Raw genomic sequence first — 57,671 nt, 5'->3', positions numbered from 1 at the left:
ATACGGGCTGGTAGGGTTGTGCGTTGGCGTGGTGGGGGCTGTGCCTTATGTGATGGTGCGGGCGTTTCCGGCGGAGGTCCGCTTTACCGGAATCTCCTTTTCTTACAACGTGTCGTATGCCATTTTTGGTGGTCTGACGCCAATCGCCGTGACGATGTTAATGAGCGTGTCGCCAATGGCTCCGGCCTGGTATGTGCTGGCGTTATCGCTGGTGGGGTTAGGTCTGGGGATTTGGCTGCGACAGGATATTTATCATCGCGATACGAGCGTGCAGGGCGAGTTACAGCGCTTGTAAGGAATATCCCCCCGTTCGGGGGGATAGCGTCAGATTAGTGCGCTTCACCGATCGGCAGGATGGTACGGCCAAACTGTTCGTTCAGCACTTCACCCATCGCCAGGTAAATGGCGCTTGCGCCACACACTAAGCCAATCCAGCCAGCAACGTGAATGATCGCTTCGTTACCTGCAATGTTGCCGACCGCCAGCAGTGCGAACAGCACTGTCAGGCTCAGGAAGACAAACTGCAACGCGCGGTTAGCTTTCAGCGTGCCGAAGAACATGAACAGTGTAAACACGCCCCACAGACCCAGGTATACGCCCAGGAACTGACCATTGGTTGCATCCGCCAGGCCCATTTTCGGCATGATCAGGATTGCAACCAGCGTCAGCCAGAACGAACCGTAGGAGGTAAAGGCGGTTAAACCGAAGGTGTTGCCTTTTTTATATTCCAGCAGACCGGCAAATATTTGCGCGATACCGCCGTAGAAAATGCCCATCGCCAGAATAATAACGTCAAAGGCGAAGAAACCCGCGTTGTGCAGGTTAAGCAGAATGGTGGTCATGCCAAAGCCCATCAGGCCCAGCGGTGCCGGATTAGCCAACTTAGTGTTGCCCATAATTCCTCAAAATCATCATTGATTGAATGGTGAAATAGTTTCCCCAAATAACGATCACTGTCTTCGGGGCGCGGCATGATAATCAGGGGAGAGGGCACTGTCTATGATCTAACGAAGGGAAAATGAATTATTTTCCCTGTGATGGACATCACGCTTACGCGTGGTTGATCATTTTGCTAAGACAGACGATTTGAAGTGCCGCCGGGAGCTGAGGGATTTGGTGGACGATCTGGTGAGAAATACCCATCGCCAGATGGCGCTGCTTCATGGGCGCGGCAGTGGTTATTCCAGATCAAAGGCTTTCACATCAACCGCGTGTCTGCCCCGCATGTTTTCTATGGCTTCTGAATCAAAATGTGCGGAATTAATCGTCGCCAATAACTTTCAGCGTTGCCATGTCAGAGGAGTTTACTGACTGGCCTGAGAAGGTGATTTTAGACACGCAGCGTTTATTGTCGTTGTCGCTATTAATAGAGATCCAGTTGGTCGTTTGTCCCTCTTTAATGGATGACGGGACGTTCAGGCTTTGGCTGGAAGTGCGTACTGCTTTGAAGTAGACGGATGCGCCGTTAAGTTTAATATCACCGCGATCGGCGGTGAGCTGAATGCGCTTCACCACCCGGCAAACGGGAATTCTCAGCGTAAGGTCGTTGGTTGCATTGCGGGGCATCGCAATCATACCCAGAACTTTATGATCGTTAGCGTGCGCGGCGCTGCTCAGCAGCAGGCCCATAAGCAGGCTGGTGGAAAGGGTTAACACGGATTTCATGGAATTTCTCTTTGACGGCTGTAAAAGTGTGTGACATCAGACCATCTTACCGCCGACGGGAAACCGTTTCATGGTCGTAATCTTTTCTTTTTATTACAATTTTCACATGAATGGCCGTGCTGGTTTTGATTTGTTTTGTGAATTGATTTTGATTGGAAACTATTCGTTTTTTTGCCTTTCTGCCTTTTTACCTTAATTTTATCGCCACTGTGCTAAAAAAAATTTTCATGCCCCCCTTGATGACGTGGGTTACGACCCCATCTTGTAGACAACCGCAGTGGTGAGTCTGAAAAAAAACGATTCAGGGTAGTTGAAACCGCACGTTTCGCCCTTATTACAGATTCACAACCACATGATGACCGAATTTTTAGTGGAGACGTTTAGATGGGTAAAATTATTGGTATCGACCTGGGTACTACCAACTCTTGTGTAGCGATTATGGATGGCACTACTGCACGTGTGCTGGAGAACGCCGAGGGCGATCGCACCACGCCTTCTATCATTGCTTATACCCAGGATGGTGAAACTCTGGTTGGTCAGCCGGCTAAACGTCAGGCAGTGACAAACCCGCAAAACACCCTGTTTGCGATTAAACGCCTGATTGGCCGCCGCTTCCAGGACGAAGAAGTACAGCGTGATGAAGCCATCATGCCGTACAAAATCATCGGTGCTGACAACGGTGATGCATGGATTGACGTAAAAGGTCAGAAAATGGCACCGCCGCAGATTTCTGCTGAAGTGCTGAAAAAAATGAAGAAAACGGCTGAAGATTACCTGGGCGAACCGGTAACTGAAGCGGTTATCACCGTACCTGCATACTTCAACGATGCTCAGCGTCAGGCAACCAAAGATGCTGGCCGTATCGCAGGTCTGGAAGTAAAACGTATCATCAACGAACCGACCGCAGCGGCACTGGCTTACGGTCTGGATAAAGAAGTCGGCAACCGTACTATCGCGGTTTATGACCTCGGTGGTGGTACTTTCGATATCTCTATTATCGAAATCGACGAAGTTGACGGCGAAAAAACTTTCGAAGTTCTGGCAACCAACGGTGATACCCACCTGGGTGGTGAAGACTTCGACAGCCGTATGATCAACTACCTGGTTGACGAATTTAAGAAAGATCAGGGTATCGATCTGCGTAATGACCCGCTGGCGATGCAGCGTCTGAAAGAAGCCGCTGAGAAAGCGAAGATCGAACTGTCTTCCGCTCAGCAGACCGACGTGAACCTGCCGTACATTACTGCAGACGCGACTGGTCCGAAACACATGAACATCAAAGTGACCCGTGCGAAACTGGAAAGCCTGGTTGAAGACCTGGTTAACCGTTCTATCGAGCCGCTGAAAGTTGCTCTGCAGGATGCTGGTCTGTCTGTTTCCGACGTTCAGGACGTTATCCTGGTCGGTGGTCAGACTCGTATGCCGATGGTACAGAAGAAAGTTGCTGAGTTCTTCGGTAAAGAGCCGCGTAAAGACGTTAACCCGGACGAAGCAGTGGCAATCGGTGCTGCCGTTCAGGGTGGTGTATTGACCGGTGATGTGAAAGACGTGCTGCTGCTGGACGTTACCCCGCTGTCTCTGGGTATCGAAACCATGGGTGGCGTGATGACTCCACTGATCGCGAAAAACACCACTATCCCGACCAAGCACAGCCAGGTGTTCTCTACCGCTGAAGACAACCAGTCTGCGGTAACCATCCACGTGCTGCAGGGTGAACGTAAACGCGCCGCTGATAACAAAGATCTGGGTCAGTTTAACCTGGATGGTATCAGCCCGGCTCCGCGCGGTATGCCGCAGATCGAAGTTACTTTTGACATCGATGCCGACGGTATCCTGCACGTTTCCGCGAAAGACAAAAACAGCGGTAAAGAGCAGAAGATCACCATCAAGGCTTCTTCTGGTCTGAACGAAGAAGAAATTCAGAAAATGGTTCGCGAAGCAGAAGCGAACGCAGAATCTGACCGTAAGTTTGAAGAGCTGGTTCAGACTCGTAACCAGGGTGACCATCTGCTGCACAGCACTCGTAAGCAGGTTGAAGAAGCAGGCGACAAACTGCCAGCTGACGACAAAACTGCCATCGAGTCTGCACTGACCGCGCTGGAAACTTCTCTGAAAGGCGAAGACAAAGCGGATATCGAAGCGAAAATGCAGGCGCTGGCACAGGTTTCCCAGAAACTGATGGAAATCGCTCAGCAGCAGCACGCACAGCAGCAGGCTGGTGCAGCAGGCGCTGATGCTTCTGCAAACAACGCGAAAGATGACGACGTTGTCGACGCCGAGTTTGAAGAAGTGAAAGACAAAAAATAATCGCCCTTTGAACGGGTAATTACTGGCACGGGCGAAGAGGTTTCCTCTCCGCCCGTGCACGCATGTTAGGGGCAGATAAAAAGAGATGGCTAAGCAAGACTATTACGAGATTTTAGGCGTTTCCAAGTCAGCGGAAGAGCGTGAAATCAAAAAGGCCTACAAGCGCCTGGCCATGAAATTTCACCCGGACCGCAACCAGGGTGATAAAGAGGCCGAAGCCAAGTTTAAAGAGATCAAAGAAGCGTACGAAATCCTGACCGATGCGCAAAAACGTGCGGCTTACGATCAGTACGGTCATGCTGCGTTTGAGCAAGGCGGCATGGGCGGCGGCGGCGGTTTTGGCGGCGGGGCTGACTTCAGCGATATCTTTGGTGACGTGTTTGGCGATATCTTTGGCGGCGGTCGTGGTCGTCAGCGCGCCTCACGTGGTGCTGATTTACGTTACAACATGGATCTCACTCTGGAAGAAGCCGTGCGTGGCGTCACCAAAGAGATCCGTATTCCGACTCTGGAAGAGTGTGACGTCTGCCACGGTAGCGGTGCGAAGGCAGGTACTCAGCCACAGACCTGCCCAACCTGTCACGGTTCTGGTCAGGTACAGATGCGTCAGGGCTTTTTTGCCGTACAGCAGACCTGTCCACACTGTCAGGGCCGCGGTACGCTGATCAAAGATCCGTGCAACAAATGCCACGGTCATGGTCGTGTTGAGAAAAGCAAAACGCTGTCCGTTAAGATCCCGGCAGGGGTTGATACCGGCGACCGCATTCGTTTAGCGGGCGAAGGTGAAGCCGGTGAACATGGTGCGCCAGCAGGTGATTTGTACGTTCAGGTGCAGGTAAAACAGCACCCAATTTTTGAACGTGAAGGCAATAACCTGTACTGCGAAGTACCGATTAACTTTGCGATGGCTGCGCTGGGCGGCGAGATTGAAGTCCCAACGCTGGACGGTCGCGTGAAGCTAAAAATTCCGGGCGAAACGCAAACTGGCAAACTTTTCCGCATGCGTGGAAAGGGCGTCAAGTCTGTACGCGGTGGCGCTCAGGGCGACCTGCTGTGCCGCGTGGTGGTTGAAACCCCAGTGGGCCTGAACGACAAGCAGAAGCAACTGCTCAAAGATCTGCAGGACAGCTTTGGCGGCCCGACCGGCGAACAAAACAGTCCGCGCTCCAAAAGTTTCTTCGACGGTGTGAAGAAGTTCTTTGACGATCTGACTCGCTAATTCGCAGTTTTATCTCGAATAAAAAGCCTGGGACTGAAAAGTCTCAGGCTTTTTTATTTCTGTTTTCCGCTCGGAAAATCTTTATCGACTTACTCTGTATAGATCGTAAAAACCGATTTATCCATCATGAATAATCTAATTTTAACGAGCTTTTTGAGGGTGTAAGATAGTATTTACGAAGTATTCACCCAATAGAGAGAATAAAAGTGAAACATCTGCATCGTTTTTTTAGTAGTGACGCCTCGGGGGGCATCATTCTGATCATCGCAGCCGTGGTCGCTATGCTGATGGCAAATATCGGGGTTACCAGTGGATGGTACCACGCCTTTTTGGAAACGCCCGTTCAACTGCGGGTTGGCGCGCTTGAGATCAACAAAAATATGCTGTTGTGGATCAACGACGCGTTGATGGCGGTGTTCTTCCTGTTGATTGGTCTGGAAGTAAAGCGCGAGTTAATGCAAGGTTCGCTGGCCAGTCTGCGTCAGGCGGCGTTCCCGATCATTGCTGCTATCGGGGGCATGATTGTCCCGGCGCTGCTGTACCTGGCATTCAACTATGCCGATCCCATCACCCGTGAAGGGTGGGCGATCCCGGCGGCAACGGATATCGCTTTTGCGTTAGGTGTGCTGGCGTTGTTGGGCAGTCGTGTACCACTGGCGTTGAAAATCTTCCTGATGGCGCTGGCGATTATTGATGACCTCGGCGCTATTGTAATCATCGCACTGTTCTATACCAGCGACCTCTCGCTGCTGTCGCTGGGCGTTGCTGCGTGCGCAATCCTTGTTTTGGCAGGATTGAATCTGTGCGGAGTGAGACGCACCGGTATTTATATTCTGGTCGGCGTGGTGCTGTGGACTGCCGTACTGAAGTCTGGCGTGCATGCAACGCTGGCGGGCGTGATCGTGGGCTTCTTCATTCCATTGAAGGAAAAACATGGGCGTTCACCGGCTAAGCGACTGGAGCATGTTCTGCATCCATGGGTGGCATACCTGATCCTGCCACTGTTTGCTTTCGCCAACGCGGGCGTTTCACTGCAGGGCGTCACTATTGATGGACTGACCTCGATATTACCGCTGGGGATCATTGCCGGCCTGTTGATCGGCAAACCGTTGGGTATCAGTCTGTTTTGCTGGCTGGCGTTACGCCTCAAGGTGGCGCAATTGCCGGAAGGAACGAATTTCCAGCAGATTATGGCGGTCGGTATTCTTTGCGGCATTGGCTTTACGATGTCGATTTTTATTGCCAGCCTGGCGTTTGGCAACGTCGATCCTGAGCTGATTAACTGGGCAAAACTGGGGATCCTGATCGGCTCCTTGTTGTCGGCAGTGATAGGTTACTGCTGGTTACGTGCCCGGTTGAACGCATCAGCCTGACGGGATAACCCTTTCGTGACAATTTTCAGGGAGAGAGTATGTCTCATATAAATTACAACCATCTGTACTACTTTTGGCATGTCTATAAAGAAGGGTCAGTGGTTGGTGCAGCAGAAGCGCTTTATCTGACACCGCAGACCATTACCGGGCAGATTAAAGCGCTTGAGGAACGCTTACAGGGAAAATTGTTTAAGCGGAAGGGGCGTGGGCTGGAGCCCAGTGAGTTAGGCGAATTGGTTTTTCGTTACGCGGATAAGATGTTCACCTTAAGCCAGGAAATGCTGGATATCGTGAACTACCGCAAAGAGTCTAATTTGCTGTTCGATGTCGGCGTGGCGGATGCGCTATCGAAGCAGTTGGTCAGCAGCGTACTGGATGCCGCTGTGGTTGAAGATGAACAAATCCATCTGCGTTGTTTTGAGTCAACGCACGAGATGCTGTTGGATCAACTCAGCCAGCATAAGCTGGATATGATTATCTCCGACTGTCCGATTGATTCTACGCAGCAGGAAGGGTTGTTCTCAGTGCGGATAGGCGAATGCAGCGTAAGTTTTTGGTGCACCAAACCGCTGCCTGAAAAACCATTCCCGGCCTGCCTTGAGGAGCGTCGGTTGCTGATCCCAGGACGTCGTTCGATGCTCGGACGTAAGCTGCTGAACTGGATCAACTCACAAGGATTGAATGTCGAAATCCTCGGTGAGTTTGATGACGCTGCGCTGATGAAAGCGTTTGGGGCAACGCATAATGCTATTTTTGTTGCACCTACTTTGTATTCGCACAATTTCTATGCCGATGATTCTATTGTTGAAATTGGACGCGTAGAAAATGTGATGGAAGAGTATCACGCCATATTTGCGGAAAGAATGATCCAGCATCCGGCGGTGCAGCGTATTTGCAATGCGGACTACTCGGCATTGTTCAAGCCACAGTAGACATACTTACCGTAATACTTCCGGCTGCGGTACTCACCCGCAGCCGGTTTCATGCTATAGCCTCAATAAGCTACGATACTGCCCACCTTCGCGGATAAATACCGGAATTCTGTTCAATGGCGCGGCATAGTGCAACGTTTGCCCTCCCGAATAACTCTCGCCGGTCGTAAGATCCGTCCATGTTTCCCCTTCCGGTAGCCAGATATCACGTTCGCGCATACCTTCATGCATTACGGGGGCAATCAGCAGGTCAGGACCAAAACAGTACTGGTCGGTGATTGCCCAACTTGTTTCCTGTTCGGGGAAATCAAAAAACAGGGGGCGCATCACTGGTGTATTGTGCTTATGGGTTTCCTCCATCAGCGCTTTAATATAGGGCTTCAGTTTCTCTCGCAACGCCAGGCAATCCGTCAGTACGTCACACACGTCCTCACCGTAGCTCCAGACTTCGTTCGGTGCACCGGTAGGACACTGGGCGATACCATCCCGGTACGGTTGTTCCGGTAAAATCTGCGGATCGCGGTTGCCGTGCAGACGCATCACCGGGCTAAATACGCCCCACTGGAACCAGCGGATCAGCAGTTCATGGAAATGTGGGTCGTGAATATTACCGCCATGAAAACCACCGATATCCGTCGTCCACCACGGTATCCCCGCGATTCCCATATTGAGTCCGGCGGCAAACTGGTTGCGTAGCGATCTAAACGAGGAGTGAATATCACCTGACCAGACCAGTGCGCCATACTTTTGACTGCCGGCCCAGGCGCAGCGTAGCAGGTTGATAACCTTGTCTTCACCATCGGCTTTCATACCATCAAAAAAGGTTTTGGCGTACATTCGCGGGTAGATATTGCCCACTTCCAGTACCGGCCCGGCATGGTAGCGATAGTTGTCATAGTCATAAACGCTGAACTCAGGTTCGGCTTCGTCTAACCAGAATAGCTTCACGCCTTTATCATAATAGTTGCGTTTGGCTTTGCCCCAGACGTAGTCCCGCGCACCCGGATGGGTAGCATCAAAGAAAGTGGTGTTGCCGAGGAAATCCATATTGATCGGCAAGCCACGTTCCGTCTGTACCAGCCAGCCGTTTTCGCGCATCTCCCGATAGCTTTCAGTGCGGTTATCCACCGTCGGCCAGACGGAGACCATCAGCTCAATTCCCAGCGATTTCAGCTCGGCAATCATGGCATCAGGGTCGGGCCAGTCGCGCGCATCGAACATCCAGTCACCCTGATTCGGCCAGTGAAAGAAGTCGATAACGATCACCGAGATAGGCAGATTGCGGCGCTTATATTCGCGGGCAACCTCCAGCAGCTCTGCCTGCGTACGATAGCGGAGTTTGCACTGCCAGAAGCCCATGGCGTAGTCCGGCATCATCGGCGGTGTGCCGGTAGCCAGCGCATAAGCCCGGCTAATTTCTGCCGGGGTATCGCCAGCCGTGATCCAGTAGTCCAGCTGTTCGCTGACCTGTGCTTCCCATTCGGTAACGTTGTGGGCAAAGGTTACGCGCCCGACTGCCGGGTTATTCCATAAAAATCCATAGCCCAGACTGGAGAGCATAAACGGTACTGAGGCCTGGGAGTTACGTTGCGCCAGCTCAAGAACGCATCCTTTGAGATCCAGGTTAGCCTGTTGATACTGCCCCATACCATAAATTTTTTCCCCTTCGCTGGCTTCGAAGCGGGCTTTAAGTGAATATTTCCCACCCTGAATAGGGCGGAATTCGCGTCCCTCAAGGTTGAGTGCGCTGACGTACTGGCCGTGAGAAGATTCATCCTCGCCAATTTCGCCCCGCAAGCGCCAGAACTCCTGCAACAGAGGTTTGTGTGGATGGCGGTAAAAGGTAACTTGTCCTTTTTGATTGACGATAGCGATAATTTTGCCGTTGGTCAGCGTCGCCTGGTGGTGTTCATAAACAATATGGCAGTGGCTTTCTGCGACTGGCTCAGTCAATGCCCAGTCTTCATTTCTCATTACCGGCAGATGACGGCCACTGCGTACGCGCAGGCTGTTCTCGCCCCAGGGTTCAATCCATAAATAGCGATCGTTTTGCTGCCAGACCAGGCGACGCGGGTCATGTTGCATAAATGGCATGGTGGTGCCTCCCATATTTCGAGGGTGAAGGTAAAGATCGTTTTTAGTTGATGGTTTCCAGATCGTGGCGAATCTTCTCTTCCATCGCTTCGTATTTACGAAAGAAAAGTAGTGGGATCGCTGCGAGCGCGAAGAGTAGGGCGGGTGCCCAGATAAAGGCCCAGGTAATTCCCTCCAGACCCGCAGCGCTCTGGGCATGGTTGGGGACATAGCCAAAACTGTTCATGATCCAGGCAGCGAAAGCGGTACCGAGGCCACTACCCATCTTGATGCAGAAGGTGCTGCCGAAGGCGATAAGAATGCCGGTAGCTTTAATACCCGTCTTCCAGGCACCGAAATCGACGGCGAAGCCCAGCATGGCAAACGGCATTGAGCAGGCGATACCGCTGCCGATATTGCCGAGTACCCAGGCGGCGATGAGAAAAGGAATGTTGTCCGCTGCCAGCCACATCATGATGCCGCCAAGCGTGGCGACCAGCAGACCGCCTACCCATATCCACGTTTTAGCCAGGTATTTGCTAAAGAAGGGGATAGCGATGATAAACATGATCTGAATTGTCGCCAGGCTATTAATCAGCGGAACCAGATCTTTGCGGTCGAGATTGTAGGTCAGATAGTAGACAATCGTTGTGGAGCGTTGTTGTAGGGCAATCCAGAAGATCAGGTTTGCCAGCACCATCAGGATCCATGGCCAGTTGCCTTTCATTGCCGCAAAACTCTTTTTCATCGGCAATTTAGGTTCTTGCTGTATTTTATCCGTATCCATTTCACGGATATTTTTAAAGGCGAAAAGCGTTAGCGAACAGGATATTACGGCAAATATAATCGCCGTATAAATAAAACCCGCATGATCATTTCCGTTACCTAAAAAAGCAACTAACGGCAGTGCAGTCGCATTCATTAATAAAACCCCAATCTGCCCACCGGTCATTCGCCAGGAATTTAAAACCAGTCTTTCCTTAGGCGATAAGGTCATCAGAGGTAATATTGCACTGAGTGGTGTATTAAGTCCGGTAAATAGAATGCTAGCAATCATATAAGATATTGCTGCATAGATAGCTTTTCCGGTCATACTGATATCAGGAGACCAAAATGACAGGGCGCTGAATACGGCAAAAGGTAATGGCAACCATAAAAACCAGGGGCGGCATTTACCGTAACGCGAACGCGTTTTATCGATGATGATCCCCCATATGGGGGCGTCTATGCCATCGACAATACGTGCCAGCAGCAGGATGACGCCTGCTACGGCGAGGCTAATACCTGCAACGTCTGTGTAGAAATATAAAATGTAAGTTGAACCGAAACAATACAGCAGATTACCCGCCACATCCAAAGAGCCGTAGCTAATACGCTGTAGTAAAGATAATGATGTTGACCCGCATGACTGGGTATCCTCAATAACAGAACTCATAATAATAACTCCGATACTGGAACGATACGCCCAGAAAAACAGCTTCTACTTTCCAAGCAAGTTTTAAATATTATTTTTATGTCGTTACTGAATTTATCCTCAGATTAAAATGAGTGAGTAAGGTGTACATGAAAAGTAGTTAACCCTACAGCGGCAATCAATTATCAAATCTTACATCAGGATTGCGTTTATTCGTTTTTGAATGAACGATGTTTCTATTTGCTAAGGTGGTCACAGTTTTATTAATAATGAAATAAAAAAAGGAAAACAGTGAAAGAAAATAACTTTCAAGTATTACGCGACGCGACTGAGGAAGGGATAGCTGAAAAAACAGGCTGGTCAGGAAGAGCGTTAACGAGCGAGAACAACATCAGTGGCTAAAGAGAAAAACGTCAGATAGCAGGCATAAAAAAACCCGCTTGCGCGGGTTTTTTCACAAAGCAACAACAAGCAGGCGATTAAGCCAGTTTGTTGATCTGTGCAGTCAGGTTTGCTTTATGACGTGCAGCTTTGTTTTTGTGGATCAGACCTTTAGCAGCCTGACGGTCCACGATTGGTTGCATTTCGTTAAATGCTTTCAGTGCAGTAGCTTTGTCGCCAGCTTCGATAGCTGCGTATACTTTCTTGATGAAAGTACGCATCATAGAGCGACGGCTAGCGTTGTGCTTGCGGGCCTTTTCAGACTGAACGGCGCGCTTCTTAGCTGATTTGATATTAGCCAAGGTCCAACTCCCAAATGTGTTCTATATGGACAATTCAAAGGCCGAGGAATATGCCCTTTTAGCCTTCTTTTGTCAATGGATTTGTGCAAATAAGCGCCGTTTAAATTGCAGCACTCGTTGCGTAGTGATGGCGCAGGATTCTACCAGCTTGCGTGGCGTGAATACAGCTTTTCCACGAGAAAAATTGCATTGGCGTGCCCGTGAAGGTCTGCAATTTGTTTCATAACAATGAAAACAATCCTCTTTCTGTTTCGTAGAAACAATCGCCGGTTAACGTTGACCGCGGTACAGGGTATACTTTCACGATTTTCACTGTTTTGAGCCAGACATGAAGCTGATACGAGGCATACATAATCTCAGTCAGGCCCCGCATGGGTGTGTGCTGACTATTGGTAATTTCGACGGCGTGCACCGTGGCCACCGTGCGTTGCTGCAGGGTTTACGGGAAGAAGGGCGCAAACGCAATTTACCGGTGATGGTGATGATTTTCGAGCCGCAGCCGCTAGAGCTGTTTGCGACCGACAAGTCACCAGCGCGCCTCACTCGCCTGCGCGAAAAACTGCGTTATCTGGCGGAATGCGGCGTGGACTACGTGCTGTGCGTGCGTTTTGACAGGCGCTTTGCGGCATTAACGGCGCAGACCTTCATCAGCGATCTGCTGGTTAAGCGCCTTGGTGTACAATTTCTTGCCGTTGGTGATGATTTCCGCTTTGGCGCTAGCCGAGCGGGCGATTTCTTGTTATTACAGGAAGCGGGCGCTGAGTATGGTTTTGATATCACCAGCACCCAAACCTTCTGCGAAGGCGGTGTGCGCATTAGCAGCACTGCGGTACGTCAGGCGCTGGCAGAAGATAACCTGCAACTGGCCGAAAGCCTGCTTGGGCATCCTTTTACTATCTCAGGACGTGTCGTTCACGGTGATGAATTAGGGCGCACCATCGGTTTTCCGACGGCAAACTTACCGCTGCGTCGCCAGGTTTCTCCGGTGAAAGGGGTTTATGCGGTTGAAGTGATGGGACTGGGCGATAAACCGTTGCCCGGCGTCGCCAATATCGGCACCCGCCCGACGGTAGCAGGCGTACGCCAACAGTTGGAAGTGCATCTATTGGACGTTGTAATGGACCTGTATGGTCGCCATATAGATGTAGTACTGCGTAAAAAAATACGCAGCGAACAGCGATTTGCCTCGCTGGATGAGCTAAAAGCGCAGATTGCGCGTGATGAGTTGACTGCCCGTGAATTTTTTGGGCTAACAAAACCGGCTTAATGCCTATACGAGTTTTAAATACGGAACCGAGAATCTGATGAGTGACTATAAATCAACCCTGAATTTGCCGGAAACAGGGTTCCCGATGCGCGGCGATCTCGCCAAGCGCGAACCGGGAATGCTGGCGCGTTGGACTGATGATGACCTGTACGGCATCATTCGTGCGGCCAAAAAAGGCAAAAAAACCTTCATTCTGCATGATGGCCCTCCTTATGCGAATGGCAGCATTCATATTGGTCACTCGGTTAACAAGATTCTGAAAGACATTATCGTGAAGTCCAAAGGACTCACGGGTTATGACTCGCCTTACGTTCCGGGCTGGGACTGCCACGGTCTGCCGATCGAGCTGAAAGTAGAGCAGGAATACGGCAAACCGGGCGAGAAGTTTACCGCCGCTGAGTTCCGTGCCAAGTGCCGCGAATACGCAGCGACCCAGGTTGACGGTCAGCGTAAAGACTTTATCCGTCTTGGCGTACTGGGCGACTGGTCGCATCCGTACCTGACCATGGACTTCAAAACCGAAGCCAACATCATTCGTGCGCTGGGTAAAATCATCGGTAACGGTCACCTGCACAAAGGTGCGAAGCCGGTGCACTGGTGCGTTGACTGCCGTTCCGCGCTGGCGGAAGCGGAAGTTGAGTATTATGACAAAACCTCCCCGTCCATCGACGTGGCGTTCCACGCCGACGATCAGGATGCGGTGAAAGCGAAATTTGGCGTTTCTGACGTCAACGGCCCGATCTCTCTGGTTATCTGGACCACTACCCCGTGGACGTTACCGGCGAACCGCGCAATCTCTCTGGCACCTGATTTTGACTATGCGCTGGTGCAGATTGACGGCCAGGCTGTGATTCTGGCGAAAGATCTGGTTGAAAGCGTCATGCAGCGTATTGGCGCGGCTGAATACACCATTCTCGGCACCGTTAAAGGCGCTGAGCTGGAACTGCTGCGCTTTACCCATCCGTTTATGGGCTTTGATGTGCCAGCTATCCTTGGCGATCACGTTACGCTGGATGCGGGTACCGGTGCGGTTCATACCGCTGGCGGTCACGGTCCGGATGACTACGTCATCAGCCAGAAATACGGTCTGGAAATCGCTAACCCGGTTGGCCCGGACGGCGCATACCTGGCGGGTACTTATCCGGATCTGGACGGCGTGAACGTCTTTAAAGCCAACGACAAAATCGTTGCGCTGCTGAGCGAAAAAGGTGCGCTGCTGCACGTTGAGAAGATGCAGCACAGCTACCCATGCTGCTGGCGTCACAAGTCACCGATCATCTTCCGTGCGACGCCGCAGTGGTTCGTCAGCATGGATCAGAAAGGCCTGCGCGCGCAGTCCCTGAAAGAGATCAAAGGCGTGCAGTGGATCCCGGACTGGGGCCAGGCGCGTATTGAATCGATGGTTGCCAACCGTCCTGACTGGTGTATCTCCCGTCAGCGTACGTGGGGTGTGCCGATGTCTCTGTTTGTTCACAAAGACACCGAAGAGCTGCATCCGCGCGCTATCGAACTGATGGAAGAAGTGGCTAAACGCGTTGAAGTTGACGGCATCCAGGCGTGGTGGGATCTCGATCCGAAAGATATCCTCGGTGACGAAGCTGACCAGTATGTCAAAGTCCCGGATACGCTGGACGTGTGGTTCGACTCTGGTTCAACCCACTCCTCCGTCGTGGACGTACGTCCTGAGTTTGCAGGCCATGCGGCAGATATGTATCTGGAAGGCTCTGACCAGCACCGTGGCTGGTTCATGTCATCTCTGATGATCTCCACCGCCATGAAAGGCAAAGCACCTTATCGCCAGGTACTGACTCACGGTTTCACCGTTGATGGTCAGGGCCGTAAGATGTCCAAGTCTATCGGTAACACCGTTTCTCCGCAGGATGTGATGAACAAACTGGGCGCGGATATTCTGCGTCTGTGGGTGGCTTCAACCGACTATACCGGTGAAATGGCCGTTTCTGACGAAATTCTGAAACGTGCTGCCGACAGCTATCGTCGTATCCGTAACACCGCGCGCTTCCTGCTGGCGAACCTGAATGGGTTCGATCCGGTTAAAGACATGGTGAAACCGGAAGAGATGGTGGTGCTGGACAGGTGGGCGGTAGGTTGTGCGCAAGCGGCGCAGGACGAAATCCTGAAAGCCTATGAAGCCTATGACTTCCATGAAGTGGTACAGCGCCTGATGCGCTTCTGCTCCGTCGAAATGGGTTCGTTCTACCTCGACATCATCAAAGACCGTCAGTACACCGCGAAAGCGGATAGCGTGGCGCGTCGTAGCTGCCAGACAGCGCTGTTCCATATCGCTGAAGCGCTGGTTCGTTGGATGGCGCCGATCATGTCCTTCACCGCCGATGAAATCTGGGGCTACCTGCCGGGCGATCGTGAGAAGTATGTCTTTACCGGTGAATGGTACGAAGGTCTGTTTGGCTTAGGCGAAACCGAAGCGATGAACGATGCCTTCTGGGACGAGCTGTTGAAAGTGCGTGGCGAAGTGAACAAGGTCATCGAACAGGCGCGTGCGGATAAGAAAGTCGGTGGTTCTCTGGAGGCTTCAGTGACCCTGTACGCTGAACCTGAGCTGGCGGCGAAACTGACCGCGCTGGGCGAAGAGTTGCGTTTTGTACTGCTGACCTCTGGTGCGACGGTTGCGGATTATGCGGCTGCTCCTGCTGATGCTCAGCAGAGCGAACTGCTCAAAGGTCTGAAAATCGTACTGAGCAAAGCCGAAGGTGAGAAATGCCCGCGCTGCTGGCATTACACTACCGACGTCGGCCAGGTGGCGGAACATGCAGATATCTGCGGACGCTGTGTCAGCAACATCGCCGGTGATGGCGAACAACGTAAGTTTGCCTGATGAGTAAGCCTCTTTGTTCAACAGGACTACGCTGGCTGTGGCTGGTGGTAGTCGTGCTGATTATCGATTTAGGCAGCAAATACCTGATCCTCCAGAACTTTGCTCTGGGGGATACGGTGTCGCTGTTTCCGTCGCTTAATCTGCACTACGCGCGTAACTATGGTGCGGCGTTTAGCTTCTTAGCCGACAGCGGCGGCTGGCAACGTTGGTTCTTTGCCGGCATCGCCATCGGTATTTGCGTCATCCTGATGGTGATGATGTATCGCTCGAAGGCGACCCAGAAGCTGAACAACATCGCGTATGCGTTAATCATTGGCGGTGCACTGGGCAACTTGTTCGACCGCCTGTGGCACGGCTTCGTGGTTGATATGATTGACTTTTACGTCGGCGACTGGCATTTCGCGACCTTCAATCTGGCCGATACTGCTATCTGTATCGGCGCGGCATTGATTGTTCTCGAAGGCTTCCTGCCGTCGAAAGAGAAAAAAGCCGCATAAAAAAATGCCGGATGGCGCTATGCTAATCCGGCCTACAATATACTGCGATCCTTGTTGGCCCGGTAAGCGTATCGCCACCGGGCAAACAGGCGGCAGCAATTTTAAAGAGCAACCTGCATGTCTAAATCAGTACAGAGTAACAGTGCGGTGCTGGTGCACTTCACCCTTAAGCTCGACGATGGCTCAACCGCAGAGTCAACCCGCAATAACGGCAAGCCTGCGCTGTTTCGCCTGGGCGACGGTTCTCTGTCTGAAGGACTGGAACAACACCTGCTGGGGCTAAAAGAAGGTGATAAAACCACTTTTGCTCTGGAACCGGATGCCGCCTTTGGCGTGTCAAGTCCGGACTTAATTCAGTATTTCTCGCGTCGGGAGTTTATGGACGCGGGTGAGCCAGAAATTGGCGCTATCATGCTCTTTACCGCAATGGACGGCAGTGAGATGCCTGGCGTGATCCGCGAAATCAACGGTGATTCGATCACGGTTGATTTCAACCATCCGCTGGCCGGGCATACCGTTCATTTTGATATTGAAGTGCTGGAAGTCGAACCGGCACTGGAGGCGTAAAATGCAGATCCTGTTGGCCAACCCGCGCGGTTTTTGCGCTGGCGTAGACCGCGCTATCAGCATTGTGGAAAACGCGCTGGCTATTTATGGCGCGCCGATTTATGTCCGTCACGAGGTGGTGCATAACCGCTATGTGGTGGATAGCCTGCGCGAGCGCGGCGCTATTTTTATCGAGCAAATCAGCGAAGTGCCGGATGGCGCGATCCTGATTTTCTCCGCTCATGGCGTATCTCAGGCGGTGCGTAACGAAGCCAAAGGCCGTGACCTCACGGTTTTTGATGCGACCTGCCCGCTGGTAACGAAGGTGCATATGGAAGTTGCCCGTGCCAGTCGTCGTGGCGAAGAATCCATTCTGATTGGTCACGCCGGGCACCCGGAAGTCGAAGGCACGATGGGCCAGTACAGCAACCCGCAAGGGGGAATGTATCTGGTTGAATCACCGGATGATGTGCTGAAACTGAATGTGAAAAATGAAGGAAAATTATCCTTCATGACGCAGACAACGCTTTCCGTTGACGACACTTCTGACGTTATTGATGCGCTGCGTCAACGCTTCCCGAAAATTGTCGGGCCGCGCAAAGACGATATCTGTTATGCCACCACCAACCGTCAGGAAGCGGTTCGCGCGCTGGCGGAACAGGCTGATGTTGTGCTGGTGGTCGGCTCTAAGAACTCCTCTAACTCCAACCGTCTGGCTGAACTGGCCCAGCGAATGGGGAAAGCGGCGTATTTGATTGACGATGCGACCGACATTCAGGAAGCGTGGGTGAAAGAAGCGAAGTGTGTGGGCGTGACGGCCGGAGCCTCGGCGCCGGATATCCTGGTGCAAAACGTGATTGCTCGCCTGCAAGAGCTTGGTGGTGGGGAAGCGATCCCACTGGAAGGCCGCGAAGAGAACATCGTTTTCGAAGTGCCGAAAGAGCTGCGTGTGGATGTTCGTGAAGTAGAGTAAGTCTTTCCGGTTACGATTATGAGAAGATGCCAGACTTAACGTCTGGCATTTTTTTATGGAGAAACCATGCGCTTACCGATCATTCTTGATACCGATCCCGGCATTGATGATGCCGCCGCCATTGCCGCCGCGCTGTTTGCCCCTGAGCTGGATCTGCAACTGATGACCACGGTAGCAGGCAATGTGTCGGTGGAAAAAACCACCCGTAATGCGTTGCAACTGCTGCACTTCTGGAATGCGGATGTTCCGCTAGCGCAGGGAGCATCAATGCCGCTGGTGCGGCCGCTGCGTGATGCCGCTTCCGTGCACGGCGAGTCCGGTATGGAAGGGTATGAATTTGTCGAACACGACCGCCAGGCGATGGCAAAACCCGCCTTCCAGGCGATTCGCGATGCGCTGATGCATGCCCCGCAGCCCGTGACGCTGGTGGCGATTGGCCCGCTGACCAACATTGCGCTGCTGCTGACCCATTATCCTGAATGCGTATTCAACATTCAGCGTCTGGTGATTATGGGCGGCTCTGCCGGGCGCGGGAACTTCACACCCAACGCCGAGTTTAATATTGCTATCGATCCCGAGGCCGCAGCGAAAGTCTTCCAGAGTGGGCTGGAGATTGTGATGTGTGGGCTGGATGTGACCAATCAGGCCATGCTCGCCCCGGACTATCTGGCGACGCTCCCCCAACTTAACCAGACGGGGAAAATGCTGCATGCGCTGTTTAGCCATTACCGTAGCGGCAGTATGAATACGGGGCTGCGAATGCACGACCTGTGCGCTATTGCCTGGCTGGTGCGCCCGGAACTGTTTACCCTGCAGCCGTGCTTCGTGGCGGTTGAAACCCAGGGCGAATATACCTCGGGTACGACGGTAGTGGACATTGAAGGACGCTTGGGGCATCCGGCAAATGCGCAGGTTGCGCTGGGTCTGAACGTTGAGGGGTTCCAGCAGTGGGTGGCAGAGGTATTTGCCCGCGCGCTGTAATCAGGTGTTGTGCAACGGCACCTTCTCGCTGAGATAATCAATCATCGCCCGCATTCTGGCGGGCATATGTTGATTGCGCGTCCATAGCAGCCACAGTTCCCCGCTGTAGTCGCTGATAAATTCCCATTCTGGCAGTACCTGGACAATCTCGCCATTGGCGAGTGCCTCGCTGGCGGTGAACAGTGGCAGGCTGCCGATTCCCAGATCCTTTTTTACCGCGTCCAGACGTACACCGGTGTGGTTGGCGGCGTAGCGGCCATGAGTCTGAATGGTCTCCATGCGCTCACCGCGTCGAAACTTCCAGCGTGAATCCGCAGGTGTCTCGCCAAGACTGATACAGCTATGCTCTCGCAGTGCCTGCGGGTGCTCGGGCGTACCGTGCTTGCGTAAGTATTCGGGGGTTGCGCATATCACATGGCTGACCGGCATCAGCGGTTTCCCGTACAGGCCCGGGGAGGGCGACTGACTGATGCGCAGTGCAAGGTCGACGCCGTCGTCGATTAAATCCATATACCGGTCTTCCAGCCGAAGGCAGACGTCCACTTGCGGGTAGCGCGTAAAGAATTCGGCCATCAGTGGATGAATGACAAATCGCCCCACCGCTTTCGGCACGCTGAGGGTCAGTTGCCCTTGCGCGATGGTTTGTCGACTGCTGCCTGAGTCGACGGCCTTTTGCGCCGCATGCAGCATTTCCTGCGCGTGTGCATACACAATTTTGCCCGTTTCGCTGAGCGCCAGCTTGCGCGTCGTACGGTGCAGCAGCTTACTGCCCAACGCCTTCTCGAGGCGTGAAGCGCTGCGGCTAATAGCGGAAGGCGTAGCACCCGAGGCTTTGGCGGCAGCGGAGAAGCTCCCCTGGTCGATAATCAACACAAAGGTGGCAAGGTCGGGAAGAAGGTTAGGATTCATTTGTGCGTACCAGGCAAAGATGCATTGAACCAGCGCAGGATTATCGCCGTCAGTAAAGTGAATATACTCTTCCCATCAAGAGGAGAGCAATCATGACTGAACGTCTTTATTACACCAGCGATAACACTGAAGGCCAGGCTAACTTACTGAGTTGCTCGGCTGAGCTGGATGGACGGTACGCGGTGGTACTGGATAGAACCCTTTTTCACCCGCAGGGAGGCGGGCAGCCTGCGGATGCGGGCTGGATTGATGGTGAGCGGGTTGAAACAGTCCTCGCGCGCGGTGACGATGTGGTGCACATCGTGGCAAAACCGCTCCTCCCCGGCATCGTGAACCTGCGTGTGGATGTCGCGTTGCGTCAACTGCACGCCCGCCTGCACTCGGCAGGACATCTTATCGGCCTGGCGGGTACAGCGTTTGGCTGGCTCCCGGTGAAAGCACATCATTGGCCCAATGAGGGGCGCATTACTTTCGCCGCCGGTGAAAACGGCACGTTACCGGATACGCTATCGTTGCAGGAGAAAATCAACGCCTGGCAGGCAGACAATCTCGCCAGACAAGTGACATTCACCGACGGGTTGCGGCAGGTTGGATTTGGTCATCTCCTCGCTTATCCCTGCGGAGGGACGCATGTTGCCCATCTCTCTGAGATTGGACCGGTGACGATTACTCAGGTGAAGATGAAAAAAGGGCAAATGATCGTCAACTACACGCTCGTGCCATAAAACCACACTCGCGAAAATATCTACGCAGACTGGCTGATTACTGCTCGTATTTCCGTCGTTTTCCCATCATTTTGCGCCATACTGAGTAAGTTTGACTTCTTTCCTGTGCTCCAGCAATGATTCATCCTGCGGGATGAATCATGTCTTTTACTGATATTCCCCTCTGTTTATCATTAAATTCTAATTATGGGTGTTTTCAGCTAGCGGCCTCCGGGCGCGCTGGTTACTCTGAAAACGGTTTACGCAATTTTTATAAAAGAGAATAGCTATGCATGAAGCACAAATCCGTGTCGCCATTGCCGGCGCCGGTGGCCGCATGGGACGGCAGTTAATCCAGGCCGCCATGGCGATGGAAGGTGTTCAATTGGGTGCCGCGTTAGAGCGCGAAGGCTCGTCCTTACTGGGAAGCGATGCCGGAGAATTAGCGGGGGCCGGAAAAACGGGCGTTACCGTGCAAAGCAGCCTTGACGCGGTGAAAGATGATTTCGATGTTTTCATCGATTTTACCCGCCCGGAAGGCACGCTGGCGCATCTGGCGTTTTGCCGCCAGCACGGTAAAGGGATGGTGATTGGCACCACCGGCTTTGACGATGCCGGTAAACAGGCTATTCGTGATGCCGCGCAGGAGATTGCGATCGTTTTCGCCGCGAACTTTAGCGTTGGCGTTAACGTCATGCTTAAGCTGCTGGAGAAGGCGGCGAAAGTGATGGGCGATTACACCGATATTGAGATTATTGAAGCTCACCACCGCCATAAAGTTGATGCGCCGTCAGGCACTGCGCTGGCGATGGGCGAGGCGATTGCCGGGGCGCTGGATAAAGATTTAAAAGAGTGTGCCGTCTATTCGCGTGAAGGTTACACCGGCGAGCGCGTACCGGGCACGATCGGTTTTGCCACGGTACGGGCGGGGGATATCGTCGGTGAGCATACCGCGATGTTTGCTGATATTGGCGAGCGTATTGAGATCACGCATAAAGCGTCCAGCCGCATGACTTTTGCCAATGGCGCAGTGCGTTCGGCAATTTGGCTAAAATCAAAGTCAAATGGTCTTTTTGACATGAAAGATGTGCTTGATTTACGCAGTTTATAGCTTTCATTACCCTTCGTGATGTGGTTATTGTAATCATAATTATTTGATTACATAGGGCAATATTTTATTGCCCTTTTATTTTTAGCTTCTGAGTGTGATTTTTCTTTTAATTGATTATTTTTCCGTGTTTTGTTGGGTTGTTTTGTTATCTCAATGTAAATTTTGACCAAATGGTCCACTTTTTTCTCTCCTGCATTCTGTTTTTACACTCTTTGCCTGCCGCAAGCGTTTTCCACCCTGAGTTAGCTGATCTTTTTGCCTGTTAAATCGTGTGTTTTATCCCAGTGGCGCAAAATAATAATAAAAAAAGCCCTTTTGGGTAGACTTTTGTGTGAGCTATCTCTAGAATGCCGCCGTTTGCCAGAAATCCATAGGTAAGCAAATTTGCATTGATTCATGAGGTGTTAATGAATTAATATGCAAATAAAGTGAGTGAATATTCTCTGGAGGGTGTTTTGATTAAGTCAGCGCTATTGGTTCTGGAAGACGGAACCCAGTTTCACGGTCGGGCCATAGGGGCAACAGGTTCGGCGGTTGGGGAAGTCGTTTTCAATACTTCAATGACCGGTTATCAAGAAATCCTCACTGATCCTTCCTATTCCCGCCAAATCGTCACTCTTACTTATCCTCATATCGGTAATGTCGGCACCAATGAAGCCGATGCAGAATCTTCTCAGGTACATGCGCAAGGCCTGGTCATCCGCGACCTGCCGCTGATTGCCAGCAACTTCCGCGATACTGAAGACCTCTCTTCTTACCTCAAGCGCCATAACATTGTGGCGATTGCTGATATCGATACCCGTAAGCTGACGCGTTTGCTGCGTGAAAAGGGTGCACAGAACGGCTGCATCATCGCGGGCGATAACCCGGATGCGGCGCTGGCACTGGAAAAAGCAAAAGCTTTCCCTGGCCTGAACGGTATGGATCTGGCGAAAGAAGTGACCACCGCGGAGCCTTATAGTTGGACGCAGGGGAGCTGGACGCTAGCCGGTGACCTGCCGGAAGCGAAATCTGCCGATGAAATGCCGTTCCACGTTGTGGCTTACGATTTCGGCGCCAAACGTAACATTCTGCGTATGTTAGCGGACCGCGGCTGCCGCCTGACGGTTGTACCGGCGAAAACCTCAGCAGAAGACGTTCTGAAGATGAATCCGGACGGTATTTTCCTGTCCAACGGCCCTGGCGACCCGGCGCCGTGCGACTACGCAATTACCGCGATTCAGAAATTCCTCGAAACCGATATTCCGGTATTTGGCATCTGCCTCGGCCATCAACTGCTGGCGCTGGCGAGTGGTGCGAAGACCATTAAGATGAAGTTTGGCCACCACGGCGGCAACCATCCGGTAAAAGATATTGATAACAATACCGTGATGATCACCGCACAGAACCACGGTTTTGCTGTAGATGAAGCTTCCATGCCTGCCAACCTGCGCGTGACCCACAAGTCACTGTTCGACGGCACCTTGCAGGGGATTCATCGTACCGATAAACCAGCGTTTAGCTTCCAGGGACACCCTGAAGCGAGTCCGGGTCCGCACGACGCTGCACCGTTGTTCGACCACTTTATCGAGTTAATTGAGCAATACCGTCAGTCCGCGAAATAATCAGGAGTAATAGAGCCATGCCAAAACGTACAGACATAAAAAGTATCCTGATTCTGGGCGCGGGTCCGATTGTTATCGGTCAGGCGTGTGAGTTTGACTATTCCGGCGCGCAGGCGTGTAAAGCCCTGCGTGAAGAGGGTTACCGCGTTATTCTGGTGAACTCCAACCCGGCAACCATCATGACCGACCCGGAAATGGCCGATGCCACTTACATCGAGCCGATTCACTGGGAAGTGGTGCGCAAAATTATTGAGAAAGAACGCCCGGATGCAGTGCTGCCAACCATGGGCGGTCAGACAGCGCTGAACTGTGCGCTGGAACTGGAACGCCAGGGCGTACTGGCTGAGTTCGGCGTGACCATGATTGGCGCAACGGCGGATGCCATTGATAAAGCGGAAGACCGTCGTCGCTTCGATATCGCGATGAAAAAGATTGGTCTCGACACCGCGCGTTCAGGCATCGCTCACACCATGGAAGAAGCGTTGGCGGTTGCCGCTGACGTTGGCTTCCCGTGCATTATCCGCCCTAGCTTCACCATGGGCGGCACCGGCGGCGGTATCGCCTACAACCGCGAAGAGTTCGAAGAAATCTGCGAACGTGGTCTGGATCTTTCCCCAACCAACGAGCTGCTGATTGATGAATCGCTGATTGGCTGGAAAGAGTACGAGATGGAAGTGGTGCGTGATAAAAACGACAACTGCATCATCGTCTGCTCCATCGAAAACTTTGACGCGATGGGTATCCATACCGGTGACTCCATCACCGTAGCACCTGCCCAGACGCTGACCGACAAAGAATATCAAATCATGCGTAACGCCTCGATGGCGGTACTGCGTGAAATCGGCGTGGAAACCGGCGGTTCTAACGTCCAGTTTGCGGTAAACCCGAAAAACGGTCGCCTGATTGTCATCGAGATGAACCCGCGCGTATCCCGTTCTTCTGCGCTGGCATCTAAAGCCACCGGTTTCCCGATTGCGAAAGTCGCCGCCAAGCTGGCGGTGGGCTATACCCTCGACGAACTGATGAACGACATCACCGGCGGCCGTACTCCGGCTTCATTTGAGCCGTCCATCGACTACGTTGTGACCAAAATTCCACGCTTCAACTTCGAGAAATTCGTTGGTGCTAACGACCGCCTGACCACGCAGATGAAATCTGTCGGTGAAGTGATGGCGATTGGCCGTACCCAGCAGGAATCGTTGCAGAAAGCGCTGCGCGGTCTGGAAGTGGGCGCGACCGGCTTCGACCCGAAAGTAAGCCTCGACGATCCGGAAGCGTTGACCAAAATCCGCCGCGAGCTGAAAGACGCGGGCGCTGAGCGTATCTGGTACATCGCCGATGCCTTCCGTGCTGGCCTGTCCGTCGATGGCGTGTTCAATCTGACCAACATCGACCGCTGGTTCCTGGTGCAGATTGAAGAGCTGGTACGTCTGGAAGAAAAAGTCACCGACCTTGGCATCAACGGCCTCGACGCTGACTTCCTGCGCGTACTGAAGCGCAAAGGCTTCGCCGATGCGCGTCTGGCGAAACTGGCCGGCGTTCGCGAAGCGGAAATCCGCAAACTGCGCGACCAGTACAATCTGCACCCGGTCTACAAACGCGTGGATACCTGTGCGGCAGAATTTGCCACCGACACCGCTTACATGTACTCCACCTATGAAGATGAGTGCGAAGCGAACCCGTCCGTTGACCGCGATAAAATCATGGTGCTGGGCGGTGGTCCAAACCGTATCGGTCAGGGTATTGAGTTTGACTACTGCTGCGTACACGCCTCGCTGGCGCTGCGCGAAGACGGTTACGAGACCATCATGGTCAACTGTAACCCGGAAACCGTTTCAACTGATTACGACACCTCTGACCGCCTGTACTTCGAACCGGTCACGCTGGAAGACGTACTGGAAATCGTTCGTATCGAGAAGCCGAAAGGCGTCATCGTACAGTACGGCGGACAGACCCCGCTGAAGCTGGCGCGTGCGCTGGAAGCTGCAGGTGTACCGGTTATCGGTACCAGCCCGGATGCCATCGACCGCGCGGAAGACCGCGAGCGTTTCCAGCAGGCGGTTGACCGTCTGAAGCTGAAACAACCGGCGAATGCTACCGTAACGGCTATCGAACAGGCTGTTGAGAAGGCGAAAGAGATTGGCTACCCGCTGGTAGTGCGTCCGTCGTATGTTCTCGGTGGTCGCGCGATGGAAATCGTCTACGACGAAGCTGACCTGCGTCGCTACTTCCAGACCGCAGTCAGCGTTTCTAACGATGCGCCGGTACTGCTGGACCGTTTCCTTGATGACGCGGTTGAAGTGGACGTGGACGCTATCTGCGACGGTGAAATGGTGCTGATTGGCGGCATCATGGAGCACATCGAACAGGCGGGCGTGCACTCCGGTGACTCCGCATGTTCTCTGCCAGCGTACACCCTGAGTCAGGAAATTCAGGATGTGATGCGCCAACAGGTGCAGAAACTGGCCTTCGAACTGCAGGTTCGCGGTCTGATGAACGTCCAGTTTGCAGTGAAGAATAACGAAGTTTACCTGATTGAAGTGAACCCGCGTGCGGCACGTACCGTTCCGTTCGTCTCCAAGGCAACTGGTGTACCGCTGGCGAAAGTCGCGGCGCGCGTGATGGCCGGGAAAACGCTGGCACAGCAGGGCGTAACCAAAGAAGTAATCCCGCCGTACTACTCGGTAAAAGAAGTGGTGCTGCCGTTCAACAAATTCCCGGGCGTTGACCCGCTGTTAGGGCCAGAAATGCGCTCTACCGGGGAAGTGATGGGCGTGGGCCGTACCTTCGCGGAAGCGTTCGCCAAGGCACAGCTGGGCAGCAGCTCCACCATGAAAAAACAGGGTCGTGCACTGCTCTCCGTTCGCGAAGGCGATAAAGAGCGCGTGGTTGACCTGGCAGCGAAACTGCTGAAGTTTGGCTTCGAGCTGGATGCGACGCACGGGACCGCGATTGTTCTGGGTGAAGCGGGTATCAATCCACGTCTGGTGAACAAGGTGCATGAAGGTCGTCCGCACATTCAGGACCGTATCAAGAATGGCGAGTACACCTATATCATCAACACCACCGAAGGTCGTCAGGCGATTGAAGACTCCAAGCTTATTCGCCGCAGCGCGCTGCAGTACAAAGTGCATTATGACACTACGCTGAACGGCGGTTTCGCCACAGCGATGGCGTTGAATGCCGATGCCACCGAGAAGGTAACCTCGGTGCAGGAAATGCACGCGCAGATCAAAAAGTAATAAACAAAAGGTCCGGTGAATATTGCTCTAACCGGATCTGTAATATAATTTTGAAAGGGTTTCTGTAAAGAAACCCTTTTTTTGTCTTGCGTAAGGTCATTCCTGGACAAGTCCGTTTCCGTAACCACATTTTCAATGTAATAAGCACGATATTGCTCACACTAATCAACATTCAAGTCGCATACTATCCTTTATATCCACAATTTTAATATGGCTTAGTTTTTATTAATTTGGACAGGCCGTAGCCAGATTTTTAATTTGTGAAAATGGTGTGCTTATGTGTGAAAAATATGTTGAAAGACCGCTTTATTTGTTAATTGCTGACTGGATGATGGCCGAGGATCGTTGGATCACCGCAAAGGAAATTTCCCGCCATTTTGATATCGAGCACTGCAAAGCAATTAATACGCTCTCTTATATTCTGTCGGAAGTGGGAGAAATTGTTTGTGAAGTTAAGATGATCCCTAATCAGATTGCCGGTCGGGGTTGTCAGTGCCAGCGTCTGGTGAAAGTCGTGAGTATTGACTCTCATCTCTATAGCCGACTGAATCACAATTTGCAGGAGAAAAAGGTGAGCATGGCGAAAACGCCACGCCTGTCTGCCGTTCCTCCAACAGAGCTCAACCGTGAGCAGAAATGGCAGATGATGCTCTCCAAGAGTATGCGTCGCTAATAATCAGTTTGCCTGATGGCGGCATAAACGGTGATTGACGCGTAGGCCGGATAAGCGTGAGCGCATCCGGCATCAATTACTGTGCTGATTTGGGTTTTACGTCCGTTGTGCCTTTCAGGCGTGGCCGGTTTTCTTCGACCCGCGTTAAGGGCAGTGTTTCGTGTAGACCTGTGTGGCAGCGAGTTGCAAGATCCTGATACTCTTTGGTGTTTAGCCGTTTCCAGTGCAGTTCCTGGTCCGTGACTTCACGCAATACGCGAGCGGGTGAGCCAACCAGCATCTGCCTTGCCTCTCCCTGAAATCCGGCTTTGACAAAGCTCATGGCGGCGACAATGCTCTCTTCGCCAATTACTGCGCCGTCCATAATGACGCTGTTCATACCGATCAGCGCATCTCTGCCCACCACGCAACCGTGCAGGATTGCGCCATGGCCGATGTGTCCGTTCTCATGCACGATGGTGTCGGTGTCGCAGTAGCCGTGCATGATGCAGCCATCCTGCAAATTAGAACCTGCCTCCAGGATCAAGCGACCATAGTCACCGCGCAATGACGCGTGCGGGCCAATATAAACTCCGGCACTCACTATGACATCGCCAATCAGCACGGCGCTGGGATGGACAAAGGCATCCGGATGTACCACCGGAATCAGGCCCTCAAAGGCGTAGTAGCTCATCGTTTTATCTCGGTTTTATTGCCGGATAAGCGAATCGCTATCCGGCATCGGCACATTAACGACCTTTCCACACCGGGTCGCGTTTTTCGGCAAACGCCTGCGGTCCTTCAAGCGCATCTTCCGAATGCAGTACAGATGGATAGTGCTTCAGCACGCCGCTGCGGATGTAGCGGTAGCCTTCTTCCACCGGCATTTCGCTGGTGGTGCGATAGATCTCTTTCAGTGCGGCGATAGCCAGCGGGGCGCTATTGACCAACTGCTGCGCCAGTTCACGCGCGCTATCCATCAGTTCGCCCTGGCTGACAACGCGGTTGACGATACCCCAACGCAGCGCTTCTTCGGCGCTCATTCGTCTGCCGGTCATCACCATTTCGTTGACGATTGCCGGTGGCAGCAGCTTAGGCAGACGCAGTACGCCGCCGCTGTCAGGCACGATCCCGAGCTTGGCTTCCGGCAGTGCGAAGCTGGCGTTTTCCGCGCAGACAATAAAATCCGCTGCCAGCGCCAGCTCAAAACCACCGCCAAACGCATAGCCGTTTACCGCAGCGATGACCGGCTTATCGAGATCGAAAATTTCGGTTAAACCGGCGAAGCCGCCTGGGCCAAAATCGGCATCTGGCGCTTCACCTTCAGCTGCTGCTTTTAAGTCCCAGCCCGCAGAAAAGAATTTCTCACCACCGCCGGTGATAATCGCTACGCGTAATTCCGGGTCGTCACGAAAATTAAGAAACGCTTCACCCATGGAAAAGCTGGTTTTGGCGTCAATGGCATTGGCTTTAGGCCGGTCGAGGGTAATTTCCAGGATCGGGCCGTTACGGGTCAGATGTAATGAATCACTCATAGTTCATCTCCAGATAAATAGATTTCCCGGCAGGAGGAGTTCCTGTCGGAAGGGTTATTTCAGATTTTTTTTGATTATTTTTCCTGAACAATTGCGCGGCAGGTCGGTTCTTATCTCCATAAAAGAGGGAACCTTGAATTTCGCCATATTGTTTTCGCAGAAGCTGAAGAACTCGGCTTCGCTTAATGTTTCACCTTCATTAAGGACGATAAACGCTTTAATGGCTTCATCACGGATTGAATCTTTAATACCGACAACCACAATGTCCTGAATTTTGGGATGCGCAGAAATAATATTTTCCAGCTCGACGCAGGAGACATTTTCCCCGCCGCGTTTAATCATGTTGCAGCGCCTGTCGACGAAATAATAATAGCCATCCTCATCCTGATAGCCCGAATCACCGGTATGCAACCAACCCTCAGGTTCCAGCGCTTTGGCGGTAGCCTCCGGTTGCGCGTAGTACTCTTTGAAGATTGTTTTGCCCGGCACGCCTTTAATACAGATTTCGCCAATTTCTCCGGCGGGCAGGGGACGGTTGTGATCGTCACGGATTTCGGCTTCATAGCTAAATCCCACGCGGCCAATGGAGGGCCAGCGTCGTTTGTCACCGGGACGGTCGCCGATAATACCGACGATGGTTTCAGTCATACCGTAGGAGGTCAGCAGCCTGACGCCAAAGCGTTCGGTAAAATCGTCTTTTTCCTGCTCGGATAAATTGAGGTAGAACATCACTTCGCGCAGGTGATGCTGTCTGTCGGTTGGTGTAGCGGGCTGCACCATTAGCGTTCTGATCATCATCGGAATGCATTCGGTAACCGTCGCCTTATATCTATGTACCTGATTCCAGAACGCCCTGGCACTGTACTTCTCTAGCAGCACAAAGGTGCTGCCAGCGGAGAATGCGGGCATTGCGGCGGTACACTGACAATCGATATGAAACGCGGGCATCACCGTCATGTAGACGTCATCATCGCGCAGGGCGATTTGCCAGGCAGAGTAGTAGCCTGCAAACCGCAGGTTGTAGTGGGTAATTACCACCCCTTTAGGCCGCGAGGTGGTGCCTGAGGTAAACAGAATTTCCGCCGTATCGTCAGTGGATAACGCGGGCGTATAGCACAGCGTGGCGGACTGGCGGGATTGCAGTTGGGTAAAGTGACTCACGCCGTCGTCAGCCGGAAGCTGTTCGCCAATCAGACAGATATGATTAAGCGGGGTACTATTTTCCAGCCGTATCTGGCGGTACATAGGATAAAACTGGGCGCTGGTGACCAGCAGACTTACCTGGCTGTTTTGCAGGATCCAGGCACTTTCTTCACCCAGCAAGCGGGCATTAATCGGTACCATGATGGCGCCAATTTTTGCCAGCCCAAACCAGCAAAAAATGAATTCCGGACAGTTATCCAGATGCAATGCGACCTTATCGCCCTTGCGGATCCCTAAGGAATAGAACAGGTTTGCCGTGCGGTTAATCTCTTCATTGAGCGAGGCATAGCTAAACTGCCGAACGATTCCTTCGCAGGATTCGAAAATTAACGCCGTTTTATCTCCGTACACCCCGGCCAGGTCGTCCCACATCTGACGTAAGTTTTGTCCGCCAACGATATCCATATTGCTTTATCCACTGAAATCAGGCGTGAGCGCTAACCATCGAGGGGTCAGCGCGTCGCGTTTATTCCTCAACTCTGGCCAGGCCTTTGCCGACCAGCTCATTTATGTCTGCTTCGCTATAACCAATATTTTTCAGAATGGCGGCAGTATCCATGCCATGTGACGGCATGCCACGCCAGATTTTCCCCGGGTTGTTTTTAAATTTCGGCATGATGTTTGGCCCTTTGCAGGTGCGGCCATCCATTGTTTGCCACTGCGTAATAGATTCGCGGGCAACGTACTGCGGGTTGCCTTCCAGTTCAGGAATAGTCAGCACCTTCGCGCAGGCGATGTTCATCTCAGCAAAGCGCGCCTGGACTTCGGCGATGGTGTGCGTTGCCAGCCAGGCGTCCAGTTTCTCTTCCACAAGCGGGCCGTAAGGGCATTCCACACGATGGATAAGCTGGGTGCCTTCCGGGACTTCCGGTGTGCCAAGAATGTGGGCGAGGCCAATATCCTTGAAGCATTCGTTGATTTGCGTGATGCCGACCAGCTCCATGACGATATAACCATCGGCGCATTTATACAGGCCGCAGCCAGCGTAATACGGGTCTTTGCCTTTGGTCATGCGTGGGCAAATTTCGCCGCCGTTGAAGTAATCCATCATGAAATACTGACCCATGCGCAGCATCACTTCGTACATAGCGATATCGATGCTTTCACCTTTACCCGTTTCGCGCACTTTGTGCAGGGCCGCCAGCGCTGCTGTCGTTGCGGTCATCCCGGAGAAGTAATCGGCGGTGTACGGGAAGGCGGGCATTGGCTGATCCACGTCGCCGTTTTGGATCAGATAGCCGCTGAACGCCTGTGCGATGGTGTTATACGCCGGAAGATTGGTGTACTCCTCGGTACCAAACTGGCCGAAGCCGGAAAGGTGGGCGATAACCAGTTTCGGGTTATGTTCCCACAGCACTTCATCGGTAATACCTCGGCGGGCAAAGGCCGGACCTTTACTGGCTTCAATGAAAATATCGGTGGTTTCCATCAGCTTCAGAAACGCTTCCCGGCCTTCATCTTTGAAAATATTCAGCGACAGGGCGTGCAGGTTACGGCGTGAGAGCTGCGGATAGTTAGGCTGTACGCGGATGGTATCGGCCCATGCGACGTTTTCAATCCAGATAACCTCAGCGCCCCATTCGGCGAACATCTGTCCGGCGAACGGACCGGCAATTTCGATCCCTGAAAAGACAACGCGTACCCCGGAAAGCGGGCCGAAGGCTGGCATTGGTAAATGATTCATCATTTTTCTCCTGGCATTTATGGGTGTCCATGTAGGCCGGATAAGGCGCTCGCGCCGCCATCCGGCATTGATTGCCTGATGGCGACGCTAAGGCGTCTTATCAGGCCTACAGGTTGCGTCGTTCTATCGGTATTGCTTGAGTACCGCACGACCTAACGTCAGGATCTGCATTTCGTCAGAACCACCAGAAACACGGTCAACGCGCAGGTCACGCCAGAAACGCGTGATGCGGTGGTTGCCCGCTATACCAACACCTCCCAGTACCTGCATGGCGGTGTCTACCACTTCAAACGCGGCGTTGGCGCAGAAGTATTTACACATTGCCGCGTCACCAGAAGTAATGGTGCCGTTATCCGCTTTCCATGCGGCTTCCAACAGCATGTTTTTCATGGAGTTCAGTTTGATCGCCATGTGTGCGAACTTCTCCTGGATCAGCTGGAAACGGCCGATCGTTTCGCCAAACTGTACGCGTTGGTTGGCGTAGCGCGCGGCGTCTTCAAAAGCGCACATTGCCGTACCGTAGTTGGTCAGCGCGACGAGGAAGCGTTCATGGTCAAACTCTTCTTTCACACGGTTGAAGCCATTACCTTCCCGACCGAACATGTCTTTCTCGTCCAGTTCAACGTCATCAAAGGTGATTTCACAGCAGCTATCCATGCGCAGACCGAGTTTCTCCAGTTTGTTGACCTTGATACCCGCTTTGCTCATGTCAACAAACCACTCGGTATAAACAGGTTTATCCGGTGATGCACCATCTCTCGCCATCACTACGATGTACGGGGTATAGGCGCTACTGGTGATAAAGCACTTACTGCCATTAAGATAAACCTTACCATTTTTGCGTGTATAAGTGGTTTTCAGACTGCCAACATCCGATCCCGCTCCCGGTTCGGTGATAGCAGAGTTCCACATCTGCTTACCGGTGCCCTGGAACGCCATGATTTTATCAATTTGCTCTTGGGTACCTTCACGCAGAAAAGTGTTAAAACCGCCTGGTAATTGGTACAACACGTAAGTCGGTGCGCCAAGACGTCCGAGTTCCATCCAGACGGCGGCAACGGTGACAAAACCGGCTTCCAGCCCGCCGTGTTCTTCCGGGATCAACAGGCTATCGATGCCCATATCCGCCAGCGCTTTTACAAAACGCTCAGGGTAGACGCTGTCGCGATCGCACTCGGCAAAATAAGCTTCCCAGTTCTCACTGGCCATCAGTTCACGAATACCGGCGACAAACAGTTCCTGCTCGTCATTTAAGTTGAAATCCATCTTTCAGCCTCTTGATCAATTGGGTTAATAAGAATTACTTGTCTTTCCAGTGCACTTTGGCGTCTTTAATAAAGGACAGCGTCACCATGATGTTGACGAAGAACAGCGGACATCCCCCGGCGATAATTGCGGTCTGAATGGGCTTCAGCCCACCCAGCGCCAGCAGAACGATGCCGATGACGCCGACCAGAACGGACCAACCGATACGCACCAACAGCGGCGGTTCTTCACCATCACGAACTTCGCGACAGGTGGACATCGCCAGGGTATAGGAGCAGGCGTTAATCAGCGTGACGGTGGCAATAAAGCAGAGGATAAAGAATCCCCACATGGTGGCGGTGCTGAGCGGTAAAGCAGCCCAGGTTTCGATAATGGCGCGCGCCACGCCGTGTTGTTCAATCAGCTGCGGGATGTTGAGAATGTTTTTATCCATCAGCAGCAGCGTGTTGCTGCCAAGGACGGTCCACAGGATCCAGGTGGAAGCGGTCAGGCCCAGTACCATCCCGAAACACAGTTCACGTACGGTACGACCGCGAGAAATACGTGCCAGGAAGATACTCATCTGGATAGCGTAAATAACCCACCACGCCCAGTAGAAAACAGTCCAGCCCTGCGGGAAGCCGCCTTTGCCGATGGCATCGGTATAGAACAGCATGCGCGGCAGATGCATCAGCAGCATGCCGACCGAGTCGGTGAAGTAGTTCATGATGAAGCTGGCGCCGCTGACGATAAACACCCAGCCGAGCATCAGGAAGCTCAGATAACTACGTACGTCGCTGGCGATCTTGACCCCTTTTTGCAGGCCGCAGGCCACGCAAATGGCGTTCAATATGATCCAGCAGGTAATGATGATGGCGTCGAGTTGCAGCGTATGCGGAATACCGAACAGCCATTGCATACACTCGGTTACCAGCGGGGTAGCGAGACCGAGGCTGGTGCCCATCGCGAAGATCAGCGCCACCAGATAGAAGTTATCGACGATGGTGCCGAACAAGCCCTTAGCATGCTTCTCGCCAACTAACGGTACCAGCGTGGAACTAGGGCGGATAACGTCCATTTTGCGTACAAAGAAGAAGTAGGCGAACGCGACTGAAAGGAAGCTGTAGGTCGCCCACGGCAGCGGTCCCCAGTGGAACAAGCTGTACGCCAGAGCTATCTCTTTTGCGCCAACGGAGTTGGGGGCGAGAGCAAACGGCGGGGTAGAGATATAGTAGTAGATCTCGATGGAACCCCAGAACAGCACCGCGGCGGATGTACAGGAAGCGAACATCATAAAAATCCAGCTGGCGGTACTAAACTCAGGTTTTTCGTTGCCTAATTTCTTTTTCGAATACGGGCCAAAGACCAACCAGAACCAGCCGAAGAGCATGACGACCATATACCATTCGAATGCCCAACCCCAGACGTTGGTGACATAACTGAATACCGCATTAATAACGACGTTAGCGGCATCAAGATCTCTTACTGTTAACCAACAAAGTATCCCAACAATTATTAATGGCGGAAAAAAAACCTTCGGTTCAATTCCCGACTTTCTCTTTTCATTTTTCATAAGTGAATTCCAGTGTGAAAACGAAATTTATTTAGCGTGCCCGTATGTGATCGTTTGTTTATTTGTTATTAATGATTTGTTGATAACTTTTTAACCTCTGGGCGCCTCAATGAGTAACTCATAATGGGTATTCATTTCCGGCTATTCTGTTATCTGCGTCACACTTTCTTATGCTGGTTATTTTGTCTGAAAATACAAATAATTCTCTTATTAATCATGGTGTTGATGTTGCTTTTTTAACTTTTTTAAGTGGCTGACGTTCAATATTGTTGAACCAGCAAACAATATTGAAAATTTTCGTATTTGACATGTTTCTTTCAATATTGGTGAGGTGCATAACACTATTGAAAGTTACGAATATCAATGTGTGACATTTTCAATATTGGTGATTAATGTTTTATTTCCGAATTAAAGAGCGTGATATCTGTATTTAACACCGCCGATATAAATACGTTTCCTTCATGATTTCTGGAGATGCAATGAAGATAATTACTTGCTACAAATGCGTACCTGATGAGCAGGATATTGCGATTAATAATGCTGATGGAACACTCGATTTCAGCAAAGCAGATGGCAAAATCAGCCAATATGATCTGAATGCGATCGAAGCGGCTTGCCAGTTAAAACAGCAGGTGGGAGAGGCTCAGGTTGTGGCCATGAGCGTCGGCGGCAAAGCGCTGACCAATGCAAAAGGGCGCAAAGATGTGCTCTCCCGTGGCCCTGATGAACTGATTGTTGTCATTGACGATCAATTTGAACAGACGCTGCCGCAACAAACCGCCACTGCGCTGGCTGCCGCCGCACAAAAATCAGGTTTTGATCTGCTTATTTGCGGCGACGGTTCTTCCGATCTTTATGCTCAGCAGGTTGGTCTGCTGGTGGGCGAAATGCTGAACGTGCCGGCGATTAACGGCGTGAGTAAAATCCTCTCTCTTACCGACAGCACGCTGACGGTAGAGCGTGAACTGGAAGATGAAGTTGAAACCCTGAGTATCCCGCTTCCGGCGGTGATCGCGGTCTCTACCGACATCAACACCCCTCAAATCCCTTCCATGAAAGCCATTCTTGGTGCAGCGAAAAAACCGGTCCAGGTCTGGTCGTCTGCGGACATTGGGCTGAACGGCGCGCAAGCGTATTCCGAACAACAGGTTGCCGCACCGAAGCAGCGCGAGCGTCAGCGCGTTGTGATTGAAGGTGACGGTGAAGAACAGATTGCCGCGTTTGTCGAGAATCTTCGCAAAATCATTTAATTATCAGGGGATGTTATGAACAAATTTTCCAGTGTCTGGGTATTCAGCGATACCCGTTCTCGTCTGCCGGAATTGATGAATGGTGCGCAGGCTTTAGGTGAAAACGTTAACACGTTTGTGCTCAGCGATGAGGACAGCGCGGCGGCATGCCATTTAGGCGCAGATCATGTCTGGCTGCTCAGCGGCAAACCAGAAGACCGTATGGTTGAAGACTACGCCGATGCGATGGCCGAAACCATTCGTCAGCACAGCGAGGGCGGCGCGGTGCTGCTGCCGAATACGCGTCGGGGCAAGCTGTTAGCGGCAAAGCTGGGCTTTCGCTTGTCGGCTGCGGTCTCAAACGACGCCAGCGCAGTCGCGGTGCAGGACGGAAAAGCGGCGGTCAAACATATGGTCTACGGCGGCCTGGCGATGGGAGCAGAAACAATCGCTTCACCGTTTGCCGTGATCACTCTCAGCAGCGGAACGTTTGACGCGCAGCAACCGGATACTGCCCGCAGCGGCGAGGTGCACACCGTCCAGTGGCAGGCTCCGACTATCGCCGTGACCCGTACGGCAACGCAGGCGCGTCAGAGCAACAGTGTCGATCTCGACAAAGCCCGTCTGGTGGTCAGCGTGGGACGCGGTATTGGTAGCAAAGAAAATATCTCGCTGGCCGAAGCGCTGTGCCAGGCGATTGGCGCTGAGCTGGCCTGTTCACGTCCGGTGGCGGAAAACGAGAAGTGGATGGAGCACGAACGCTACGTCGGCATTTCCAACCTGATGCTCAAACCAGAACTGTACCTGGCCGTGGGGATCTCCGGGCAGATCCAACATATGGTCGGCGCCAACGGCGCGCAGACGATTTTCGCCATCAACAAAGATAAAAATGCGCCGATCTTCCAGTACGCAGATTTTGGCATCGTTGGCGATGCGCTGAAGATCCTGCCTGCGCTGACGGCTGCTCTGGCGCGTTAAACCATTCGGGCAGGGTGCGAAAGTATCCTGCCACTGACAGGAGTATGTATGTCCGAAGATATCTTTGATGCCATCATCGTGGGTGCAGGTCTGGCCGGTTCGGTTGCGGCGCTGGTGCTGGCTCGGGAAGGTGCACAGGTGCTGGTCATCGAGCGCGGCAATTCTGCTGGCGCGAAGAATGTCACCGGTGGGCGCATGTATGCCCATAGCCTGGAACGCATCATTCCCGGCTTTGCTGAGCAGGCCCCCATTGAACGCATAATCACCCACGAAAAACTCGCCTTTATGACCGATAAAGGGGCGATGACCATCGACTATTGCAATGGTGAAGAGGCTGCATCGTCGCAGGTTTCTTATTCCGTCTTACGCAGCAAATTTGACGCTTGGCTGATGGAGCAGGCCGAGGAGGCGGGAGCCCAGCTTATCACCGGTATTCGGGTGGATAACGTTGTGCAGCGCGAAGGCAAAGTCGTGGGCGTGGAAGCCGACGGCGATATTCTGGAAGCCAAAGTGGTGATCCTCGCTGACGGGGTGAATTCTTTGTTGGCAGAAAAACTGGGCATGGCAAAGCGCGTTGAGGCATCGCATGTTGCCGTTGGCGTAAAAGAGCTGATCGAATTGCCAAAATCGGTGATTGAAGATCGTTTCCAGTTACAGGGGAACGAAGGTGCAGCTTGCCTGTTTGCCGGTTCTCCAACTGATGGGTTGATGGGCGGGGGCTTCCTCTATACTAATGAAACGACCCTTTCTCTGGGGCTGGTCTGCGGTCTTCATCATCTGAAAGATGCTAAAAAATCGGTCCCACAAATGCTGGAAGATTTCAAACAGCATCCGGCGGTTGCCCCACTGATCGCCGGTGGCAAGCTGGTGGAATATGCCGCGCACGTCGTACCGGAGGCCGGTATGAATATGCAGCCTGAACTGGTGGGTGACGGTGTGCTGATTGCCGGTGATGCTGCCGGAATGTGTATGAACCTCGGCTTTACCATCCGCGGTATGGATCTCGCCATATCCGCAGGCGAAGCGGCCGCGAAAACGGTGCTTTCCGCGATGAAGCGCGACGACTTCAGCAAACAGTCGCTGGGCGAATACCGTCAGCATCTCGATGATGGTCCAATGCGCGATATGCGCATGTATCAGAAGCTTCCCGCTTTCCTTGATAACCCACGCATGTTTACCGCCTATCCTGAAATGGCGGTCAGCATCGCGCGCGACCTGTTCACCGTGGATGGCTCTGCTCCGGTGCCAATGCGCAAAAAAATCCTGCGTCATGCGAAGAAAGTGGGCTTCATCAACCTGATGAAAGATGGCCTGAAAGGAGTGACCGTATTATGACATCTCCCGTCAATGTGGACGTCAAACTGGGCGTCAATAAGTTCAATGTGGATGAAGACAGCCCGCACATCATTCTCAAAACCGATCCTGATAAACAGGCGCTGGAAGTACTGATTAAGGCTTGTCCAGCCGGGCTGTATAAAAAGCAGGACGACGGCAGCGTCCGTTTTGATTACGCCGGATGCCTGGAGTGCGGAACGTGCCGCATTCTCGGACTTGATACAGCGTTGGAAAAATGGGAATACCCGCGCGGGACATTTGGCGTGGAGTTTCGCTACGGCTAATAAGTACGAGGCTGAGCACCCGTAGGTCGGATAAGACGTGGTAGCGTCGCCATCCGGCAATCATGTGGCGCCAATGCCGGATGGCGGCCTAAACGCCTTATCCGGCCTACAGATGACGCTTTGCCCGTGTTGAAACAGGAAGTCGCTATGCAGCAGCCCAGGAACTTTGATGACATCAAATTTACCTCTATTCACCGCCGGATAATGCTGTGGGGAAGCGGTGGGCCATTTCTGGATGGTTATGTGCTGGTGATGATTGGCGTGGCGCTGGAACAGCTCACGCCAGCATTGAAACTGAACGCACAGTGGATTGGTCTGCTGGGGGCCGGCACGCTCGCCGGTCTGTTTGTGGGGACGTCGCTGTTTGGCTACATTTCCGATAAGGTCGGGCGGCGCAAAATGTTCATCATCGATATTATCGCCATTGGCGTGATATCGGCGGCAACCATGTTTGTTTCCTCACCCATTGAGCTGTTGGTAATGCGTGTGCTGATCGGCATTGTGATTGGTGCCGATTATCCGATTGCTACCTCGATGATTACTGAGTTCTCCAATACCCGCCAGCGCGCTTTCTCCATCGGTTTTATCGCCGCGATGTGGTATGTCGGCGCCACCTGTGCCGATCTGGTCGGTTACTGGCTGTATGATGTTGAAGGAGGATGGCGCTGGATGCTGGGCAGCGCGGTGATCCCTTGTATTTTGATCCTGATTGGGCGCTTCGATCTTCCTGAATCGCCGCGCTGGCTGCTGCGTAAAGGTCGGGTGAAAGAGTGTGAAGCGATGATGATCAAACTGTTCGGCGAACCGGTGGTGTTCGACGAAGAGGCGCCGCAGGAGACGCGCTTCCTGCAGCTGTTTAACCGCCGTCATTTCCCGTTTGTCCTGTTTGTCGCCGCTATCTGGACCTGTCAGGTGATCCCGATGTTCGCCATTTATACCTTTGGTCCGCAGATTGTTGGACTGTTGGGGCTTGGTGCCGGGAAAAGCGCGGCGTTGGGCAATGTGGTGATAAGCCTGTGCTTTATGCTGGGGTGCATTCCGCCCATGTTCTGGCTCAATAGTGCGGGCCGTCGGCCATTGTTAATTGGCAGCTTTATTATGATGACGCTGGCGCTGGCCGTGCTGGGGTTAATTCCTGATATGGGAGCGTGGCTGGTGGTGCTGGCGTTTGCCGTGTACGCCTTTTTCTCGGGGGGACCGGGAAATCTTCAGTGGCTGTACCCAAATGAACTGTTCCCTACCGACATTCGCGCATCTGCCGTCGGGGTGATTATGTCCTTAAGCCGCATCGGCACCATTGTTTCAACATGGGCGCTGCCGGTGTTCATTACCAAATACGGGATCAGCAATGTCATGCTGATGGGCGCAGGAATTTCGCTGATTGGCCTGCTTGTGTCCATCGCTTTCGCCCCGGAAACGCGAGGTCTGACGCTGGCGCAAACCAGTCAAATGACGATTCGCAGTAAGCCCGTGACCAGGGCGAGTTATTAGGAGTGTTCTGTATTTTCCCTGCAACTCAGTCAGTTAGCCTACAGTTAACTGGGTATATCACTAAAAACAACTGAAAAGCAGGGAGAACACCATGCAAAAACATATCCTGATCACCTCAATTTTTACCGCAGCAGCACTGTTTACCGTGGCCGGTTGTTCCTCAAACCAGGCGGTTAAAACCACCGATGGTAAAACAATCGTCACTGACGGCAAACCGCAAGTCGATGATGATACTGGCCTGGTGTCGTATAAAAATGCGCAAACGGGTAAGACGGAACAGATTAACCGCGATCAGGTTAAAGATATGAGTGAACTGGATAACTAGTTCAGTTTTCTCCATTCAGCCACTCAATAATATTGACTGTTAGCCTGTGGATTAAGTGACTAAACTCACTGTTATTACAATAATGCAGTGAAACAGGCTAATCATGATCCTCATCATTTATGCGCACCCCTATCCGCAGCACTCGCATGCGAATAAGCGGATGCTTGAACAGGCAAGGACGCTGGAGGGCGTGGAGATCCGCTCGCTCTACCAGCTCTACCCCGACTTCAATATCGATATTGCCGCTGAACAGGATGCGCTGGCACGCGCTGATTTGATCATCTGGCAGCATCCGATGCAGTGGTACAGCACACCTCCATTACTCAAGCTGTGGATGGATAAAGTCCTTTCGCACGGCTGGGCGTATGGCCATGGCGGTACTGCGCTGCACGGTAAACATCTGCTGTGGGCGGTGACGACCGGCGGCGGTGAAAACCACTTCGATATTGGCTCCCATCCCGGATTTGATGTGCTTTCTCAACCCTTACAGGCGACGGCACTTTATTGTGGCCTCAAATGGCTACCGCCGTTTGCGATGCACTGTACGTTTATCTGTGATGATGAAACCCTGCAAGCGCAGGCGCGTCACTACAAACAGCGTCTGATGGAATGGCAGGAGGCACACCATGGATAGCCATACGCTGATACAGGCGCTGATTTATCTCGGATCGGCGGCACTGATTGTCCCCATCGCCGTACGGCTGGGGCTCGGGTCGGTACTGGGGTATCTCATCGCCGGGTGCATTATCGGCCCATGGGGCCTGAGGTTGGTGACGGACGCCGAATCCATCCTGCATTTTGCGGAGATTGGTGTGGTGCTGATGCTGTTTGTCATTGGTCTGGAGCTGGATCCGCAACGTTTGTGGAAACTGCGAGCATCGGTGTTCGGTGGCGGTGCATTGCAAATGGTGGTCTGCGGAGGCCTGATTGGTGTGTTCTGTATGTTCCTCGGCCTGCGCTGGCAAGTAGCGGAGCTGATCGGCATGACGCTGGCGCTTTCCTCTACGGCTATCGCTATGCAGGCGATGAATGAACGCAACCTGATGGTGTCGCAAATGGGCCGCAGCGCGTTTGCCGTGCTGCTGTTCCAGGATATCGCTGCTATTCCACTGGTGGCGATGATCCCATTACTGGCAGCGAGTGGCGCATCAACAACGCTTGGGGCGTTTGCATTGTCTGCCCTTAAGGTAGCGGGCGCACTGGTGCTGGTGGTGCTGTTAGGTCGTTATGTCACACGTCCTGCCTTGCGTTTTGTCGCCCGTTCGGGCCTGCGGGAAGTGTTCAGTGCCGTTGCGCTGTTCCTCGTGTTTGGCTTCGGTCTGCTGTTGGAAGAGGTTGGATTGTCGATGGCGATGGGGGCATTCCTGGCCGGGGTGCTGCTGGCAAGCTCTGAGTATCGCCACGCGTTGGAAAGCGACATTGAGCCATTTAAAGGACTGCTGCTGGGGCTGTTCTTTATCGGTGTAGGGATGTCTATCGACTTTGGTACGCTGATTGATAATCCCTTGCGCATTATCATTCTACTGGTCGGTTTCCTGGTTATCAAAACCGTCATGCTGTGGTTGATAGCGAAACCGTTGCAGGTGCCGAACAAGCAGCGTCGCTGGTTTGCCGTATTATTAGGGCAGGGCAGTGAGTTTGCCTTTGTGGTGTTTGGCGCGGCGCAAATGGCAAATGTGCTCGATCCTGACTGGGCGAAATCGCTGACGCTGGCGGTGGCGTTGTCGATGGCGGCTACGCCGATTTTGCTGGTGATTTTGACGCGTCTGGAAAAATCGGCGACTGAGGAAGAGCGCGAAGCCGATGAAATCGATGAGGAACAACCTAGGGTGATCATCGCCGGGTTTGGGCGATTTGGCCAGATAACCGGTCGTTTGCTGTTGTCGAGCGGGGTCAAAATGGTGGTTCTTGATCATGACCCGGATCATATCGAAACGCTGCGTAAATTCGGGATGAAGGTTTTCTATGGCGACGCGACCCGGATGGATCTGCTGGAGTCTGCCGGGGCGGCGAAAGCTGAAGTCATTATTAATGCCATTGACGATCCGCAAACCAGTCTGCAATTAACCGAAATGGTGAAAGAGCATTTCCCGCATCTGCAAATTATTGCTCGTGCGCGCGACGTGGATCATTACATCCGCCTGCGCCAGGCGGGCGTGGATATGCCGGAACGTGAAACCTTTGAAGGTGCACTGAAGACCGGACGTCTGGCGCTGGAAGGTCTCGGGCTTGGGCGCTATGAGGCACGTGAGCGGGCTGACGTATTCCGCCGATTCAATACCATGATGGTAGAGGAGATGGTGAAAGGGGAAAATGACGCGACTTCCCGCGCGGCCGTTTATAAACGCACCAGCGCAATGCTGAGTGAAATTATTGCGGAAGATCGTCAGCACTTATCGTTAATTCAGCGCCATGGCTGGCAAGGCACGGATGAAGGTAAGCATACGGGCGACGTCGCCGATGAGCCGGAAGTGAAACCGTCAGCATAGGGTAAAAAATGTGATGTTCTGCAAACTTTACTGCTAATTGGCTGTTTTTGAACTACTGTAATGCTGGCGTACCACCTTAAATAGGTCGGTTCGCCAGCAGAACGGAAAATTTTCCTGTTCATCCTCTTTCCGCCAGTCGACGAAAGATTGCGCTTTCCGTATAGTGGCGACAATTTTTTTGTATCCGGGAAATATTCAATGATCAGTCTGATTGCGGCGTTAGCGGTAGATCGCGTCATCGGTATGGAGAACGCCATGCCGTGGAACCTCCCTGCCGATCTCGCCTGGTTTAAACGTAATACCTTAAACAAGCCGGTTGTCATGGGACGCCACACCTGGGAATCCATCGGGCGACCGTTACCTGGGCGTAAAAATATCGTCATCAGCAGTAAGCCTGGCACCGACGATCGCGTGCAGTGGGTGAAGTCTGTGGATGAAGCAATTGCGGCCTGCGGCGATGAGCCTGAAATTATGGTAATTGGCGGTGGGCGTGTGTATGAGCAGTTCCTGCCAAAAGCGCAGAAACTGTATCTGACGCACATTGATGCGGAAGTGGAAGGGGATACGCATTTCCCGGACTACGAACCGGATGACTGGGAATCGGTGTTCAGTGAATTCCACGATGCCGACGCGCAAAACTCTCACAGCTACTGCTTCGAGATTCTGGAACGTCGTTAATACTGTAAGTGCCGGATGGCGGCGAAACGCCTTATCATCCAGCTAATGTAGGCCGGATAAGGTGCGAGCACCGCATCCGGCAAACGACTATCAGGCGTTGACCGCTTCGCCAGGATCCAGATTCAGATGGCGATTTGACGGCTGCACGAAGTACTGTTTGTCTTCCCAGCGCAGACAGGTGAGATCGCCTCCCCAGCAACACCCCGTATCCAGCGCGTAAATACCTTCTGGCGTGCCTTTACCCTCCAGCGATGCCCAGTGCCCGAATGCAATGCTGTATGCTTCACTGACAGGTCCAGGAATGGCAAACCATGGCTTCAGCGGGGCAGGTGCGTCTTCTGGTGACTCTTTGCTGTACATATCCAACTGACCGTTAGGGAAGCAGTAACGCATGCGGGTAAAGGCGTTGGTAATAAAACGCAGGCGCGCCAGCCCGGTCAGTTCCGGGGTCCAGTTATTGGGCATGTCGCCGTACATCGCATCAAGGAAGAAGGGATACGAGTCACTCGACAGCACGGCTTCAACATCGCGAGCACAGTCTTTTGCCGTCTGCAGGTCCCACTGTGGGGTGATACCGGCATGCGCCATCACCAGCTTCTTCTCTTCATCTACCTGCAACAGCGGTTGACGGCGGAGCCAGTTAAGTAATTCGTCGGCATCCGGTGCTTCGAGCAGCGATGTGACCCTGTCTTTAGGTTTATTACGACTGATACCAGCAAATACGGCCAGCAGGTGTAAATCGTGATTACCCAATACTAACCGCACGCTGTCGCCCAGTGATTTCACGTAGCGCAAAACGTCCAGCGAGCCCGGTCCACGAGCGACCAGATCGCCGGTGAGCCATAGGGTGTCTTTTTCGGAATTAAAGTCTACCTGATGCAGCAAGGCTACCAGTTCATCGTAACAACCGTGAACGTCGCCAATAAGGTATGTCGCCATAGTTATTGTTTTAATGAATGAGTGTTGGAACGGCGAGTCGGAATACGGGAATATCGATGGTAAAGGCGATGCCTTGTTCATCGATCATTTCGTAATGACCCTGCATGGTGCCCAGCGGTGTTTCAATCACCGCACCGCTGGTGTACTGGTACTCTTCGCCGGGTTCGATGTGGGGCTGGACGCCAACCACGCCTTCACCCTGAACTTCGGTTTCGCGGCCATGACCATTAGTGATCAACCAATAACGCCCCAACAGCTGCACAGGCGCTCGCCCCAAATTGCGGATAGTTACGGTGTAAGCAAAAACGTAACGTTCATCATCAGGTGAGGATTGCGCCTCAATGTAGACGCTTTGTACCTGAATGCACACTCGGGGCGAATTGATCATGTTTAACTCTCCTTCGATGGCGCGTTTTCTGACAGATAGTTAGCCATCCGGCAGTATTGCGCGACAGAGATATTTTCCGCTCGCATCGCCGGATCAATGCCCAGCTCTGTCAGTACTTCAACGCTAAACAGGTTGCCGAGACTGTTACGTACCGTTTTACGGCGCTGATTAAACGCTTCGGTGGTAATACGGCTCAGCACACGAACATCTTTAACCGGGTACGGCATCGTCGTATGAGGGACCAGACGCACAACGGCTGAATCAACTTTAGGCGCTGGCGTAAATGCGGAAGGCGGTACTTCAAGTACCGGGATCACATTGCAGTAATACTGCGCCATGACGCTTAATCGACCATACGCTTTACTGTTTGGCCCTGCAACCAGACGATTCACCACCTCTTTTTGCAACATGAAATGCATGTCGGCAATGGCATCAGTATAGGAAAAAAGATGGAACATGAGCGGCGTGGAGATGTTGTACGGCAGGTTGCCGAATACGCGCAGCGGCTGTCCCATCGTTTGTGCCAGTTCGCCGAAGTTCATGGTCATGGCATCTTGCTGATAAATCGTCAGCTTAGGCCCTAAAAACGGGTGTGTCTGTAGGCGTGCTGCCAGATCGCGGTCGAGTTCAATGACCGTGAGCTTGTCCAGACGTTCGCCTACTGGTTCGGTCAATGCCGCCAGACCCGGGCCGATTTCGACCATAGCCTGACCTTTCTGCGGGTTGATAGCAGAGACAATACTTTCGATCACAAACTGATCGTTGAGGAAGTTCTGCCCGAAACGTTTACGGGCTAAATGGCCCTGATGGACTCGATTATTCATTGGTATTAACAATCATTTTGATGGCGAGATTAAGCGCCGTAATAAAACTGCCGACATCTGCTTGTCCACGGCCCGCGAGTTCAAGTGCGGTGCCGTGATCGACGGATGTGCGAATAAAGGGCAGGCCCAGCGTGATATTCACACCGCGACCAAATCCCTGGTATTTTAGCACGGGGAGACCCTGATCGTGGTACATTGCCAGCACGGCATCCGCGTGGTCGAGATATTTGGGCTGAAACAGCGTATCTGCGGGCAGCGGACCGTTTAATTTCATTCCCTGCGCACGCAGTTCATCGAGTACCGGAATGATGGTATCTATCTCTTCCGTTCCCATATGACCGCCTTCACCAGCATGCGGGTTAAGACCGCACACCAGAATATGCGGATCGGCAATGCCGAACTTGGTGCGTAAATCATGATGCAAAATGCCGATCACTTCCTGAAGCAGGGCGGGCGTAATGGCGTCGGCAACGGCTCTGAGCGGCAAATGCGTGGTTGCCAGGGCAACGCGCAGCTCTTCGGTCGCCAGCATCATAACAACTTTCTTTGCCTGTGAGCGCTCTTCAAAAAACTCGGTATGTCCGGTAAACGGGACGCCAGCGTCATTGATAACGCCCTTGTGAACCGGGCCGGTGATCAGCGCCGCAAACTCACCTTGCAGACAGCCATCGCAGGCGCGAGCCAGCGTATCCACCACATATTGCCCGTTTTCTACCGCCAACTGACCCGCGACAACAGGTGCCCGCAGCGCAATCGGTAACAGCGTCAATGTGCCTGCTGATTGCGGTCTGGCTGGGGTATCTGGAGAGTAGGGGAGGAGTGAAAGCGGTAAACCGAGCATCGCTGCCCGGTCACTGAGGAGTGCTGCATCCGCACAGACAACGAGTTCTACAGGCCACGCGCGCTGGGCGAGCTGAACCACCAGGTCCGGGCCAATCCCGGCGGGTTCGCCGGGAGTGATAACAACGCGTTGAACACGAGTCATTAGTTGCTCAGAACTTTAACGTAAGCGCTGGCGCGCTGTTCCTGCATCCATGTTGCTGCTTCTTCCGAGAATTTACGGTTCATCAGCATACGGTAAGCTCTGTCTTTCTGCGCTGCGTCAGTTTTATCAACGTTACGCGTATCCAGCAGCTCGATCAGATGCCAACCGAAAGAGGAGTGCACCGGGGCGCTCATCTGGCCTTTGTTAAGTTTGGTCAGCGCATCGCGGAAAGCAGGGTCGAAAATATCCGCTGCAGCCCAGCCCAGATCGCCGCCCTGGTTGGCAGAGCCTGGATCCTGAGAAAACTCTTTAGCGGCTGCCGCGAAGGTAGTTTTACCGCTCTTAATATCTGCCGCGATTTGTTCCAGCTTCAGACGCGCCTGCTGATCGGTCATGATAGGCGACGGCTTAAGCAGAATGTGGCGAGCATGAACTTCAGTCACGGAGATGCTCTGGCTTTGGCCACGCATATCGTTGACTTTCAGGATGTGGAAGCCGACACCGGAACGAATTGGGCCAATGATATCGCCTTTTTTCGCAGTGCTTAACGCCTGGGCAAAGATACCCGGCAGCTCCTGGATACGTCCCCACCCCATCTGACCGCCTTTCAGCGCCTGCTGGTCAGCGGAATAAGTAATAGCCAGTTTGCCGAAATCACTACCGTTACGCGCTTCATCAACAACAGAGCGCGCCTGGCTTTCAGCCGCGTTAACCTGGTCAGACGTTGGGTTTTCCGGTAATGGGATCAGAATGTGGCTCAGGTTCAGCTCGGTGCTGGCATCGTTTTGGTTGCCTACCTGCTGCGCCAGGGCATCCACTTCCTGAGGCAGGATAGTGACGCGACGGCGAACTTCGTTGTTACGCACTTCGGAGATGGTCATCTCTTTGCGGATCTGGCTACGATAGGTTGAATAGCTTAAGCCATCCTGTGCCAGACGGCTGCGCATCTGATCCAGCGTCATGTTGTTCTGCTTGGCGATGTTGGCAATAGCCTGATCCAACTGCTCGTCAGAGATTTTCACCCCCATCTTCTGACCCATTTGCAGGAGGATTTGATCCATGATCAAACGTTCCAGGATCTGATGACGCAGCGTAGCGTCATCCGGTAATTGCTGACCTGCCTGACCTGCATTCAGTTTTACTGACTGCATTAAGCCATCGACGTCGCTTTCCAGAACGACGCCGTTATTGACGACGGCTGCAACTTTATCGACTACCTGTGGGGCAGCGAAACTGGTATTCGCGATCATGGCGATACCGAGAAGCAGCGTTTTCCAGTTCTTCATACTTTTTCCATTTCAATTAACCGCAATGCGGATTACGTTGTAAATCAATCAGATCATAAAGAGCTTTGATACGGCAAAATGTTCGAACGCAGCATTTGGTTGGTGCCGAGACCGTAGTTGGAGCTCAGTCCGCGCAGTTCGATATTAAAGCCGATCGTGTTGTCATAAATCGCGTGTTGCTGGGTATTATCCCAACCGTTCAGCTTACGCTCGTAGCCGAAGCGAATGGCGTAACAGCAGGAGTTGTACTGTAAGCCCAGCATTGAATCTGCTTCTTTGTTCACGTTGGTATCGAAGTAGTAAGCGCCAACAATCGACCAACGCTCAGCAATTGGGAAGCTTGCCACCGCGCCCACCTGCGAAATCCCGTTTTTATACTGATCTGCCGTAGAGTAGTAAGACGGTAGAGTAGCCTGGATATATTCCGGGCTGGCGTAACGGTAATTCAACTGCAGCATCCGGTTTTCATCGCGACGGTATTCGATACTGCTATTGCTGGTTGCGATGCTATCCAGACGCGTGTCGTACTGGATCCCACTGCGTAAACCCCAGCGATCGGAGATACGCCAGTAGGTGTCGCCCGCCCATACCAGTGAACCCGTTTTGTCGTCATTCTCCCATTTAATGTTGTCATCGCCGGTGCGAGACTCGGTGAAATAGTAGATTTGACCCACAGAAATATTAAAACGTTCAACGGCAGCGTCATCATAAACGCGAGATGTGACCCCGGTCGTCACCTGGTTGGCAGAAGCAATACGGTCCAGACCGCCATAAGTACGGTCACGGAACAGGCCGCTGTAGTCAGATTGCAGCAAGGATGAGTCATAGTTATAGATATGACTTTGGTCGCGATACGGTACGTACAGGTACTGCGCGCGCGGCTCCAGCGTCTGGGTATAGCCCGGTGCCAGCATTTGCATGTCGCGCTCGAATACCATTTTGCCGTCAACTTTAAACTGCGGCATGACGCGGTTGGCTGACTCGTCGAGCTTGTTAACGTTACTCGGGTTGTTGTTGTACCAATCCAGATTGGTCTGCTGATAGTGTGTCGCTAGCAGCTTCGCTTCGGTATTGATACTGCCCCAGTTATTCGACAACGGCAGATTGATCGTCGGTTCCAGGTGAACACGCGTTGCTTCCGGCATGTTGTCATTGGTATTGACGAAATGGACCGCCTGGCCATAAATACGGGTATCAAACGGACCGACGTCGTTTTGGTAGTAGTTGACGTCTAACTGCGGCTGGGCAGAGTAACTGTTACTGTTTTGTGCGTCGAAGACCTGGAACTGCTTGGTCGATACCGTAGCGTCAAAGTTTTGTACCGCGTAGCCGACGCTGAATTTCTGCGTGGCGTAGCCGTCGGTACTGGAACCGTATTTATTATCGAAATCGTTAAAGTAGCTGGTGTCGCTGACCTTGGTGTAGTCGACGTTGAAACGCCACACCTGGTCCAGTACACCGGCGTGCTGCCAGTAGAACAGCCAGCGGCGTGAATTGTCATCCTTCGGATGTTCGTCCTCGTACACTTTATCGGAATTCAGATAGTCGAACTCCATCAAGCCCGCACCCGCCTGGGTGAGGTAGCGGAATTCGTTCTCCCACATGATCCCGCCACGACGGTGCATATAATGTGGCGTGATGGTGGCGTCCATATTGGGCGCAATGTTCCAGTAATACGGGAGGTAGAACTCAAAATAGTTATTGGTGGAATATTTTGCGTTCGGGATCAGGAAACCGGAACGGCGCTTATCGCCGACGGGTAACTGTAAATAAGGACTATAAAAGACCGGAACTGGACCCAGTTTAAAACGGGCGTTCCAGATCTCTGCGACCTGTTCTTCACGGTCGTGGATAACTTCGCTACCGACGACGCTCCAGGTATCGGAACCTGGCAGACAGGAGGTAAAGCTACCGTTTTCCAGAATGGTATAACGGTTTTCCCCACGCTGTTTCATCAGGTCGGCTTTCCCGCGCCCCTGACGGCCCACCATCTGGTAATCACCTTCCCAGATGTTGGTATCTTTGGTATTCAGATTGGACCAGCCCTTCGGTCCCTTCAGAATAACCTGATTGTCGTCATAATGGACATTGCCCAACGCATCGACGGTACGTACTGGCTCCGGCTGGCCTTCAGCCTGCTTCTGATGAAGCTGTACTTCGTCGGCCTGCAGGCGGCTGTTACCCTGTGCGATATCCACGTTGCCGGTAAACACCGCGTCATCGGGGTAATTCCCTTTTGCGTTGTCGGCATTGATGGTGACGGGTAACTCATTAGTCTCGCCCTGTACCAGAGGACGGTCATAGCTCGGCACGCCCAGCATACACTGTGAGGCGAGATCGGCTGCCAGGCCCTGATGGCTATAGAGGGCGCTGGCAATCATGGTGGCCAGAAGAGTGGGAATACGTTTTTTCATACGTTGTATTTATTGTTCCATCATCAGTAGCGTCGCGCGTGACAAACGGTCACAGCCTAACTTATCTCATCTTCACTTCGCTAGTATTAATCCTGCCCATTTTATACCCGCCACCTTTCAAGCTGCATCTTCGTTGTCTTCCTCGTTCACCCCAGTCACTTATATGGGTAAGCTCCAGGGGACTCACTACGTTGCCGCCTTGCTGCAACTCGAAATCCAACGGGTATAGCGTTTGTGGTGTTAGGCACGGCATTGAATGACAGGTATGATAATGCAAATTATAGGCGATGTCCCACAATTGACCGCAGCCGTAAATCGGTAAAAGCACCTTATATTGTGGGACATAGCCTGGCTGAGAGCGGAAAGATTTGGGGAGTCTATGCAGTATTGGGGAAAGATAATTGGTGTAGCCGTGGCCTTAATGATGGGCGGCGGCTTCTGGGGTGTGGTTCTGGGGCTGTTAGTTGGCCACATGTTCGACAAAGCCCGCATGCGCAAAATGGCGTGGTTTGCCAACCAACGTGAACGCCAGGCGCTGTTTTTTGCCACCACTTTTGAGGTGATGGGACATCTGACCAAATCCAAAGGTCGCGTCACGGAAGCCGATATACATATCGCCAGCCAGTTGATGGATCGGATGAATTTGCACGGTGACTCGCGAACGGCTGCACAACATGCCTTCCGGGTAGGAAAATCGGATAATTACCCATTACGTGAAAAGATGCGTCAGTTTCGCAGCGTCTGTTTTGGTCGATTCGATCTGATCCGCATGTTTCTGGAGATTCAGATCCAGGCGGCATTTGCCGATGGGTCGTTGCATCCTAACGAACGTGAAGTGCTGTATGTGATTGCTGAAGAGTTGGGGATCTCACGCACCCAATTTGATCAGTTCCTGCGCATGATGCAGGGCGGCGCACAGTTTGGCGGCGGATATCAGCAGCAGTCTGGCGGCGGTGGTTGGCAGCAGGCGCAACGCGGCCCGACGCTGGAAGACGCCTGTAATGTGCTGGGTGTGAAAACGACCGACGATGCGACCACCATCAAGCGGGCTTACCGTAAGCTGATGAGCGAGCACCATCCGGACAAACTGGTCGCGAAAGGTCTGCCGCCAGAGATGATGGAAATGGCGAAACAAAAAGCGCAGGAAATCCAAAAGGCTTACGAGCTGATTAAGGATCAAAAAGGATTCAAGTGATTGAATTGCCGGATGCGGCTAGCGCCTTATCCGGCCTACGTTAATGAATGTAGGCCGGGCAAGCGAAGCGCCCCCGGCATAAATTGGCTCAGAATTTAAAAATCCGCCGGAACTTTAAACGTCATACTGTTGCCGTATTCGGGATGCGTGATGGTTAACATCTCTGCATGCAGCAACAGGCGTGGCGCTAACGCCAGAGCTTCCGGTGGAGCATAGAAGCGGTCGCCCAGGATAGGATGCCCTAAAGCCAGCATATGCACACGCAGCTGGTGGGAGCGTCCGGTAATGGGTTTGAGCACTACCCGGGCGGTGTTATCCGCCGCGAACTCCACGACTTCATACTCGGTCTGCGCCGATTTCCCGGTCTCATAACATACTTTTTGCTTTGGCCTGTTTGGCCAGTCGCAAATCAGCGGTAAATCAACCAGACCCTCGGCCGGAGCAGGATGCCCCCAGACGCGTGCGACATACTGTTTTTTCGGTTCGCGCTCGCGAAACTGGCGTTTTAGCTCGCGCTCTGCCGCTTTGGTTAGCGCGACTACAATCACGCCGCTGGTTGCCATATCCAGACGATGCACGGATTCAGCCTGCGGATAATCGCGCTGAATACGCGTCATCACGCTGTCTTTGTGCTCATCCAGACGACCTGGCACAGACAACAAGCCGCTCGGCTTGTTGACCACCATAATGTGCTCATCCTGATACAGGATGACCAGCCAGGGTTCCTGCGGCGGATTGTAGTTTTCCATCCCCATGTATGGCTCCGTTACTGATGCGTCACGACGATCAGGCGCAGGGCATCGAGACGCCAGCCCGCCTGATCCAGGCTTTCCATCACCTGCTGACGGTTGCTTTCAATTGCGCTAAGTTCGTCATCACGGATGTTCGGGTTAACGGCACGCAGCGCTTCGAGACGGGAAAGTTCTGCCGTCAGCTTCTCGTCAGCTTCTTTACGCGCTGCGTCGATCAGCGCGCGGGCTGATTTTTCCACCTGCGCTTCACCGAGTTGCAGAATGGCATGAACATCCTGCTGCACGGCGTTGACCAGTTTGCTGCCGGTGTGGCGGTTAACGGCGCTGAGCTGACGGTTAAAGGTTTCGAACTCAACCTGTGCAGCAAGGTTATTGCCGTTTTTATCCAGCAGCATGCGTACCGGCGTTGGTGGCAGGAAGCGGTTTAGCTGCAGTTGTTTCGGCGCTTGCGCTTCAACAACATAGACCAGCTCAACCAGCAGTGTACCAACAGGTAATGCTTTGTTTTTCAACAACGAAATAGTGCTGCTTCCGGTGTCGCCGGAGAGGATCAGATCCAGACCATTGCGGATCAGCGGATGCTCCCAGGTAATAAATTGTGCATCTTCACGCGACAGGGCGACATCGCGCTCGAACGTAATGGTGCAGCCATCTTCCGGCAGCCCAGGAAAATCCGGCACCAGCATATGATCGGACGGCGTCAGCACGATTAAATTGTCGCCACGGTCATCCTGATTAATACCGACGATATCAAACAGGTTCATGGCGAAGGCGATCAGGCTGGTATCGTCGTCCTGTTCTTCAATACTCTCAGCCAGCGCCAGTGCTTTTTCGCCGCCGTTAGAGTGGATCTCCAGCAGGCGATCGCGACCTTGCTCTAGCTGTGCTTTCAGCGCGTCATGCTGTTCGCGGCAGGTTTTGATCAGATCGTCAAAGCCCTCGGTATTTTCTGGTTCAGCCAGGTAGCCGATCAGATTGTTATAGACCGTGTCATAGATGGTACGGCCAGTCGGACAGGTGTGTTCGAACGCATCCAGACCTTCGTGGTACCAGCGCACCAGCACGGATTGCGCGGTTTTTTCCAGGTACGGAACGTGAATCTGAATATCATGCGCCTGACCAATACGGTCCAGACGGCCAATACGCTGTTCCAGCAGATCCGGGTTGAACGGCAGGTCAAACATCACCAGATTGCTGGCGAACTGGAAGTTACGCCCTTCGGAGCCGATTTCAGAACACAGCATTACCTGGGCGCCGCTATCTTCTTCGCTAAACCATGCTGCGGCGCGGTCACGTTCAATGATCGACATCCCTTCATGGAATACGGCGGCGCGGATGCCTTCGCGCTCGCGCAGTACCTGCTCCAGCTGAAGCGCGGTAGTGGCTTTCGCGCAGATGACCAGCACTTTTTGTGAGCGGTGGCTGGTCAGGTAGCCCATCAGCCATTCCACGCGCGGGTCAAAGTTCCACCAGGTGCCGGTGTCGCCTTCGAATTCCTGATAAATCTGTTCCGGGTAGAGCATGTCGCGCGCCCGGTCTTCTGCACTTTTACGCGCGCCCATAATGCCGGAGACTTTAATCGCCGTCTGGTATTGGGTCGGCAGCGGCAGCTTGATGGTATGCAGCTCGCGTTTCGGGAAGCCTTTTACACCGTTACGGGTGTTACGGAACAGCACACGGCTGGTGCCATGGCGGTCCATCAGCATCGAAACCAGCTCCTGACGCGCGCTCTGGGCGTCTTCGCTGTCGCTGTTTGCCGCCTGCAATAGCGGCTCAATGTCCTGCTCGCCAATCATGTCGCCTAACATGTTCAGCTCATTGTTACTCAGCTTGTTACCAGCCAGCAGCATGGCGACGGCGTCGGCGACCGGACGATAATTTTTTTGCTCTTCAACAAACTGGGCGAAATCATGGAAACGGCTCGGGTCCAGCAGGCGCAGGCGTGCAAAGTGACTTTCCATGCCCAGCTGCTCCGGTGTAGCGGTTAGCAGCAGGATGCCCGGCACACGTTCTGCCAGCTGTTCAATGGCCATATATTCGCGGCTGGGCGCGTCTTCGCTCCACACAAGGTGATGGGCTTCATCGACAATCAGCAGATCCCACTCGGCGTCACACAGGTGCTCCAGACGTTGTTTATTACGACGGGCAAAGTCCAGCGAGCAGATGACCAGTTGTTCGGTTTCAAACGGGTTGTAGGCGTCGTGCTGCGCTTCTGCATAACGCTCATCATCAAACAGTGCAAAACGCAGGTTGAAGCGGCGCAGCATTTCGACCAGCCACTGGTGCTGTAATGTCTCCGGGACGATGATCAGCACGCGCTCTGCGGCGCCGGACAGCAGTTGTTGATGCAGGATCATCCCGGCTTCAATGGTTTTACCTAAACCCACTTCATCTGCCAGTAAAACGCGAGGGGCATGACGACGGCCAACATCATGGGCAATGTTCAGCTGGTGAGGAATCAGGCTGGTACGTTGACCACGCAACCCACTCCACGGCATACGGTATTGTTCGCTCTGAAATTTACGTGCGCGATAGCGCAGAGCAAAGCGATCCATGCGGTCAATCTGGCCGGCAAACAGGCGATCTTGTGGTTTGCTGAATACCAGTTTGCTGTCGAGCAGTACTTCACGCAGCATGACACCGGTTTCTTCGGTATCCAGGCGGGTTCCGATATAGGCAAGCAGGCCGTTTTCTTCTTTTACTTCATCGACATGCAGTTGCCAGCCTTCATGGCTTGTTATCGTATCGCCAGGATTGAACATCACGCGGGTCACGGGGGAATCACTGCGCGCATACAGACGGTTTTCGCCCGTCGATGAGAAAAGTAAAGTGACGGTTCGCGCATCCATGGCGACAACAGTACCAAGTCCCAATTCGCTTTCTGTATCGCTGATCCAGCGTTGACCAAGTGTAAAAGGCATATATGTTCGGCTCTATATCTTTAATTGCAGGCAATACTCGTCATTTTCCGGGCTAATCCCCGTTATTGAGAGCATACGACCCCGCTACCAGGCTAATAAATCAGTGGTAGTGGTGTTAAATGGGTCCAGGAATGGAAAGGGCGCTATGGTACTGGATGGCGGCGGTTTCGTCACGCGTCAAAATAACCCCAGTTGTCCTGTGAGTAGTGTAGCAAAATTATCGTCAATAAAGGGAAGAATTCCCTCGGCAACGGGTTGGATCTGGCGGGTCAGATAATGCTCGTAATCGAGTACAGATAGCTGATAATCAACAGGTTCTGGGCCATTGACCGTCCAGACATATTTTATGGTTCCGCGATTCTGATACTGTGGCGGACGCCCCAGCTTTACATTCTGCTCATCGGCGAGTCGCGCGGCACGAACGTGTGGTGGAACATTTCGCTGGTATTCGCTTAACGGGCGGCGCAGGCGCTTGCGGTACACCAGTTGTTCATCCATTTCACCGGCCATCAGACGGGCAATAGTCTCGCGAACAAACTCCTGATAAGGTTCGTTACGAAAAATTCGCAGGTATAGCTCCTGCTGAAATTGTTGGGCCAGCGGCGTCCAGTCGGTTCGTACCGTTTCCAGTCCCTTAAACACCATACGTTGCTCTGCACCGTCCTGAATCATCCCCGCATAGCGTTTTTTACTGCCGGTATCTGCACCGCGAATGGTCGGCATCAGAAAGCGACAAAAATGGGTTTCAAATTCCAGCTCCAGCGCGCTGGTCAGATTTTGTTGCTTCAGCGATTGCGCCCACCAGGTGTTGACATAGCTCACCAGTTCCCGACCAATTCGGGCTGCATCGTCTTCTGAGTGCGCCTTTTTCAGCCAGACAAAGGTGGAATCGGTATCGCCATAGATGACATCGTAACCCTGAGCCTCAATTAACGCTTTGGTCTGGCGCATGATCGCATGGCCGCGCATGGTAATGGACGAGGCCAGTCTCGGGTCGAAAAAGCGACAGGCGGTGGTGCCCAGCACGCCGTAAAATGCATTCATGATGATTTTCAACGCCTGCGAGAGTGGCTTATTGCCGCGGCGTTTTGCTTCTTCGCGCCCGTGCCAGATCTGAGTAACGATTTCCGGCAGGCAGTGCTTTTCGCGTGAAAACCAGGCGTCAAGGAAACCTTCGGTGCTGTGTTCCGGATCCGGCTGCGCCATCCCTTCGATAAGCCCCACCGGATCGATTAAAAAAGTACGAATTATTGAGGGATACAGGCTTTTGTAATCCAGCACCAGTACGGAGTCGTACAATCCCGGGCGCGAGTCCATCACATAGCCGCCGGGACTGGCGTGCGCGGGGACTTCACCGAGATTCGGCGCCACATAACCCGCCCGGTGCATGCGCGGAAGGTAGAGGTGGCCGAAGGCGGCAACCGAACCACCGTGACGGTCGACCGGCAGACCGTTGACCGTCGAGCGCTCCAGCAGAAATGGCATGATCTCGGTTTTATGAAAAATGCGCGTGACCAGCTCACAGTCTTTGAGATTGTAGGTGGCGAGCGCGGGTTTATCCTGGGCAAACCGACGGTCAATTTCGTCCATTCTGTCCCACGGATTATCAATCGACTTCCCTTCGCCAAGCAGCTCTTGCGATACCGTTTCCAGTGAAAATGACGAGAAATTCCAGAACGCGGATTTGAGCGCCTCAATACCGTCGATAATCAGGCGCCCCTTAGCCTGAGCGAAGAATACGCCGTTCTTGAAGCCATGCTCGCGCCACTCAAGCTCGCTGCTATCACGACCAAAACGCAGGGGAATGCGGTAACGTTCGGCGTGCTTTTGCAGGACGCGTAAATCGAATTGCACGACGTTCCAGCCGATTATCACATCAGGATCGTGACGGGCAATCCAGTCATTGAGTTTTTCCAGCAACTGCGGGCGGCTTGCAACGTACTCAAGTTCAAAATCAAGCGTAGAGGCGTCGCCGTTTGCCGGGCCGAGCATGTAGACAATACGCTGCCCACAGCCTTCAAGACCGATGCAATAGAGTTCGCCGTGGCGCGTGGTTTCAATATCCAGCGATACCCATTTTAGCGGTGGTCGATAGTCAGGGTTCGGCTTCAGGCGGGCATTCACCAGCATGTCATTATGTCTGTCGCCTTCGACCCAAACAGGGGAGGTGATAAAGCGCTCCATCAGATACCGCTCAGGTGGGCGTACGTCGCCCTCATAGACGGTGACTGCGTTTTCGCGCAGCAGTTTTTCCAATCGCATGAGCTGGCGATGTGAGCGGCAATACAGTCCGGAAACAGGCTGGCGGTGGAAGTCTTGCAATTGCAGCGATTTCAGGCGATAGCCGTTTTCAGTGCGTAATAATGACATTACGCGAGGAACCTGACTGGTGGGAATAAACGCGACCGACTCCTGAGGCGCGAGCGTGACCTGCAGCGGCCCATCGTCTGTAGCCAGCCAGAATGAGACCTCAGTTCCCTGCGGGGTGTCCCGCCAGTGCCGGGTTAAAATAAAACCTGCTTGCGCCACGCTGCGTATCCGTCAAAAAACCAGGCATTATTATAGCCTGGTTCTGATAGATTAGCTGTGATTTTATACAGTTGTCATGCTCAGAAGAGGTTACTGCCCGAAATACGCTTTCCTGAGTAAAATAATTATTCCTACCTGACAATGTTATCTTCATATGCAATATATGAATCAAATAGCTTTGATAGGCTACAGATAGATATGTTATAGCTGGTATTTGTACATTAGTTTCCATTAATTACGTTGTTTATGTTTTAATTGTTAATTACAAGTTCGTTTTCATACTTTTTCTGTTTTTTAGGAATAGTGCTCATTTGATTTTGCTA

The 57,671-nt window shown here is 52.8% G+C and carries 47 protein-coding genes and 1 pseudogene (1 of these 48 running past the window's edge); 27 read left to right on the top strand and 21 right to left on the bottom strand.

The features are described 5' to 3' along the window. Positions 1 to 295: the end of an MFS transporter gene (locus tag BZK40_RS07410; protein ID WP_079934409.1), read on the top strand. It extends 1,013 nt beyond the left edge of the window; the window shows 295 of its 1,308 coding nt (coding positions 1,014–1,308); its start codon lies beyond the left edge, outside the window; its stop codon occupies positions 293 to 295. A 34-nt stretch (positions 296 to 329) separates the two neighbouring features. Here the strand turns inward: BZK40_RS07410 and satP are convergent, their stop codons facing one another. Together satP and BZK40_RS07400 are read right to left on the bottom strand one after the other, a co-directional pair. Then, positions 330 to 896 (bottom strand): acetate uptake transporter, encoded by a 567-nt coding sequence (satP, locus tag BZK40_RS07405; protein ID WP_003829744.1) that lies wholly within the window; start codon positions 894 to 896, stop codon positions 330 to 332. A 364-nt stretch (positions 897 to 1,260) separates the two neighbouring features. Beyond that, positions 1,261 to 1,665, bottom strand: coding sequence for a DUF2541 family protein (locus BZK40_RS07400; protein ID WP_008786150.1), 405 nt, complete (start codon positions 1,663 to 1,665; stop codon positions 1,261 to 1,263). 384 nt (positions 1,666 to 2,049) lie between these two features. On the opposite strand from BZK40_RS07400, the gene dnaK reads away from it, so the two are divergent. The 4 genes from dnaK (at position 2,050) to nhaR (ending at position 7,496) form a co-directional block, all read left to right on the top strand. Further along, positions 2,050 to 3,972: a molecular chaperone DnaK gene (dnaK, locus tag BZK40_RS07395; RefSeq protein WP_003829739.1), complete on the top strand. Its 1,923-nt coding sequence runs from the start codon at positions 2,050 to 2,052 to the stop codon at positions 3,970 to 3,972. 85 nt (positions 3,973 to 4,057) lie between these two features. Further along, complete coding sequence (gene dnaJ / locus BZK40_RS07390; protein WP_003829737.1) at positions 4,058 to 5,191, top strand: molecular chaperone DnaJ; 1,134 nt, start codon at positions 4,058 to 4,060, stop codon at positions 5,189 to 5,191. A 206-nt stretch (positions 5,192 to 5,397) separates the two neighbouring features. Further along, entirely contained in the window at positions 5,398 to 6,564 is a 1,167-nt protein-coding gene (gene nhaA / locus BZK40_RS07385; RefSeq protein WP_008786152.1) for a Na+/H+ antiporter NhaA, read from the top strand. Between the two features lie 38 nt (positions 6,565 to 6,602). Next, the gene (gene nhaR, locus BZK40_RS07380; RefSeq protein WP_032942332.1) at positions 6,603 to 7,496 is read left to right on the top strand and encodes a transcriptional activator NhaR; all 894 of its coding nucleotides are present in this window, start codon (positions 6,603 to 6,605) and stop codon (positions 7,494 to 7,496) included. A gap of 54 nt (positions 7,497 to 7,550) precedes the next feature. On the opposite strand, the gene BZK40_RS07375 is transcribed toward nhaR, so the two are convergent. The 3 genes from BZK40_RS07375 to rpsT form a co-directional block, all read right to left on the bottom strand. Beyond that, positions 7,551 to 9,590 carry a glycoside hydrolase family 31 protein gene (locus BZK40_RS07375; RefSeq protein WP_079934408.1) on the bottom strand — a complete coding sequence of 680 codons (2,040 nt, stop codon included), beginning with the start codon at positions 9,588 to 9,590 and terminating at the stop codon, positions 7,551 to 7,553. Positions 9,591 to 9,633: 43 nt separating this feature from the next. Continuing rightward, positions 9,634 to 11,004, bottom strand: coding sequence for an MFS transporter (locus BZK40_RS07370; RefSeq protein WP_079934407.1), 1,371 nt, complete (start codon positions 11,002 to 11,004; stop codon positions 9,634 to 9,636). A gap of 458 nt (positions 11,005 to 11,462) precedes the next feature. Further along, complete coding sequence (rpsT, locus tag BZK40_RS07365; protein ID WP_003018940.1) at positions 11,463 to 11,726, bottom strand: 30S ribosomal protein S20; 264 nt, start codon at positions 11,724 to 11,726, stop codon at positions 11,463 to 11,465. A gap of 105 nt (positions 11,727 to 11,831) precedes the next feature. On the opposite strand from rpsT, the pseudogene BZK40_RS24770 reads away from it, so the two are divergent. The 7 genes and pseudogenes from BZK40_RS24770 (at position 11,832) to rihC (ending at position 18,844) form a co-directional block, all read left to right on the top strand. Next, a pseudogene (locus BZK40_RS24770) lies at positions 11,832 to 12,047 on the top strand (DUF2575 domain-containing protein). Positions 12,048 to 12,054: 7 nt separating this feature from the next. Further along, positions 12,055 to 12,993 (top strand): bifunctional riboflavin kinase/FAD synthetase, encoded by a 939-nt coding sequence (gene ribF / locus BZK40_RS07355; RefSeq protein ID WP_003829725.1) that lies wholly within the window; start codon positions 12,055 to 12,057, stop codon positions 12,991 to 12,993. Between the two features lie 37 nt (positions 12,994 to 13,030). Continuing rightward, positions 13,031 to 15,847, top strand: a complete 2,817-nt coding sequence (gene ileS, locus BZK40_RS07350) for an isoleucine--tRNA ligase (RefSeq protein ID WP_079934406.1) — start codon at positions 13,031 to 13,033, stop codon at positions 15,845 to 15,847. After that, a complete protein-coding gene (lspA, locus tag BZK40_RS07345) occupies positions 15,847 to 16,344 on the top strand; it encodes a signal peptidase II (RefSeq protein WP_003018932.1) in 498 nt (165 codons plus the stop codon). Before ileS ends, lspA begins: the two co-directional genes overlap by 1 nt. A gap of 117 nt (positions 16,345 to 16,461) precedes the next feature. Beyond that, a complete protein-coding gene (gene fkpB, locus BZK40_RS07340; RefSeq protein WP_003018929.1) occupies positions 16,462 to 16,911 on the top strand; it encodes an FKBP-type peptidyl-prolyl cis-trans isomerase in 450 nt (149 codons plus the stop codon). 1 nt (position 16,912) lies between these two features. After that, positions 16,913 to 17,863 (top strand): 4-hydroxy-3-methylbut-2-enyl diphosphate reductase, encoded by a 951-nt coding sequence (gene ispH / locus BZK40_RS07335; protein WP_003018925.1) that lies wholly within the window; start codon positions 16,913 to 16,915, stop codon positions 17,861 to 17,863. Positions 17,864 to 17,929: 66 nt separating this feature from the next. Then, on the top strand, positions 17,930 to 18,844 hold the full coding sequence (gene rihC / locus BZK40_RS07330; RefSeq protein ID WP_003829716.1) for a ribonucleoside hydrolase RihC: 915 nt from the start codon (positions 17,930 to 17,932) through the stop codon (positions 18,842 to 18,844). Here rihC and BZK40_RS07325 read toward each other — a convergent pair whose 3' ends face one another. Further along, the gene (locus BZK40_RS07325; protein WP_079934405.1) at positions 18,845 to 19,753 is read right to left on the bottom strand and encodes a LysR family transcriptional regulator; all 909 of its coding nucleotides are present in this window, start codon (positions 19,751 to 19,753) and stop codon (positions 18,845 to 18,847) included. It abuts the gene before it with no gap. 92 nt (positions 19,754 to 19,845) lie between these two features. Between BZK40_RS07325 and BZK40_RS07320 the strand changes: the two genes are divergently transcribed. The 5 genes from BZK40_RS07320 (at position 19,846) to caiF (ending at position 27,087) form a co-directional block, all read left to right on the top strand. Further along, entirely contained in the window at positions 19,846 to 20,478 is a 633-nt protein-coding gene (locus tag BZK40_RS07320; protein ID WP_057066987.1) for an alanyl-tRNA editing protein, read from the top strand. A 268-nt stretch (positions 20,479 to 20,746) separates the two neighbouring features. Continuing rightward, positions 20,747 to 21,568, top strand: coding sequence for a 4-hydroxy-tetrahydrodipicolinate reductase (gene dapB / locus BZK40_RS07315; RefSeq protein WP_008786159.1), 822 nt, complete (start codon positions 20,747 to 20,749; stop codon positions 21,566 to 21,568). 455 nt (positions 21,569 to 22,023) lie between these two features. Beyond that, positions 22,024 to 23,172 carry a glutamine-hydrolyzing carbamoyl-phosphate synthase small subunit gene (gene carA, locus BZK40_RS07310; protein ID WP_003829709.1) on the top strand — a complete coding sequence of 383 codons (1,149 nt, stop codon included), beginning with the start codon at positions 22,024 to 22,026 and terminating at the stop codon, positions 23,170 to 23,172. Between the two features lie 17 nt (positions 23,173 to 23,189). Continuing rightward, positions 23,190 to 26,414 carry a carbamoyl-phosphate synthase large subunit gene (carB, locus tag BZK40_RS07305; protein WP_003829707.1) on the top strand — a complete coding sequence of 1,075 codons (3,225 nt, stop codon included), beginning with the start codon at positions 23,190 to 23,192 and terminating at the stop codon, positions 26,412 to 26,414. A gap of 277 nt (positions 26,415 to 26,691) precedes the next feature. After that, positions 26,692 to 27,087, top strand: coding sequence for a carnitine metabolism transcriptional regulator CaiF (gene caiF / locus BZK40_RS07300; RefSeq protein WP_003829705.1), 396 nt, complete (start codon positions 26,692 to 26,694; stop codon positions 27,085 to 27,087). A 76-nt stretch (positions 27,088 to 27,163) separates the two neighbouring features. On the opposite strand, the gene caiE is transcribed toward caiF, so the two are convergent. The 6 genes from caiE to caiT form a co-directional block, all read right to left on the bottom strand. Further along, positions 27,164 to 27,760: a carnitine operon protein CaiE gene (caiE, locus tag BZK40_RS07295; RefSeq protein WP_079934404.1), complete on the bottom strand. Its 597-nt coding sequence runs from the start codon at positions 27,758 to 27,760 to the stop codon at positions 27,164 to 27,166. A gap of 55 nt (positions 27,761 to 27,815) precedes the next feature. Beyond that, positions 27,816 to 28,601, bottom strand: a complete 786-nt coding sequence (caiD, locus tag BZK40_RS07290; RefSeq protein ID WP_079934403.1) for a crotonobetainyl-CoA hydratase — start codon at positions 28,599 to 28,601, stop codon at positions 27,816 to 27,818. Between the two features lie 54 nt (positions 28,602 to 28,655). Further along, complete coding sequence (caiC, locus tag BZK40_RS07285; protein WP_079934402.1) at positions 28,656 to 30,209, bottom strand: crotonobetaine/carnitine-CoA ligase; 1,554 nt, start codon at positions 30,207 to 30,209, stop codon at positions 28,656 to 28,658. A 61-nt stretch (positions 30,210 to 30,270) separates the two neighbouring features. Next, positions 30,271 to 31,488, bottom strand: coding sequence for an L-carnitine CoA-transferase (gene caiB, locus BZK40_RS07280; protein ID WP_079934401.1), 1,218 nt, complete (start codon positions 31,486 to 31,488; stop codon positions 30,271 to 30,273). 123 nt (positions 31,489 to 31,611) lie between these two features. Further along, complete coding sequence (gene caiA / locus BZK40_RS07275) at positions 31,612 to 32,754, bottom strand: crotonobetainyl-CoA dehydrogenase (RefSeq protein WP_003018898.1); 1,143 nt, start codon at positions 32,752 to 32,754, stop codon at positions 31,612 to 31,614. A gap of 34 nt (positions 32,755 to 32,788) precedes the next feature. Further along, positions 32,789 to 34,306, bottom strand: a complete 1,518-nt coding sequence (gene caiT, locus BZK40_RS07270; protein ID WP_079934400.1) for an L-carnitine/gamma-butyrobetaine antiporter — start codon at positions 34,304 to 34,306, stop codon at positions 32,789 to 32,791. A gap of 479 nt (positions 34,307 to 34,785) precedes the next feature. Between caiT and BZK40_RS07265 the strand changes: the two genes are divergently transcribed. From BZK40_RS07265 to folA, 9 genes are all read left to right on the top strand, one after another. Beyond that, positions 34,786 to 35,556 (top strand): electron transfer flavoprotein FixA, encoded by a 771-nt coding sequence (locus tag BZK40_RS07265; protein ID WP_048214962.1) that lies wholly within the window; start codon positions 34,786 to 34,788, stop codon positions 35,554 to 35,556. 15 nt (positions 35,557 to 35,571) lie between these two features. Beyond that, positions 35,572 to 36,513, top strand: a complete 942-nt coding sequence (locus BZK40_RS07260) for an electron transfer flavoprotein subunit alpha/FixB family protein (RefSeq protein ID WP_079934399.1) — start codon at positions 35,572 to 35,574, stop codon at positions 36,511 to 36,513. Between the two features lie 48 nt (positions 36,514 to 36,561). Next, positions 36,562 to 37,848 carry an FAD-dependent oxidoreductase gene (locus BZK40_RS07255; protein WP_003018887.1) on the top strand — a complete coding sequence of 429 codons (1,287 nt, stop codon included), beginning with the start codon at positions 36,562 to 36,564 and terminating at the stop codon, positions 37,846 to 37,848. Continuing rightward, on the top strand, positions 37,845 to 38,132 hold the full coding sequence (gene fixX, locus BZK40_RS07250) for a ferredoxin-like protein FixX (protein WP_000203736.1): 288 nt from the start codon (positions 37,845 to 37,847) through the stop codon (positions 38,130 to 38,132). The genes BZK40_RS07255 and fixX overlap by 4 nt, the downstream gene beginning before the upstream one ends. Before the next feature lie 147 nt (positions 38,133 to 38,279). Then, entirely contained in the window at positions 38,280 to 39,623 is a 1,344-nt protein-coding gene (locus tag BZK40_RS07245; protein WP_079934398.1) for an MFS transporter, read from the top strand. Positions 39,624 to 39,714: 91 nt separating this feature from the next. Next, positions 39,715 to 39,948 (top strand): YgdI/YgdR family lipoprotein, encoded by a 234-nt coding sequence (locus tag BZK40_RS07240; protein WP_003018880.1) that lies wholly within the window; start codon positions 39,715 to 39,717, stop codon positions 39,946 to 39,948. Positions 39,949 to 40,051: 103 nt separating this feature from the next. Then, positions 40,052 to 40,582: a glutathione-regulated potassium-efflux system oxidoreductase KefF gene (gene kefF / locus BZK40_RS07235; protein ID WP_003829618.1), complete on the top strand. Its 531-nt coding sequence runs from the start codon at positions 40,052 to 40,054 to the stop codon at positions 40,580 to 40,582. Continuing rightward, positions 40,575 to 42,437, top strand: a complete 1,863-nt coding sequence (gene kefC, locus BZK40_RS07230; protein WP_003829616.1) for a glutathione-regulated potassium-efflux system protein KefC — start codon at positions 40,575 to 40,577, stop codon at positions 42,435 to 42,437. Before kefF ends, kefC begins: the two co-directional genes overlap by 8 nt. A gap of 198 nt (positions 42,438 to 42,635) precedes the next feature. Then, complete coding sequence (gene folA, locus BZK40_RS07220) at positions 42,636 to 43,115, top strand: type 3 dihydrofolate reductase (protein ID WP_003018873.1); 480 nt, start codon at positions 42,636 to 42,638, stop codon at positions 43,113 to 43,115. A 90-nt stretch (positions 43,116 to 43,205) separates the two neighbouring features. Here folA and apaH read toward each other — a convergent pair whose 3' ends face one another. The 6 genes from apaH to lptD are packed head-to-tail and all read right to left on the bottom strand — an operon-like array spanning position 43,206 to position 49,951. After that, positions 43,206 to 44,054 carry a bis(5'-nucleosyl)-tetraphosphatase (symmetrical) ApaH gene (gene apaH / locus BZK40_RS07215; RefSeq protein ID WP_003829612.1) on the bottom strand — a complete coding sequence of 283 codons (849 nt, stop codon included), beginning with the start codon at positions 44,052 to 44,054 and terminating at the stop codon, positions 43,206 to 43,208. 10 nt (positions 44,055 to 44,064) lie between these two features. Next, a complete protein-coding gene (gene apaG, locus BZK40_RS07210; protein ID WP_003018867.1) occupies positions 44,065 to 44,442 on the bottom strand; it encodes a Co2+/Mg2+ efflux facilitator ApaG/CorD in 378 nt (125 codons plus the stop codon). Positions 44,443 to 44,444: 2 nt separating this feature from the next. Further along, positions 44,445 to 45,266, bottom strand: coding sequence for a 16S rRNA (adenine(1518)-N(6)/adenine(1519)-N(6))-dimethyltransferase RsmA (gene rsmA, locus BZK40_RS07205; protein ID WP_003829609.1), 822 nt, complete (start codon positions 45,264 to 45,266; stop codon positions 44,445 to 44,447). Further along, complete coding sequence (pdxA, locus tag BZK40_RS07200) at positions 45,259 to 46,251, bottom strand: 4-hydroxythreonine-4-phosphate dehydrogenase PdxA (RefSeq protein WP_079934397.1); 993 nt, start codon at positions 46,249 to 46,251, stop codon at positions 45,259 to 45,261. Before pdxA ends, rsmA begins: the two co-directional genes overlap by 8 nt. Continuing rightward, on the bottom strand, positions 46,251 to 47,537 hold the full coding sequence (surA, locus tag BZK40_RS07195; protein ID WP_003829603.1) for a peptidylprolyl isomerase SurA: 1,287 nt from the start codon (positions 47,535 to 47,537) through the stop codon (positions 46,251 to 46,253). Before surA ends, pdxA begins: the two co-directional genes overlap by 1 nt. 53 nt (positions 47,538 to 47,590) lie before the next feature. Next, a complete protein-coding gene (lptD, locus tag BZK40_RS07190) occupies positions 47,591 to 49,951 on the bottom strand; it encodes an LPS assembly protein LptD (RefSeq protein ID WP_079934396.1) in 2,361 nt (786 codons plus the stop codon). Between the two features lie 379 nt (positions 49,952 to 50,330). Here lptD and djlA point away from each other — a divergent pair, with 379 nt between their 5' ends. Further along, positions 50,331 to 51,146: a co-chaperone DjlA gene (djlA, locus tag BZK40_RS07180; protein ID WP_008786173.1), complete on the top strand. Its 816-nt coding sequence runs from the start codon at positions 50,331 to 50,333 to the stop codon at positions 51,144 to 51,146. A 95-nt stretch (positions 51,147 to 51,241) separates the two neighbouring features. Here djlA and rluA read toward each other — a convergent pair whose 3' ends face one another. The 3 genes from rluA to polB form a co-directional block, all read right to left on the bottom strand. Beyond that, positions 51,242 to 51,901 (bottom strand): bifunctional tRNA pseudouridine(32) synthase/23S rRNA pseudouridine(746) synthase RluA, encoded by a 660-nt coding sequence (gene rluA, locus BZK40_RS07175; protein WP_003018849.1) that lies wholly within the window; start codon positions 51,899 to 51,901, stop codon positions 51,242 to 51,244. An 11-nt stretch (positions 51,902 to 51,912) separates the two neighbouring features. Then, the gene (rapA, locus tag BZK40_RS07170; protein WP_048236149.1) at positions 51,913 to 54,819 is read right to left on the bottom strand and encodes an RNA polymerase-associated protein RapA; all 2,907 of its coding nucleotides are present in this window, start codon (positions 54,817 to 54,819) and stop codon (positions 51,913 to 51,915) included. A gap of 177 nt (positions 54,820 to 54,996) precedes the next feature. Beyond that, a complete protein-coding gene (gene polB / locus BZK40_RS07165; protein WP_079934394.1) occupies positions 54,997 to 57,348 on the bottom strand; it encodes a DNA polymerase II in 2,352 nt (783 codons plus the stop codon). Between the last annotated feature and the right edge of the window lie 323 nt (positions 57,349 to 57,671).

The organism is Citrobacter portucalensis, from assembly GCF_002042885.1.
GTDB classification, from domain to species: Bacteria; Pseudomonadota; Gammaproteobacteria; order Enterobacterales; family Enterobacteriaceae; genus Citrobacter; species Citrobacter portucalensis.
Note: the sequence above shows the minus strand (reverse complement) of the source record. Positions and strands in the feature narration are given on the sequence as shown.

What these genes read in the sequence shown, in the direction of transcription:
- satP (WP_003829744.1), bottom strand. Translation starts at nt 896, where the DNA reads ATGGGCAACACTAAGTTGGCTAATCCGGCACCGCTGGGCCTGATGGGC.
- BZK40_RS07400 (WP_008786150.1), bottom strand. Translation starts at nt 1,665, where the DNA reads ATGAAATCCGTGTTAACCCTTTCCACCAGCCTGCTTATGGGCCTGCTG.
- dnaK (WP_003829739.1), top strand. Translation starts at nt 2,050, where the DNA reads ATGGGTAAAATTATTGGTATCGACCTGGGTACTACCAACTCTTGTGTA.
- dnaJ (WP_003829737.1), top strand. Translation starts at nt 4,058, where the DNA reads ATGGCTAAGCAAGACTATTACGAGATTTTAGGCGTTTCCAAGTCAGCG.
- nhaR (WP_032942332.1), top strand. Translation starts at nt 6,603, where the DNA reads ATGTCTCATATAAATTACAACCATCTGTACTACTTTTGGCATGTCTAT.
- BZK40_RS07375 (WP_079934408.1), bottom strand. Translation starts at nt 9,590, where the DNA reads ATGCCATTTATGCAACATGACCCGCGTCGCCTGGTCTGGCAGCAAAAC.
- BZK40_RS07370 (WP_079934407.1), bottom strand. Translation starts at nt 11,004, where the DNA reads ATGAGTTCTGTTATTGAGGATACCCAGTCATGCGGGTCAACATCATTA.
- ribF (WP_003829725.1), top strand. Translation starts at nt 12,055, where the DNA reads ATGAAGCTGATACGAGGCATACATAATCTCAGTCAGGCCCCGCATGGG.
- ileS (WP_079934406.1), top strand. Translation starts at nt 13,031, where the DNA reads ATGAGTGACTATAAATCAACCCTGAATTTGCCGGAAACAGGGTTCCCG.
- lspA (WP_003018932.1), top strand. Translation starts at nt 15,847, where the DNA reads ATGAGTAAGCCTCTTTGTTCAACAGGACTACGCTGGCTGTGGCTGGTG.
- fkpB (WP_003018929.1), top strand. Translation starts at nt 16,462, where the DNA reads ATGTCTAAATCAGTACAGAGTAACAGTGCGGTGCTGGTGCACTTCACC.
- ispH (WP_003018925.1), top strand. Translation starts at nt 16,913, where the DNA reads ATGCAGATCCTGTTGGCCAACCCGCGCGGTTTTTGCGCTGGCGTAGAC.
- rihC (WP_003829716.1), top strand. Translation starts at nt 17,930, where the DNA reads ATGCGCTTACCGATCATTCTTGATACCGATCCCGGCATTGATGATGCC.
- BZK40_RS07325 (WP_079934405.1), bottom strand. Translation starts at nt 19,753, where the DNA reads ATGAATCCTAACCTTCTTCCCGACCTTGCCACCTTTGTGTTGATTATC.
- BZK40_RS07320 (WP_057066987.1), top strand. Translation starts at nt 19,846, where the DNA reads ATGACTGAACGTCTTTATTACACCAGCGATAACACTGAAGGCCAGGCT.
- dapB (WP_008786159.1), top strand. Translation starts at nt 20,747, where the DNA reads ATGCATGAAGCACAAATCCGTGTCGCCATTGCCGGCGCCGGTGGCCGC.
- carB (WP_003829707.1), top strand. Translation starts at nt 23,190, where the DNA reads ATGCCAAAACGTACAGACATAAAAAGTATCCTGATTCTGGGCGCGGGT.
- caiF (WP_003829705.1), top strand. Translation starts at nt 26,692, where the DNA reads ATGTGTGAAAAATATGTTGAAAGACCGCTTTATTTGTTAATTGCTGAC.
- caiE (WP_079934404.1), bottom strand. Translation starts at nt 27,760, where the DNA reads ATGAGCTACTACGCCTTTGAGGGCCTGATTCCGGTGGTACATCCGGAT.
- caiD (WP_079934403.1), bottom strand. Translation starts at nt 28,601, where the DNA reads ATGAGTGATTCATTACATCTGACCCGTAACGGCCCGATCCTGGAAATT.
- caiC (WP_079934402.1), bottom strand. Translation starts at nt 30,209, where the DNA reads ATGGATATCGTTGGCGGACAAAACTTACGTCAGATGTGGGACGACCTG.
- caiB (WP_079934401.1), bottom strand. Translation starts at nt 31,488, where the DNA reads ATGAATCATTTACCAATGCCAGCCTTCGGCCCGCTTTCCGGGGTACGC.
- caiA (WP_003018898.1), bottom strand. Translation starts at nt 32,754, where the DNA reads ATGGATTTCAACTTAAATGACGAGCAGGAACTGTTTGTCGCCGGTATT.
- caiT (WP_079934400.1), bottom strand. Translation starts at nt 34,306, where the DNA reads ATGAAAAATGAAAAGAGAAAGTCGGGAATTGAACCGAAGGTTTTTTTT.
- BZK40_RS07265 (WP_048214962.1), top strand. Translation starts at nt 34,786, where the DNA reads ATGAAGATAATTACTTGCTACAAATGCGTACCTGATGAGCAGGATATT.
- BZK40_RS07260 (WP_079934399.1), top strand. Translation starts at nt 35,572, where the DNA reads ATGAACAAATTTTCCAGTGTCTGGGTATTCAGCGATACCCGTTCTCGT.
- BZK40_RS07255 (WP_003018887.1), top strand. Translation starts at nt 36,562, where the DNA reads ATGTCCGAAGATATCTTTGATGCCATCATCGTGGGTGCAGGTCTGGCC.
- fixX (WP_000203736.1), top strand. Translation starts at nt 37,845, where the DNA reads ATGACATCTCCCGTCAATGTGGACGTCAAACTGGGCGTCAATAAGTTC.
- BZK40_RS07245 (WP_079934398.1), top strand. Translation starts at nt 38,280, where the DNA reads ATGCAGCAGCCCAGGAACTTTGATGACATCAAATTTACCTCTATTCAC.
- BZK40_RS07240 (WP_003018880.1), top strand. Translation starts at nt 39,715, where the DNA reads ATGCAAAAACATATCCTGATCACCTCAATTTTTACCGCAGCAGCACTG.
- kefF (WP_003829618.1), top strand. Translation starts at nt 40,052, where the DNA reads ATGATCCTCATCATTTATGCGCACCCCTATCCGCAGCACTCGCATGCG.
- kefC (WP_003829616.1), top strand. Translation starts at nt 40,575, where the DNA reads ATGGATAGCCATACGCTGATACAGGCGCTGATTTATCTCGGATCGGCG.
- folA (WP_003018873.1), top strand. Translation starts at nt 42,636, where the DNA reads ATGATCAGTCTGATTGCGGCGTTAGCGGTAGATCGCGTCATCGGTATG.
- apaH (WP_003829612.1), bottom strand. Translation starts at nt 44,054, where the DNA reads ATGGCGACATACCTTATTGGCGACGTTCACGGTTGTTACGATGAACTG.
- apaG (WP_003018867.1), bottom strand. Translation starts at nt 44,442, where the DNA reads ATGATCAATTCGCCCCGAGTGTGCATTCAGGTACAAAGCGTCTACATT.
- rsmA (WP_003829609.1), bottom strand. Translation starts at nt 45,266, where the DNA reads ATGAATAATCGAGTCCATCAGGGCCATTTAGCCCGTAAACGTTTCGGG.
- pdxA (WP_079934397.1), bottom strand. Translation starts at nt 46,251, where the DNA reads ATGACTCGTGTTCAACGCGTTGTTATCACTCCCGGCGAACCCGCCGGG.
- surA (WP_003829603.1), bottom strand. Translation starts at nt 47,537, where the DNA reads ATGAAGAACTGGAAAACGCTGCTTCTCGGTATCGCCATGATCGCGAAT.
- lptD (WP_079934396.1), bottom strand. Translation starts at nt 49,951, where the DNA reads ATGAAAAAACGTATTCCCACTCTTCTGGCCACCATGATTGCCAGCGCC.
- djlA (WP_008786173.1), top strand. Translation starts at nt 50,331, where the DNA reads ATGCAGTATTGGGGAAAGATAATTGGTGTAGCCGTGGCCTTAATGATG.
- rluA (WP_003018849.1), bottom strand. Translation starts at nt 51,901, where the DNA reads ATGGGGATGGAAAACTACAATCCGCCGCAGGAACCCTGGCTGGTCATC.
- rapA (WP_048236149.1), bottom strand. Translation starts at nt 54,819, where the DNA reads ATGCCTTTTACACTTGGTCAACGCTGGATCAGCGATACAGAAAGCGAA.